Here is a 57,671-nt window from a genome sequence, read left to right on the forward strand (position 1 = left end):
TAACTGGATCTATGGATTATTATGTGAAAGAGACAAAAGATTTAATTGTTGCAAATGCTCCACAATCAGGACAACCATCACCACAAGGTGTTAAGTTTGAAAATTTAGATGGGAAATTGAAAAATTCAGGTTTTGAATTGTCATTAAATTATAAAATATTAAATCAAACTGATTTAACATGGGATTTCTCTGTCAATGCTGCATTTCTTAAAAATGAAATTTCAGGACTTACAACTACTTATAATATAGGACAAGTTCATGGTCAAGGATTATCAAATGCTTATGTTGAACAAATTAAAAATGGGTATCCATTGTACTCTTATTATTTACCAAACTTTGTTGGTTATGATGCGTCAGGAAATTCATTGTATTTGAATCCAGATGGTAGTACAGTTGGTTCAACGGACGCATTACCTATGCATGTTGGTAAACAACCTTTACCTAAAACAACCTTAGGTTTCTCAACATCAGTTGCATACAAAAATTGGGATTTCTCTACATCTTTCTATGGTTCTTTCGGACATTATATCTATAATAATACTTCAAATGCATTATTCAACAAAAGTGCCTTTGGATTTAGAAACGTTACAGAAAGTGTTGCTACATCAGCACAAAGTATTGCAGATTCAAATAAAGAATCAACAAGATATTTAGAAAAAGGCGATTTCTTAAGAATGGGTAGTTTAACAATTGGATATAATTTTAAAGCAGACTTCTTAACTAAATTGAAAATTAGTTCTTTGCGTTTATATGCAAATGGTAGTAATTTATTATTGTTTACAAATTATTCTGGATTTGACCCAGAGGTGGATACTGATAAAACAGTAAATAGTATTCCATCAGCAGGTATTGATTATTTTTCTTATCCTAAAGCAAAAACATTTGCTTTTGGTCTTAATGTAACATTTTAATAATTAGAAAATGAAAAAATTGAATTTAATAAAGTACTTTATCTGTACGGGAGCTTTAATGTTCAGTATGGCGAGTTGTACAGATTTAGAAGAGCAAGTTTTAGAAGGTGCTCAAAATGGTGATGCTGAATCTTATTTAGCTGGAGCATATAAAGGATTAAGATCTTTGCAAGGACAGGGGCAAACTTTTGCAATGGGAGAAGTAGCATCTGATACATACGTAGTTCCAACAAGAGGTGGTGACTGGGGTGATGGTGGTGCATGGCGAAATTTTCACGCATTAACTTGGGATGCAAATTCAGGTGAAATAAATGGGGCATGGAATAATTTATTGTCGAGTGTTTACTATTGTGATTTAGTTTTGCAATTAGGGACTGTTTCTGCAGAAAAAAAGGCCGAGGCTTTATTTCTTAAAGCATTTTATTATCATATTGTTTTAGATTATTGGGGAAAAGCTCCTTATAGAGAAGCGGGTGCTGATATTAATGACTTTCCTAAAGTATGGAACGGTGTTCAAGCTACTACAAATATTATTGCTTGGTTAGAAGAAGCTTTGCCAAATTTGCCAGCTAAAGTTGCTAATAAACCACATTTAGCTAATAAAGATGCTGCAAATTTTTTATTAGCAAAAATGTATTTAAATAAAGCAGTTTTTACTGATTCTGATAGACAAGCTCCCTTTACATTCTCAACAGCAGATATGAATAAAGTAATAGCTCATGTTGATGCAATTACTAATTCTAGTATTGCTGCTGATATTTGGGATAATTATAAACCTAATAATCACGCTTCCCCTGAAGTTATTTTTACTTCACAAAATATTCAAGGTCAAGCAATGGGTGATTTACGTACTCGTTGGTATATGAGTCATCACTATAATCAAACACCTGGTGGTTGGAATGGTTTTTCAATGGTTTCTGAATTTTATAATAGATTTTCTCCAAATGATAGAAGAGTTTTAAATGCAGACCCTGCTATTATTGCAAATTTTGGAAATCCAGTGGGTGTTGAAAAAGGTCAACAATATAAACCTGGAGGTGTAGAGAAAGTTAAAGATAGAAATGGTGTTGATTTGGTATTTACACCAAATATAGATACGGATTTAATATTAGATACAAATATTGAAAATGCTGGTTATAGACCGATGAGATACATTCCAGATGCAAATGTGGACAAACCAGAGAATGATTATATTTTAATGTTATATTCTGACGCTGTATTGATGAAAGCTGAAGCAATTTTGCGCGGAGGTACTGGTACTAATAATACTGCTGCTATATCTGCTATGGAATCAAGATGTGCTCCTGCTACAGTAACATTCGATTTATCAACATTGAATGGTATTTATAAAGAAAGAGGTAGAGAGTTATGGGGTAACGGTTTTAGAAGAACAGATATGATACGTTTTGGCACTTTCTTAAATGCAAGAGAGTTAAAAACTACTGTTTCAAATCCAAAATATTTATTATACCCTGTACCAGCTTCTGCATTAGCAAATCCAAACATTTCTCAAAACCCTGGTTACTAAGAATTTTTGTTTTTTATATTTTGTTTTAAGTTAGTGATAAAGAGGGTATTTATACCCTCTTTATTTTTTTTATATTAAACCTTATTTTTTTTGAAATTGACGTTTAAAAATTCGTCAAAACTGCTTTGTTTTTCAACTAATTATAGTATTTTAGTCCATTATTTTAAGCTTATTTTTTTAATACAATTTTTCTATATCATGTTTTATCGTTTTTCTGCAATTTTATGCTTAATGTGTTTATTATCAGCTTGTTCTGATAGTTTAAATGGTTCAAAAAATGGACTTTTTACCAAACTTGAATCCTCTGAAACGGGCATTTCTTTTAAAAATGAAGTCAAAAACGGCGAAAATATGAATATTTTCAAGTACCGTAACTTTTATAACGGCGGTGGTGTAGCCATTGGCGACATCAATAATGATGGTTTGTCCGACGTTTTTTTTACTTCAAATTTGGGCGAAAATAAATTATATCTCAACAAAGGACAACTCAAATTTGAAGATATTTCTGCCAAAGCAGGTATCAATTTGGCCAAATCTTGGTCCACGGGTGTTGTTATGGTCGATATCAATGCAGATGGTTTATTAGATATTTATGTATGCAATGCAGGAAACAACATCGACTCTAAACGACAAAGCCAATTGTTTATCAACAAAGGCAATCTTACTTTTTCTGAACAAGCCTCACAATACAACTTGGCCGATACAGGAATTACAACCCATGCCGCATTTTTTGACTACGACAAAGATGGCGATTTGGATTGTTACATCCTCAACAATAGTTTTATTCCTGTGAGCAGCTTGAATTATTCTAATAAAAGAGAGTTGCGAGATAAAGATTGGGATGTAGCCGAAATCCTAAAAGGAGGAGGGGATAAATTATTACGAAATGATCATGGAAAATTTATAGATGTTAGCGAAAAATCTGGTATTTATGGTAGTTTGATTGGTTTTGGATTGGGGGTAACCGTTGGCGATGTCAATGGTGATTTGTATCCAGATATTTATATTTCTAACGATTTTTATGAAAGAGATTATTTGTATATTAATAATAAAAACGGGACATTTAGCGAGCAAATTCAATCCTGGGCCACACACATCAGTCAGTCTTCTATGGGAGCCGATATGGCCGACATCAACAATGATGGGTTAGCCGATATTTTTGTTACCGATATGTTACCCGAACAAGACGAACGATTGAAACAAACCACCAGTTTTGACAATTACGATTTGTTTAACCGAAAATTGAGCATGGATTTTTATAACCAATACATGCAAAATACCCTTCAAATCAATACTGGCAATCAACAATTTGAAGAAATTGCCCATTATGCTGGGGTTTCTAAAACCGATTGGAGCTGGGGAGCTTTACTTTTTGATATGGATAATGATGGCTACAAAGATATTTATGTATGCAATGGCATCAACCATGATTTGACCAATCAAGATTTTATCGATTTTTTTGCTAATGATTTGATGCAAAAAATGGTGATTACGGGCAAAAAAGATGACATGGAAACCATCATCAACAAAATGCCAAGTACTCCTATTGCCAATTATGCTTATAAAAATAATAAAAATTTAACTTTTACCAACGAAGCCAGTAATTGGGGATTGGACATACCCAGTTTTTCAAATGGTGCCGCTTATGGCGATTTGGATAATGACGGCGATTTGGATTTAATTGTCAATAACGTCAATATGGAAGCTTTTGTTTATAGAAATAATTCTGAAAAACAAAAAGACAATCATTATGTGAAATTCCAATTGAAAGGCGACAACCAAAATAAATTTGCTGTGGGCAGCGTAGTCGAATTGTTTTCAGGGACAGAAATTTTAAGACAAGAGTTAATTCCAACTAGAGGCTTTCAATCGTCTATTGATTATACCATGACATTTGGAATTGGAACCAAAAAAATTGATTCGATGCGGGTGATTTGGCCCAATGGGCAATATCAAAGTCAAGCCAAAGTAGTCATTGATAAAACTACTATTTTGAAAATAACAGATGCTCATAATCCATTTGTGAATCAAACTCCAAAAGTCAAACCATTATGGGTAGAACAAAATCAAAATATGACCGCCCATCAAGAAAATGAATATATCGATTTTGATTACGAAGGATTAATTTCAAAAGAATTATCTCAAGAGGGCCCAGCATTAGCCGTTGGAGATGTCAATGGCGATGGTAACGATGATGTATTTATTGGTGGTGCAAAAGGGCAAGCTGCCAAAATGTATTGGAGCAATGGTGCTGGATATTTGGCATCTGTGCAAAAAGATTTGGAAGCCGATGCCGTTTTTGAAGACACAGCTGCGGCATTGTTTGACGCTGATCTAGATGGTGATTTGGATTTGTTATTGGGTACAGGAGGCAATGAACAAGCCGATAAAGACCAATATTTGAACCGATTGTATTGGAATAATGGCAAAGGACTATTTACAAAATCGACAACCAAATTGCCAACTACAAATAATAATGTTGCGGTAATTGCCCCTTATGATTTTGATCATGATGGCGATGTTGATGTGTTTATTGGCAGTCGGAGTGTGCCTGGTGTTTATGGAATTGTGCCCAAACATCTCTTGCTTGAAAACGATGGAAAAGGCAATTTTACCAATGTTTTGGATAAAAAAGCATTTAAAATCAATGAGTTAGGTATGATAACAGATGCCATTTGGGAAGATATTGATAATGATAATAAAAAAGATTTAATTGTAGTAGGAGAGTGGATGTCGCCAAAAATATATAAAAATACGGGACGACGCTTGGCTGCTTTTGAATCTAACTTGGATCAATACCAAGGTTTTTGGAATACTGTAGCTTGTTTGGACACCAATAACGATGGCAAGAAAGATTTAATATTGGGCAACAAAGGCACTAATACCTCATACAAAGCTACATTGTCTAGCCCGATGAAATTGTTTGTAAACGATTTTGATACCAACGGCACTATTGAGCAAATTGCTACTAGAACCATAGCTGGTAAGGACATGCCCGTACATTTGAAATCGGAATTGGCCAAACAAATTCCATCTATCAAAAAGAAAAACTTGAGTTATACCGATTATTCTAAAAAAGCGGTACAAGAAATTTTTAGTTCAGACGTGTTGTCCAATGCTATTTTGCAAACCGTCAATATTCAGGAAAGTATAGTGGCAACCAACAAGGGTGGCGGTCAGTTTGATGTAAAACCTTTGCCTAAAGAAGTACAATTTTCAACCGTAAATAGTATTTGTCCTTTTGATAGCAACAACGATGGTATTTTAGATTTGATTATTGGAGGCAATCAATACGAATTTAAACCACAGTTTGGTAGTTTGGATAGTAGTAGAGGTGGATTGTTATTAGGTTCAAAATCAGGAACTTATACCTGGGTTTCTAATCAAAAATCAGGCTTCAATATTAGAGGCGAAGTGAAAAATATTCAAATGATTCATCAAAAAAACAAAGCTGTTTCAATCATTGCAGTAGTCAATAACAACCAACCAAAAATTTATAGAAAAAATGACTAATTATTATAAATACCTGTTTTTAGTATTGCTAATTATTGGGTGTTCTCAAAAAGAGGCGGGATTATTTGAAAAATTGGAAGCTTCTAAAAGTGGTATTGATTTTAAAAACGACTTGGATCCGTCCAAAAACATTTCTATTTTAGATTATTTGTACTATTATAATGGCGGTGGTGTGGCTATGGGCGACATCAATAATGATGGATTGGTAGATATTTATTTTACTTCAAATCAAGGCAAAAACAAATTGTATTTGAATAAAGGTAACAATACATTTGAAGACATTACTGCAAAAGCGGGTGTAGAAGGGCAAAGTGATTGGAATTCGGGAACCATTATGGCCGATGTAAATGGCGATGGTTATTTGGATATTTATGTTTGTGCTGTTGTAGGCATTAATGGATTTGAAGGGCATAACGAACTCTTTATAAATAATAAAAACAATACTTTTACAGAAAGTGCAGCCGAGTATGGATTGGATTTAGACAATTATAGTTCGTCTGCTGCATTTTTGGATTTTGATTTGGATGGCGATTTGGATATGTATTTACTCAATCATGCAGTACACTCGGAATTGTCTTACGGAAAAGCGGAAATTAGGAACAAAAGAAGTTATGAATGTGGCGATAAATTGTTTAGAAATGATAATAATAAATTTGTTGATATTAGTGAGCAAGCAGGTATTTTTGGTGGGGCAAATGGTTATGGGCTAGGGGTAGCTGTGGCTGATTTTAACCTAGATGGTTATCCTGATATTTATGTTTGCAACGATTTTCACGAAGACGATTACTATTATCTCAACAATGGCGATGGTACTTTTAGCGAAAGTCTCAAAAATTATTTTGGGCATACAAGTCGATTTTCGATGGGAGTTGATGTTTCAGACATTAATCATGATGGTTTTCCCGATATTTTAACCTTAGATATGCTTCCCGAAAATGAAAAAGTACTGAAATCTTCACTAGGCGATGATAATGTTCAAATGATGAAAATGCGAACAGAACGTTTGGGGTATCATTATCAATATACTCGTAATATGCTGCAAATCAATCAATATGGACAGCATTTTACCGAAACGGCTTTGATGAGTGGCATTGCAGCCACCGATTGGAGTTGGAGTGGCCTTTTTGCAGATTACAATCAAGATGGCGAACAAGATTTATTTGTTTGTAACGGTATTCCAAAACGACCAAACGATTTAGATTATGTAAAATATTATTCTAATGAAAATGTAAAAACAAAAATAAGTACTACTAAATTGTTGGACAAAGAGGCATTAAATAAAATGCCTTCTGGCAAAGTGTCTAATTATGTTTTTCAAGGAACAAAAAATTTGAATTTTATCAATCAATCCGAAAATTGGATACAACAAGATTCTATCATATCCAATGGAAGTGCTTATGGCGATTTGGATAACGACGGCGATTTGGATGTTGTAACTAACAATTTGAATAGTGTAGCCTCTGTTTATATCAATCAAACCAATAACAAAGCCCGTTTTTTGAAATTGAAATTGCAATTTGAAGGAAAAAATGTTTGGGGTATTGGGGCGAAAGTGATTGCTTATTCAAAAGGAAGTAAACAGTATAAAGAGCTTCAAACTACAAGAGGATTTCAATCTTCGTCGGAGCCAATGATTCATTTTGGGTTTCAAAATAGTGCTGCAATAGATTCGTTAGTAGTCATTTGGCCTGATAAAACGTATCAAACTTTAAAGCATGTTTCGACCAATCAATCGCTAACCATCAAAGCTAATGCAAAACGTAAAGTTTTTGATTACAGTAAGTTACATCCTGTTGTGAAACCGTATTTCAAAAAAGCTACAACTAATTTAGGCATTGATTTTATTCATCAAGAAAATGAATTTATTGATTTTTTATCACAAAAATTAATCCCTTATCAACGATCAGACAGAGGCCCTGCAACTGCAGTTGGCGATTTGAATAATGACGGGAAAGAAGATATTTTCTTTGGTGGAGCAAGAGGCAAAGCAGCCCAAGTATATCTTCAGTCTGCAAATGGTTTTGTAAAAAGAGTTTATGCGGATATAGAAAAAGATTCTATTTTTGAGGATGTTTCGGCAGTTATTGGCGACTTTAACAACGACAAAATCAATGATTTATTTGTGGCTTCGGGTACGGGCGAAAATGCAGGTTTTCTTGATAGTAGATGGTATCAAGGGACTAGTTTGACGCATGGTGCTTTGCCCAAAATAGCCCAAAATGCTGCTGTTGTTTGTAAAATTGATTTTGATAAAGATGGCGATTTAGACATTTTTATTGGCAATAGTTCTCAATATAACCGTTTTGGTAGCAATCCAGATTGTTACTTACTCCAAAACAATCAAGGTACTTTTAGCTTGGTTCAACAAAAAACATTTGAAAAAATAGGAATGGTTACCCATGCTATTGTAACCGATTTTGATACAAATGGTAGTCAGGATATTATTGTAGTAGGCGAGTGGATGAAACCACGGTTTTATGCCAATCAAGGAGGCCGATTTAAAGACGTTACTTCAAATGTATTGCCCGAAAAACTGAATGGTTTGTGGCAATCGATAACTAATTTTGATATTGATCAGGATGGCGATGACGATTATTTAGTTGGTAATTGGGGGTTGAATTCAAAGTTTAAAGCCTCTGCCGATTTTCCAATGAAAATGTATTATGCCGATTTTGATAAAAACGAAATGTATGAAACCATTGTAGCTATTGAAAAAGGGGGCAAATACTACACGACTATGGGTTTAGATGAATTGTCTGAACAGTTTAGTGGGATGCTCAAAAAGAAGTTTAATGCTTATAAAGATTTTGCAGGTAAAACGGTTGAAGAGGTTTTTGAGCCGCAAATGTTGGATAAAGGCATATTGTATGAAGTACACACGCTAAAATCGGGGTTTTTGAGAAATGACAAAGGCAAGTTTACTTTTGTTCCATTTGGCAATCCTTTGCAAGTTGCACCAATTACGTGTTTTGCAAAAGCTAATTTTGATGGAAGCAACAAAGCGTCGGTGTTTGCAGCGGGTAATTATTTTGGGGTAACACCTTATCATAGCCGCTTTGATGGTTTTTCGGGTGCATTAATCAAAAATGAAAAAACGGTTTATTTGGGTCATCAAATAGGTATCGATTTAACTCAAAAAGCGGTTAGACATTTAGATGTTTTACAGGTAAATAATAAAAAATATTTATTGGTTACCATCAATAATAAAAAAGCCGAAGTGTTTGAATTGCCTTCAGCACCTTAAAGAAATGAGTTAAAATGCTGTTTGTTGTAGCATGTTGCTTGCGTTAGGGATAGCAGTGGAAATCCTTTTTTGAGGCTTTTTCTGCCTCAAAAAAGATTGAAACGGATAGCCCGACCCTTGGGGAACGCCCAAAAAATTAAATTATTAAAATCAATACCATTAAAATGAAAAAAAGTCTTTATTTTTTAGTGTTTATCAGCACGTTTTTTGTGTCATGTAAGTCAGACAGACCCATAGTTGTAACATCAGAAGATTATTGTGCAGCGGTAGATACTGTAACTAATATTATGATTCACGATATATTTTCGCCACCCGTTGCAAGTAGAATTTATGTGTATCCAAACATTGCAGCTTATGAAATTATGGCACAAAACAATCCAAAATTCAGTAGCTTGCAAGGGCAGTTAAAAGGGCTAGAAGCAATACCAGCATTAGACACAAAAGGGGGTGTCAATCAGCATTTAGCTGCTTTGATTGCCCATTTGGAATTGAGTAAACAATTGGTTTTTTCTGAAGAAGCCATGGTTAAATACCGAGACAGTTTGTATCAAAAATGGGGTTCGGAAAACAATAAAGAGTTTGAAACTTCAAAAGAATATGCCTTGAAAGTTGCCGAGGTGATAAAGAAATGGATGAGCCAAGACAATTACAAACAAACCCGAACTTTTCCAAAATTTAGTGTAAACACCAAAGATCCTAGCCGTTGGCAGCCAACACCACCTGCTTATATGGATGCTGTGGAACCTCATTGGAATAAAATTAGAACACTGGTTATGGATTCTGCATCGCAATTTAAACCAGAGCCTCCGTATCCTTTTGATACTCAGAAAAATTCTAAATTTTATTTAGAAGCTTTGGAAACTTATCAAGTGGGGAACGAAATTTCTAAAAAATTATTAGCAGTAGAAAAAAATCCAAAAATTGCTTTGCCAGTTGAATCGGTTATTGCTACATTTTGGGATTGTAATCCTTATGCAACCGTTACACAGGGGCACATGATGTTTGCCAAAAAGAAAAATACTCCCGATGCCCATTGGATGAATATTGCTAAAATTGCATGTAAAAAATCCAAAGCTGACTTAGAAACAACTATTTTTGCCTATACTAAAACATCTATTGGTATTTTTGAAAGCTTTATTAGTTGTTGGGACGAAAAATTTCGTAGCAATGTTGTACGTCCTGAAACCTATATCAACCAACATATAGACGAAAATTGGAAGCCACAATTGCAAACGCCCCCTTTTCCTGAATACACTAGTGGACATTCTGTAGTATCTGCCTGTTCATCGGTTATTTTAACAGCCATTTTTGGCGACAACTTTAGTTATACCGACGATTCAGAAATTCCATTTGGTTTGCCAAAACGTGATTTTACGTCTTTCAAACAAGCGGCATCCGAAGCTTCGATGAGTAGATTATATGGAGGAATTCATTACAGAGCTGCTATAGAAAACGGGGTGTCTCAAGGTACTAATCTTGGGAATTATATTAATAATAAATTAAAAATGAAAAAATAGCATGTCAAAAAAACAAATCATTTTATCGGTATTTTTATTGTTTACATTGTTTATCATTTGGTATTTTGGGTTCAAAAAATCAGATTATGTGATTACATTTAAAGAAAAAGCAGCCACAGGAACTGTATTTCAAGGCATATTGGAATGGACTGCTACCCGACAAAAGAATCAAGGCGAAGTATATGTTATAAAAGAGCGAAATAATTTTGATTTTATTAAGCAAGAAATGACATACAATGGCAAAACGCTTGAATATACCTGGGAATTGACCTCATTAAACGATACTTTAACAGCTATTTCGGTTGGAATTTCGGATAAGGAGCATTCTTTTTACAACAAATTGACAGCCCCTTTTTTAGACACTCCTTTCAAAGTGGAACAAGTAACTAAAATAAAAGAGTTAAAACAAGGTTTGGAAGAGCATTTGAAAAATTTTAAAGTAAAATTTGATTACGAAGGCAAGTCGGAAGAGGTTTTTGTAGCCTATATTCATTTAGAAAGTGTTTTGCAAGAAAAGGCTCAAACCATGATTGGCAATGATGCTATTATCACAGGTTATTTGCATCAAAATAATATAAAAATTATTGGAAAACCCTATCTTGAAATCGAAAAATGGGATTTGGATAAAGAAACGCTCTCTTTTAATTACTGTTTTCCAATAGATAAAAACTCACCATATATCGAAAATAAAGCTGTAAAATTTAAAAAAATACCTTCTATAAAAGGACTAAAAGCGACTTACTATGGCAATTACCGTACTTCAGATAGAGGGTGGTTTGCTATTTTGGATTATGCCAAGAAAAACAACATCAAGTTAGATTTGAAACCCATCGAACATTTTATGAACAATCCTTTCAATGGTGGCCAGGAAATAGAATGGCAAACGCATATACTTATCCCTTTTGCTAAATAATTTTGTTGTTTTCAAGATAATTACAGCTTTATTTACTAAATTTGAAAAGTAACATGATCATCTAAATATATAAAAGCTTCTCAATCAGAGGAGCTTTTTTTATGGCAATATAGGAACATAGAAGCGGTTTTTGTATAAACGATAACGCAATCGAAATCGTTTTCGGATACAACGAAAACGATTTTTATCCCTTGAAAATTTCATATTTCATAATAATACATTAATTTTATTGTTTCAAACTCAAAAAAAACCAAACAAATGAGCAAAAAACTTAAACTTAATTTTTGGCAAATCTGGAATATGAATGTCGGATTTTTTGGCATACAATACAGTTTTGGATTGCAACAAAGTGCCGTAAATCCAATATATGATTTATTAGGAGCCAGTCCAGATGCAATACCCATGCTCAATTTAGCAGGTCCAATAACGGGCTTGTTAGTGCAACCCTTGATTGGTGCCATGAGCGATAATACTTGGAGTCCAAGATGGGGTCGCAGAAAACCTTATTTCTTTGTCGGAGCTTTGCTTTGTAGTATTGCATTGTTGCTTTTTCCTTTTAGCAGTTCGTTGTGGATGGCAGCAGGCTTATTATGGATTTTAGATGCGGGTAACAATACCGCTATGGAACCTTACAGGGCTTTTGTAGCCGACAAATTAGACGCAGAACAACAGCCAACTGGTTTTTTGATGCAGAGTTTTTTTACAGGATTTGGACAAACTTTAGCTAATTTATCATTATTTATTTTCCCTTTGCTTTTTATTGGAAAAACAGGCTCGTTGCCTACTTGGATTTATGCTTCTTTTTTTCTTGGTGCTATATGTTCTATTGGGTCTATTTGGTGGAGTATGAAAACAACGCCAGAAATCCCACCAACAGCGGAAGAATTACTACACATGAAATCCAAAAAAGGTGGTGTGTTGGAACCTTTAATTGAAATATTTGCCGCCATTGGCGAAATGCCAAAAGTGATGTGGCAGTTGGCTTTAGTCTATATGTTTCAATGGTATGCTTTGTTTTGTTATTGGCAAAATTCTTCCAAAAGCATCGCTTTATCAGTTTGGAATGTTACTCCAGATAGCAATGCTAAAGTATATGAAGAGGCCGTAAGTTGGACGGGTTTAGTAAACGGATGGTATAATATTGTTACATTTTTAGTAGCCTTTTTGTTGGTAGGCTATGCCAAAAAGTATGGCCCAAAAACAGTTCATGCCATTTGTTTGTTGCTTGCTGCCATTGGTTTTTTAGTTTTTCCACATATCGAAAACAAACATTTGTTGTTTTTTGCTATTACAGGTTTTGGAATTGGATGGGCCAGCATGATGGGAATCCCTTATTTGATGGTAGTGGCAGACATTCCAAAAGAACGTTATGGGGTGTATATGGGCATCATCAATATGATGATTGTTATACCCATGATCATTCAAAATCTAACATTTGGTTACATCATGAAGCATTTTCTAAATAATGACGCTCGTTTAGCTGTAAGTTTTGCGGGGGTATTATTGTTGATAAGTGCCGTTTGTACCTTATTTATCAAAACCAAAAAAATAATTGCAACCGAAATTTAACCTCAAAAATAAATATATATCATAAAAATGGAATCTGATTTTAATTATCAAAAAGCCATAGCATTATTACAACAAGTTTCATCAACCGAAGGGTTTTTGGCCAGTGCTCAAAACATTTCCAACTACAAACGGGTTTGGGCCAGAGATGGTGTTATTTGCGGATTGGCAGCACTCGCCTCAAACAACACCGACTTGATAGCAACGTTTAGAAAAACACTCGAAACCTTAGCTCAAAACCAACACGAGAGAGGTACTATTCCTTCAAACGTGATGACCAATGGAACAACAGTGGAAGTCAGTTATGGCGGATTGGCCGGACGTGTGGATGCCGTAACTTGGTTTGTAATAGGGGTTTGTCAATATGCTTACCACCAACAAAATCCCGAATTTGTATTACAATATGAAACCCACATTTTAAAATGTTTAGACCTTTTAAATGCTTGGGAGTTTAACAACAAACATTTGATTTATGTTCCTTTATCGGGCAATTGGGCCGACGAATACATTACCGATGGTTATGTATTATACGACCAACTGTTGCGGATATGGGCTTTGAAAAGTTATCATCATTTTGCAAAAAACGAGTCTATTTCTCAAAAAATTATTGATATTGAAACTCAAATCAAAATCAATTTTACCCCAAATGAAACAGGTGAAAAATACCATGAAAGGGCTTTTGAAGAGGCCAATATAAAAAATTATATGCCTTGTTCTTTTTCTCCAGCGGGCTACAAAACCCAGTTTGATGCTTTTGCACATTCGTTAGCATTAATGCTGAATTTAGGCAACGATATTTTTCAAAATCAAATTTTAGGACATGCCAATCAAATTTTGAGCCAAACCAAAATGCAATTACTACCCGCTTTTTGGCCTCCAATAGTCCCCGAAGATTTAGACTGGCATTTGCTGAAAAATAATTGTAAATATGAATTTAGAAATTTTCCAAACGAATTTCATAATGCTGGAAGTTGGTGTATGGTCAATGGATTTTATGGCTTGGCGTTGCTTGCTAAAGGTCGATTTGATCAAGCCAATAGCTTGTTGCAGGCTATCCATCTTGCCAATGCTAAAGAAGATTATAGTTTTTACGAAAATTTTAATACAGAAACAACCGCTCCAAACGGAGTGCCCTATTGTGCTTGGAGTGCAGCGGCTACCGTATTGTTGCACCAAAGTATCCACCATCAATTTACATTTTTAATATAATCGAATCTGCCTTTATTGTTGTTTCAAAAGGATTGAAATCATGATTTAGGTTACAAACAAAATAAAACAAACATGAAAACAATTGATATTATTTGTGTTGGCGAAGTATTGATCGATTTTATTGGTCATGAAATTAACAGTATTTCCAACACAAAAGATTACCACCGTTTTTTGGGTGGTTCTCCTACAAATGTAGCCGTTAATGGCTCTCGATTAGGACTCAACGTAGCTCTAGTGGCCACTTGTGGTAGTGATGGATTGGGTGTATATATTGGCGAAAAATTGCAAGCCAATGGTGTAAATATTGCCCATATCCGAAAATCGCAAACCATGCCAACCTCAGTTATTTTTGTGTCCAGATCAAAAGATACGCCAGAATTTATTGCATACAGAGAAGCCGATAGAGAAATTTTAGAAGATCAAATTCCCGATGAATTATTGGCCCAAGCCAAATTATATCATACCACTTGCTTTGCTTTAAGCAAAGATCCAGCTCGAACAACTATTTTGAACAGGGCACACAAAGCCAAATCGATGGGGCTTCAATTGAGTATCGATATTAATTATTCTGAAAAAATTTGGCCTAATAGATACGAAGCTCATCAAGTTTTGAAGGATTATTTATCTACAAACCCTTTGGTAAAAGTGAGTGATGATGATTGTTTTAGACTGTTTGGCGAAACCAAAACGGAAGATTATATTTTTGATTTTTTCCATCAATTAGGTGCCGATACAGTTTGTTTAACCAAAGGTAAAGATGGCGTAAAATTGTCTGACAAAAAGCACGGAATGTTTTTTCAAGAGGCAAAACTTTTAGATAATATAAAAGATACTACTGGAGCAGGCGATGCTTTTTGGACAGGATTTTTGTATGCTCATTTGCAACAAAAACCATTATTGGAATCTATTACGATTGCTCAAAAATTAGCCAGTATAAAATTGCAAAATGTTGGAAGATTACCAGATAATATCGATTTAATTAAAGAATTAATGTAGCATATTTATAATAAATAGCTAAATAATTTGTTTTGATAATAAAGGGTTAAGCCCTATTGTACAATTCCATATTCTTGTCAATATTTAAAATTTTAGACAAGGATATGGTTTTTTGATTATTTTTATAGTGTATTGAAATATGTAAGTAGATTAAATTAAAAAAACGTATAATATAACATATCAATGTATGGTTTTGCGTTTGAACTCGCTCAAAACAATTGCAGAAGCTGTAGCCACATTCAAGCTTTCTGTTTTTTGAAGTTGTCCAAATCTTGGAATACTCATTTTTTGAGTAACCCATTTTGCTATCGATGTTGAAATTCCATTGGCTTCGTTGCCCATAATTATCAACCCAGAATGTGGTAAATCCATTTGATATATAGAGGCACCCTCCATAAAAGTGCCAAAAACAGGCGCTTTATATTTTTGTATAAATGCTTCTAAATCAGTATATTGAACATTAACTCTTGTTAAAGAACCCATCGTTGCTTGTACCACTTTTGGATTATATACTTCAACTGTATTTGTAGAACAAATAAGTGTTTCAATTCCAAACCAATCACACAATCTAATAATGGTGCCAAGATTTCCAGGATCTCTAATATCGTCTAAAGCTACAAGCAAACCAGTTGTGTTAATAGATTGATTATTAGGTATTTGAAAAACTGCCAAGCAATTATTTGGAGTTGCTAAAGTACTTATTTTTTTTAAATCAGCATCAGAAATCATTGTGGGTTTAATGATTGATTGTGTTTCAAACAGGGGTTCGGTAACAAAAAGATGCACCGCTTTGAAATGGGAGTTTAAAAATTCGATGATGGACTTTTCGCCTTCAACAATAAACATTTGATGAAGTTGCCTGAATTTTTTTTGATGCAAACTAACAATTAGTTTCATTTGGTTTTTGCTAATCATATAAAAGATGTACTTTTGTTTAAATTTTAAAAATTTTGAGAAATACCGCTACAAAAATATCATTTTTTATTTTAATAGGCCTCTTTTTATGGAGTTGTAATGCAACAAAAAGAGTTCCTGAAGGAAAATTATGGTTAATTAAAAACGAATTTATAGTTGATGGGCAGCCAGATAAAAGTGAGGCACTTGAAAATTTAGCTTATCAAAAACCCAATTCGGCCATTTTAGGATTTCCTTTGCGATTGCAAATATACAATTTGGCAAGACAAAATCCTGACTCCATTTATTTGGAAAAATTGAAAAAGAAACCTAAAAAATGGGCCAGAATTCAGGCTCGTATGGCAAAAAAAGGCCAAGAAGGTTTGGGCAATTCGTTTTGGAATTTGGGTATTCATCGTTTTTTAAAAAAAAATGGCGAGGCACCAGTTGTGTTGGATGTATTGCGAACCAATAGAACCTTAAAAAGAATCAATGCTTATTATGACAGTCAAGGGTATTTTAGAGTAAAATCTACTTTCAAATTGGATACTCTCGAAGGTAATAAAGCCAAAATCAGTTATATAATAAACAAAGGTACTCCTTATGTTATTGATACGATTAAAACAACAATCAAAACACCTGTTTTAGATTCGTTGTATCGAAGTAATATGGCCAATACTTTTTTGAAAAAACAGCAATACAATTTAGCCGATTTGGATGCCGAACGCAGCCGCATTACCAATTTGTTTAGAAACAACGGAGCATTTCATTTTCAACAAAATTATATTGTGTATGTTATTGACACTGTGGGTAATAACAAAAAAGTAAATATAAACTTGATTATAAATGACAGAAGTATTCGTGTAAACGATTCCTCAAAAACGGTACCTTTTAAGTTGTTTAAAATAAATAAAATAAACGTATTTACAGATGCTGCCTCTGCAAAAAAATCAGATTCTTTATTGGACAGTTTGGTGTATAAACGCTATACTATTTTTAGTCATGGCAAACTAAAATTTACTCGAAAGTCCATTACAAGTGCCATCTTTTTGTCCAGAAACAAACTCTTTTCAGACGACAATACCACACTTACTACCCGATATTTAAACAGTTTAGGGTCGTTCAAAAGTCCTAGTATTCAATATGTTGAAAGTGAAAACGATACTATTCCAAATTCATTAACGGCCAATATTTTCTTAACACAAAAGGACAAATACGGATTTAAAACCACCGAAAATTTCACACATTCAAATATTCAAGATTTTGGAATCACTGCCACACAATCATTGGTAGTTCGAAATTTATTTAAAGGCTCGGAGTTGTTACAAATTGCTTTGCGTGGCAATATTGGCTCTTCCAAAAATTTAGCCAATCCCAATGAACGTTTTTTTAATGTGTCGGAATATGGTATCGATTTTAAACTTAAATTTCCAAGAATCTTATTTCCTTTCAAAACAGATAAGATAATACCTAAAAGCATGTTGCCTTCTACTGTTTTGAGCGTTGGTTTTACCAAGCAAAATAATATTGGACTCGATAAAGAAAGTTTTAGTGGCAGCTATGCCTATAATTGGACACCCAAAAAAAATGTTTCAGCCCGATTTGAATTGTTTAACATTCAGTATATCAATAATTTGAATACCAATAATTACTTCAATGTTTACCGATCTTCGTATGGAGTAATGAACGATTTGGCTAGAAAATACCAAACAGATCCATCTTATTTTGATAGTTCGGGCAATCTTATTTTAGAAAATGGATTGCCAAAAGCCTATTTAGAAACCAATTTAATAGATTATATTGTTCAAAATGAAACAGATTATAAGATATTGTTAAGTATTTTTGAAAGAAGAGAAAGAATTATTCAAAATGATTTGATATTATCTTCTAGTTTTTCTTATCTAAAATCGTCCAGACTAGACAATGCCGATAATAATTATTATACAATTAGAACAAAAATAGAGTCGGCGGGTAATTTATTGTCATTATTGTCCAATAAAAACTTGCAACCAATAGACGAAAATGGCAGTAGAACCATTTTTGGTGTGGCCTATACCCAATATTTAAAAGGGGAATTAGAGTATATAAAAAACTGGGACTTAAGAGGGCAAAAAGTATTGGCCATTCGCACTTTTTTTGGTTTAGGAATGCCTTATGGCAATTCAAAATCCATTCCGTTTTCAAGAAGCTATTTTGGAGGGGGATCTAACGACAATAGGGGGTGGCTTCCTTATTCATTAGGCGCTGGAAAAGCCAATTCCTTTTATGATTTTAATGTTGCCAATATGAAAATGAGCTTGAACTCGGAACTTCGATTTAATATTTATGACAAATGGAATGGAGCATTGTTTGTAGATGTGGGCAATATTTGGAATTTGTACAACACGGATTATAAAGACGATACTTATTTTTATGGATTCAAATCATTAAAAGACGTAGCCGTTGGCTCTGGATTTGGTATCAGATACGATTTGACTTACTTTGTTGTAAGGCTCGATTTTGGGTATAAAACGTATAATCCAGCAAACGAATCTGACAAAAGATGGTTCACAGGCTATAATTTATCAAAGACGATTCTAAATATTGGTATAAATTATCCATTCTAAAAATTAATTTATTATTTTTGTAGCTCAATTAAAACTAAACTAGATAAAAATGGCACACAACATTAAACCTGGAGTTGCAACTGGCGACGAAGTTCAAGCAATTTTTGCTTATGCAAAAGAAAAAGGATTTGCATTACCCGCAGTAAACGTAACAGGGTCTAGCACCATAAACGGTGTTTTAGAAACGGCAGCAAAATTAAATGCTCCCGTAATTATTCAATTTTCCAACGGAGGTGCTCAATTTAATGCAGGAAAAGGATTGTCCAACGCAAACGAAAAAGCAGCAATTGCTGGCGGAATTGCAGGTGCAAAACACATTCATGCCCTAGCAGAAGCTTATGGTGCAACCGTAATTTTGCATACCGATCATTGTGCAAAAAAATTATTACCTTGGATTGACGGATTATTAGACGCTTCCGAAGCTCATTTTGCTCAAACGGGTAAACCTCTTTTTTCGTCGCACATGATTGATTTGTCTGAAGAGCCTATCGAAGAAAATATCGAAATTTGCAAAAATTATTTGGAAAGAATGAGCAAAATGGGCATGACTTTAGAAATTGAATTAGGTATTACTGGTGGAGAAGAAGATGGTGTGGACAATTCTGATGTGGACAGCTCAAAACTTTATACTCAACCTGAAGAAGTTTTTTATGCTTATGAAGAACTTTCAAAAGTAAGTCCACGATTTACAATTGCAGCTTCATTTGGCAACGTACACGGAGTTTACAAACCTGGAAATGTTAAATTAACACCAAAAATTCTTAAAAATTCTCAAGAATATGTGCAAAACAAATGTCAAACGGGGGCAAATCCTGTAGATTTTGTATTTCATGGTGGTTCTGGTTCTACTTTAGAAGAAATAAGAGAGGCCATTGGGTATGGTGTAGTCAAAATGAATATCGATACCGATTTGCAATTTGCTTATACAGAAGGTATTAGAGACTATATGATCAAAAATATTGATTATTTGAAAACACAAATTGGAAACCCTGAAGGTGCTGATGCTCCAAACAAAAAATATTATGACCCAAGAAAATGGGTACGTGAAAGCGAAGTAACTTTCAATGCTCGATTGGAGCAAGCTTTTGCTGATTTGAATAATGTAAATACATTGTAAAATAAATAAATCAACAATGGGTTTTAATATTTTTTAAAATCAATTGTTGCATTGAAATCTGAAAAATATGAGTTGGTTTAAAAGAAAAGAAAAAGGTATTACAACACCTACCGAAGAAAAAAAGGACGTTCCAAAAGGACTTTGGTATAAATCTCCTACCGGAAAAATTATTGATGCCGATGAGTTGGCTCGCAATTTGTGGGTAAGTCCAGAGGACGATTTTCATGTACGCATTGGAAGTGCCGAGTATTTTGAAATATTGTTTGACAATAATACTTTTGTCGAATTGGACAAAAACATCACTTCTAAAGACCCTTTGCATTTTGAAGATACCAAAAAATATGCAGACCGATTAAAAGAAGTAATGAGTAAAACCAACCTAAAAGACGCTGTTCGTACGGCTGTTGGAAAATCAAAAGGTAAAGATTTGGTAATTTGTTGCATGGATTTTGCTTTTATTGGTGGTTCTGTTGGTGCAGTGGTGGGCGAAAAAATATCGAGAGGTATTGATTTTTCAATCAAAAATAACATTCCTTTTTTGATGATTTCAAAATCGGGAGGTGCCAGAATGATGGAGGCCGCATACTCGTTGATGCAATTGGCCAAAACTTCGGCCAAATTGGCACAACTTGCAGATGCTAAAATACCTTATATTTCTTTATGTACCGACCCAACAACGGGTGGAACCACGGCTTCTTATGCCATGCTGGGCGACATCAACATCTCGGAACCTGGTGCCTTGATTGGTTTTGCTGGACCAAGAGTGGTAAGAGACACCACAGGAAAAGATTTGCCAGAAGGGTTTCAAACGGCCGAGTTTGTACTCGAACATGGTTTCTTGGATTTTATAACCCCTCGAAAAGAATTGAAAGACAAAATCAATTTGTATATCGATTTGATTCAAAATAACAATATCAGATAAATTTTTCAAATTAAAAATCCCAAAACAATTCGATTTTGGGATTTTTTTTGTAATTTACAATAAAATTTTAATTTTTAAGTCAACTAAAATTATACCCAAAGATACCCCCTCAATTTCAAATAAATTAACTACTTTTGAAGCTCCATTTTGTTTTCCAATTTCAATTTATAATAATGCAAAAAGCTTTATTTTTTTATTTTTTATTGACTTCTTTATTTGTTAATTCGCAAATCAATCCTGCTCATAACGAAAGAGCACCTCTTTTTCCTGATTGTAACAACATTCAATCTGGACAAGACGAGTCCTGTTTTTATCAAAAACTTCAGGATTTTGTTTTCCAAAATTTTAAATTACCAAACGATTTGCCTCAAAATTATAAAGGCGAAATAATTGTGCTTTTTGAGGTTGATAAAATGGGAAAATTTAACATAATTTATACCGACACCGATCAAAAATCATTAACTACTTCCTGCCAACATGTTTTTGAAAAACTACCCATTATTCAGCCCGCAACTTTCAACGGAATGCCTACTTATTCAAAATTTACAATTCGAATTAAAATTCCATTGGAACCTTTCATACCTACTTCTTCAACGCCCAACGCAATCAAACGTCCTTTGAACGAGCTTACAGAATTAGATCAACTATATTTAAAAAAATTTGAAAAACCTTTGTATAATAGCCATCTCAATATCCCGTTTTCGCACAGTTATTATGCTCAATTTGAACCCAGTATCAATGCAATTGGACTAAACAACCATACTGCTTCAAAGCCCTATTCGTATCACGAAGTTGCACCCTATTTTGATTTTGATAAAGCATTTAAAGCAATCGACAAAAAAGCGGGGTCATGGGTTGGTCGTAAATTTTGGAACGAAAACATGGTTCAAATACAAGGTCAAGATTATTGGTTTACTTTGAATCCCGTTTTTGATGTTCAATTAGGAAAAAGTATCGAAAAAAAACCGCAAAACACCTATCAAAATACTAGAGCCATACAGTTGCAAGGGGGATTGGGGCACAACTTGAATTTTACAACCACCATCTATGAATCTCAAGCCCGATTTGCCGATTATTACAATCAATTAAGTCAAAGTTTGAAACCCGCAGGGGGCAATCCAGCCGTGGTTCCTGGTCTTGGTATTGTAAAAGAATTCGGAACAAATAGTTTTGATATGCCTTCGGCCGATGCCCATTTGAATTTTGTACCTAGTAAGTTTATGGATTTTCAATTAGGTTACGGACGAAATTTTATTGGCGATGGTTACCGCTCTCTTTTAGAGGGCGATGGTAGTAATCCGTATCCTTTTTTTAAAATAAATACTAAATTTTGGAAAATAAAATACACAAATACTTATATGTGGCTCAAAGATGTTCGCAACGAAACGTTGATTGACAAAGCATATTCTACAAAATATATGGCGAATCATTTTTTATCTTGGAATGTTTCCAACCGACTAAACTTGGGGTTTTTTGAATCAGTTGTTTGGTCGAATACAAACGGAAGGGGTTTTGATATTAATTTTGCAAATCCAATTGTTTTTTACCGAACGGTCGAGTTTGCTTCGTCGTCTAAAGCGGGCAATGCCCTTTTAGGGTTTACTGCAAAATATAAATACAGCAATAACATTCATTTATATTCTCAGTTTTTGATAGATGAATTTTCGTTTTCTGAAATCAAAGCAGCTCGAAAAAGTTGGAAAAATAAATGGGGGTATCAATTGGGAGCCAAATATTATAACGCATTTAATATCAATAATTTAACACTTCAGTTAGAGTACAATCATGTGCGTCCTTATGTGTATTCGCATTTGGATCCACTCACAAATTATGGAAATACAAACCTAAGTATGGGGCATCAGTGGGGCGGTAATTTTGAGGAATTAGTTGCCATAGCCCGCTACCATCAGGGCAGGTGGTTTGCAAATGGCCAACTAACAATTGGTAAACGTGGTTTGGATTTTGATACTTCAAACACCAATTATGGGAGCAATATTTATTTGAGTTATCAATCCAACAGGCCTTATAATGAAGGAGTTACAGTTGGTCAAGGTAATAAAACAACCTTGGCTATAGCCCAATTGCAAGCGGGATATTTAATCAACCCTGCTACCAATATCAAAGTGTTTGGCCATTTGGTGTATCGAAATTTCAATCCCTTACAAGATAATAGTGCCGCTTTCAAAGACACAACAATTTGGTTTACTTTTGGGATTAGAAGCGATATTTTTAATATGTATTTTGATTATTAAAATAGCGTAGCACATTGGTTTTTAAGAGTAGTTTAAGTCAATTTAGGACCAAAGATATAGTTTTTAATTACTATACATAATTATTTCAAATTCTATAAAATTATATAAATCAAATAGTTAAAATGTTTCAATTAGGAAAAACAATAGTTTCAGAAGATATTTTAGAAAAAAAATTTGTTTGCAACCTCTCTGCTTGTCATGGGGCTTGTTGTGTAGATGGCGATGCGGGAGCTCCTTTAAGTGCCGAAGAAACAGAGATATTAGAAGCAATTTACCCAAAAATCAAACCTTTTTTGAGAAAAGAAGGCATTGAAGCTATTGAAAATCAAGGGACTTGGGTAAAAGGAACCGATGGCGATTTAGAAACACCATTGATAGACAACAAAGATTGTGCGTATGTTATTTTTGATGGCAAAACAGCTTTGTGCGGTATAGAACAAGCTTATAATCAAGGGATTGTGTCTTGGAAAAAACCCGTTTCATGCCATTTGTATCCTATTCGTGTAAAAGATTTTACCGAATTTGCTGCCGTAAATTACGACCGTTGGGACATTTGTGATGATGCTTGTAGCCTTGGCAACGAACTCGGAATACCTGTTTATCAATTTGTAAAAGAAGCTTTAATCAGACGTTTTGGTGCCGATTGGTATTTTGAATTAGAAAAAGTAGCTGCCGATATGGATTTAAAATAATGGCAACAAAGTTTGAAGGAACCTTGTCAAAGCTACTATTTTTTATTTAAAATCATTTTAAATTAAAATAATCCTAGTATATTTGCATGCGTAAAAGCATTACAATAAAATGTTGTTTAAACAAATGATAAACAATTCGATAAAGGTGATCATTTGCTATTGGAAACAAATGTAAATAGGTAGTACAATCAAATGAATGTAATACTTTTTGCTTATTATTACGAAAAAAAATGCCAATAGATACATGCAATAACATGAATAACCAATAAAAATAAATTTTTACTGACATGAAATTAGATAGAAAAGCCATTTTAAAAGCACTTGAAACCATTACAATAGCTGGCGAGGGAAAAAATATGGTAGAAAGCGGTGCCGTAGCCAACGTATTGACTTTTGGCTCGGAAATCGTAGTTGATATTGTATTGAATACACCTGCCATGCACATCAAAAAACGGGCAGAAGACGATATTAGAAAAGTAATTCACGAACAAATTGATGCCCAAGCTCAAGTGAAAGTGAATTTTAAAGTAGAAGTACCCGATAAAAATACCGATGGCAATAGCATCAAAGGAAAAGCAATACCAGGAATCAAAAATATTATTGCGGTGGCCTCTGGCAAAGGTGGCGTTGGAAAATCGACAGTTACTGCAAATTTAGCAGTAACTTTAGCCAAAATGGGTTTTAGTGTTGGCATATTAGATGCCGATGTTTATGGCCCTAGCATGCCTATTATGTTTGATGTTGAAAATGAAAAACCCATATCAATAAACATTGATGGCAAATCCAAAATGAAACCCATAGAAAGCTATGAAATAAAATTATTGTCCATAGGTTTTTTTACTTCTCCAAGTCAAGCCGTCATTTGGCGAGGCCCAATGGCTTCAAAAGCACTCAACCAAATGATTTTTGATGCCCACTGGGGCGAATTGGATTTTATGCTTATCGATTTACCTCCCGGCACAGGCGATATTCATTTGTCCATCATGCAGGCCCTGCCTATTACGGGGGCTGTTGTGGTAAGTACTCCGCAAGCTGTAGCCTTGGCCGATGCTAAAAAAGGGGTTGCCATGTTTTTGTCCGATGCCATCAAAGTTCCTGTTTTAGGAATTATTGAAAATATGGCATACTTTACTCCCGAAGAATTGCCCAACAACAAATATTATATTTTTGGACAAGAAGGGGCCAAAAATTTAGCTCTAGATCTTGACGTCCCTTTCCTTGGCGAAGTGCCAATTGTACAATCTATTCGGGAAGCGGGCGACTACGGACGACCTGCCGCTTTACAAACCAACGCCGTGATTGGAACTGTTTTTGAAAACATTACCCGCAAAGTAGTTGCCGAAGTCGTGCGTAGAAACGATAACCTTCCAGCCACCGAGGCCATTAAAATAACCACAATGGCAGGGTGCCAAAATTAATTTTACATGATGACAACCGAAGAATTAACTCAAAAAATTGAAATGGCTCTTGCAGAAATTCGTCCTTTTTTAAATTCAGATGGAGGCGATATTTCCCTTGTTGCTATCGAAGAAGGCAAACATGTAAAAGTCCGTTTAGAAGGGGCATGCAATTCTTGTAGTGTCAATCAAATGACCATGAAAGCAGGCGTAGAAACCACCATCAAAAAGCATGCTCCTCAAATAGAAACCGTAATCAACATCATATAAACCCAATGTCAAAATTAAATGTCAGCAGATATAACCATTAAAATTACCGACAGAGCAGGTGCCATACACGAAGTACAAGCACCAACAGATATGAACATGAACGTCATGGAACTCGTTCGAATGTATGAACTAGTAGAGGAAGGTACCATTGGTATTTGTGGTGGTATGGCCATGTGTGCCTCTTGTCAATGCTATGTGCTGAACGATATAAATCTTCCAGAAAAAAACGACGATGAAGAAGCCATGCTCTCTGAAGCCCTAAACGTAAAACCAAACAGCCGATTGGGTTGTCAGTTGCACCTTACTCAGGCATTAGAAGGACTCGAAATAGAATTGGCTCCGGAGGAATAAAAACTGCTCTAAATCAAAGCTAGACCCTAAAACGAGGCAACAAATTATACGAAGCCTGTTTTGGGCGTTCCCCAAGGGTTGGGCTATCCGTTGCAAACAACGTTCATTGAACTCCAAAAGAAATATAATATTGTGAAATAATCATTTTTTATTATCACATTCAGAAACTATATTCTTGCAATGCAACACCCCTTTTGGGTGCTGGGCTTCTAAAGGATTTTCACTGCTATTGCTAACGCAAATTGCGGTAAATAATAAAATCTAATACCAAATATATTTATAAAATAGTCCAAAGATGCGTAGTTATTTTTTAGAAAAAATTTTCAAAAAAAATCGTTGCATAGCTGGGCTACGTAACTATTTTTTTTGACTCATTTTAGCAAAAAAGAACAAGTAGATTGGACTATTTTATATGTATATTTGATATAACCCAAATCAACAACTTCAAAAAAAACCAATTGTGTCCTATAAAACCACAATTGGTTTTTTGTGTTTTACTAAAAAAGGGCATAGATATTTATAATTATTTAAAAAACCTTTGTACTTTTGCCTTAAAATTAGCAATTTCAAAAAAATATACCAACCAATAAAAATATAAATACTATGTTAAAAGGATTTTTTAATGTACCAAAGGCGGTAAACGAACCCGTAAAAGCATATACTCCAAATTCTCCCGAAAAAGCAGCTGTTTTAGAAGCATACAAAACCCTGTGGAACAACCCAATAGAAGTGCCACTTTATATTGGATCTCAACAAATTAAAACAGGGCAAACTAAAAATATGGTGCCACCTCACGACCACCAACACATCGTAGGGACTTATCATTTAGCGGAAAAAAAACACATAGACCTTGCCATTCAAACGGCTTTAGAAGCCAAATCAAAATGGGCAAATATGGCATGGGAACAGAGAGCTGCCATTTTCCTAAAAGCGGCAGAGCTCATTGCTGGCCCATACAGGGCCAAAATCAATGCTGCAACCATGATAGCGCAATCTAAAAATGTGTTCCAAGCCGAAATTGATGCCGCTTGCGAATTGATTGATTTCTTGCGTTTTAATGTCGAATTCATGACACAAATTTATAGCGAACAGCCTAAATCAGACAGCACCATGTGGAACAGGCTCGAATACCGCCCACTCGAAGGTTTTGTTTATGCCATAACACCATTCAATTTTACTGCTATTGCCGCAAACCTTCCTGCAAGTGCCGCCATGATGGGCAATGTAGTGGTTTGGAAACCCAGCGACAGCCAAGTTTTTTCTGCAAAAGTAATTATTGATGTTTTTAAAGAGGCAGGTGTGCCAGATGGTGTTATCAATGTTGTTTTTGGCGATGCCCAAATGATCACCCAAACGGTTATCGATAGTCCTGATTTGGCGGGGGTTCATTTTACAGGTTCTACTTATGTATTTAAAGAAATATGGAAAAATATAGGCAATAATATTCATAAATACAAAACATACCCACGAATAGTTGGAGAAACGGGTGGCAAAGATTTTATCGTAGCACACCCTTCTGCAAATGTCAAACAAGTAGCCACTGGCATTGTGAGGGGTGCCTTTGAATTTCAGGGTCAAAAATGCTCTGCTGCCTCCAGAGCTTATGTTCCTAAAAGTATGTGGGACCAACTCCAACAACAACTTATTACGGATGTAAAATCTATGAAAATGGGGTCGCCCGAAGATTTTTCAAATTTCATTACAGCAGTTATCCACGAAGGGTCTTTTGATAAACTGGCAAGTTATATAGAGCAAGCCAAAAAAGACCAAGATGCCGAAATTTTAGTGGGTGGCCATTGCGACAAATCTGTGGGTTATTTTATAGAACCTACTATTATTGTTACAACAAATCCTCATTATACCACCATGCACACTGAGCTTTTTGGGCCAGTGATTACCATTTTTGTTTATGAAGACGACAATTGGCATACAACGTTAAAATTAGTCGATGAAACTTCAGAATATGCTTTAACTGGAGCCATTTTTGCTCAAGACAGATATGCCATTCAAGAAGCAACAACTGCACTACAAAATGCAGCGGGTAATTTTTACATCAACGACAAGCCAACGGGTGCCATTGTTGGCATGCAGCCTTTTGGTGGTGCAAGAGCCTCTGGTACCAATGACAAAGCAGGGTCGGCACTCAATTTGTTAAGATGGGTTTCGCCTCGTACCATCAAAGAAACTTTCATTACTCCCGAAAATTATCGTTATCCATTTTTAGGAGAATAAACCCAGTTCCTATTTGTTGGAATATCATTTTTTTATCAAATGAATTTATTTATATAAAACAAACCTCAATGATTTTATCAAATTGTTGAGGTTTGTTTATGTTTGTCTAATGTCTATTTACTAACAAACCTTACGTCTGTAGCCATCTCCTCACCACAATGATTACAAGTTCTTAAACTTTGAGAACTGTAAAAATCATGGAAATGTTTTAGAAAATCTTTTTCAATATTATGTAATTCAAAATAAACAGCGTGCAATGGATGATTACAAGACTCACAAAACCACAATAAACCATCCTTGTAGCCTTTGCCCGCCCGTTTTCTTTCAATTACCAAGCCAATGGAGTTTTCAGATCGGCAGGGCGAATGGGGAATTTTTGCGGGATTCAAATACAGATCTCCTGGCCCTAAAATCATTTCTTTCCTCAAGCCATCTTCCTGAATGGCGACCGTTATTGTGCCTTCAAGCTGATAAAACAACTCTTCGGTTTCATTATAATGATAATCTTTCCGAGCATTTGGCCCTGCCACAACCATCACAATATAATCTTCAGATTCAATATACAAATTTTTATTCCCAACGGGTGGTTTTAGTAAATGACGATGGTCTGTTAGCCATTGATTCAAATTAAAAGGTTTTGCAATCATAAGGTTTCATTTTTTTGGGCTAATTTATGATTTTCAACCTTAAAATATTAAAAAATTATTAAAAAAGCAGCTACTAAAGCGGCTAACATTAGTTTTTTTTATATCTTCGCATTAAAATATAACAATTATATATAAAAATGTTACAATGACAACAATCGCTCCTACTTTTCAAATGCCCGAAGCGTTAGCCCAATTAGGCATAAAGGACCAAAATTATGGTACTTCAACAGGTCGTAATCAATTTACAGCAGGCAAAGCCATTCCAAGTTATTCACCCGTAGATGGACAGTTCATTGGGTCCGTATATGCTACAACGCCAGACGAATATCAAACAGTGATGCAAACTGCAGCCTTGGCTTTTCAAACTTTTAGACTGATGCCTGCTCCTCAACGTGGAGAAATAGTCAGACAATTTGGCGACAAATTGCGTCAAAAAAAAGAAGCTTTGGGCAAATTGGTTTCTTATGAAATGGGAAAATCTCTACAAGAAGGCTATGGAGAGGTACAGGAAATGATAGATATTTGCGATTTTGCCGTTGGACTTTCTCGACAGTTACATGGTTTAACCATGCACTCCGAACGTCCAGGACACCGCATGTACGAGCAATACCATTCACTAGGTATTGTAGGTATTATTTCGGCTTTCAATTTTCCAGTAGCTGTTTGGGCTTGGAACACTGCATTAGCATGGATTTGTGGCGATGTTTGTGTTTGGAAACCTTCCGAAAAAACACCTCTTTGCTCGGTTGCTTGTCAAAATATTATAGACGAAGTAATCAAAGAAAACAATTTACCCGAAGGCATATCTTGTTTAATCAATGGTGATTACCAAGTAGGGGAGTGGCTAACTCAAGACACCCGTGTACCACTTATTTCTGCAACAGGCTCTACTCGAATGGGAAAAATGGTTGCTCAAACGGTAGCGGCTCGATTAGGAAAATCACTTTTAGAACTAGGTGGCAACAATGCCATTATTGTAACCCCCGATGCCGATATAAAAATGACAGTGATTGGAGCCGTTTTTGGTGCCGTTGGAACAGCAGGACAGCGTTGTACCTCTACAAGAAGACTTATTATTCACGAAAGTATATATGACAAGGTGAAAGAGGCCTTGGTTGCGGCCTATCAACAACTGAAAATCGGAAACCCATTAGACGAAAAAAACCATGTTGGACCACTTATTGATGTGCATGCGGTAGCTCAATATCAAAAAGCATTATCAGACGTTGTGGCACAAGGAGGCAAATTGCTTGTAGCTGGAGGTGTGTTGTCGGGCGAGGGTTTTGAAAGCGGTTGCTATGTCAAACCAGCCATTGCTGAAGCATCAAACGATTTGGATATTGTACAACACGAAACTTTTGCACCAGTATTGTATTTATTGTCCTACACGGGCGACATCCATCAAGCAATAGCCATTCAAAATGGAGTTGCACAAGGGTTATCATCAGCAATTATGACCAATAATTTACGTGAAGCCGAAACATTTTTGTCTGTGGCAGGTTCAGATTGTGGTATTGCAAACGTTAATATAGGAACTTCTGGAGCTGAAATTGGCGGTGCTTTTGGTGGCGAAAAAGAAACAGGTGGCGGTAGAGAAAGCGGTTCCGATGCTTGGAAAGTCTATATGAGAAGACAAACCAACACCATCAATTATACAACAAGTTTGCCCCTTGCTCAAGGAATCAAATTTGATTTATAAACAAATATAAAGTCATTATGTAAAAACGACACTATGAACAATTTCATAGCTGTCGTTTTTTTTATTTCTTTTTGCTAAAAATAAAACGAAGAAGATGCTAAATTGAGAAACAAATAAGCAATTCAAACGGTTAAAGTTGTATGAAAAACCCCTTTGTTTTTAGAACGTAAATCAAATAAAATAAAAAAACAAATTCCCAATAGATGAAATAAAAAACTAGAATAAAAAAAATATATTTGAATGTGTTTTTTCGATCAAAAGCCAAAACCTCGCTTTTTGATGTTTTTTTTAAACAGAAAATGACTACCCTTTTAAAAAATCGCACCCTTTGTAGTGTTCAAAAACAATAAAAATCAACGATTGTTTCAAAAAAAAACAAAAAATTTATAAAAAGCAATAAAATTATATTATTTTCATTTTTTTTGCGTTATTATACAAAATCTTTATCAAATTATCGAAAACGTTTGATTTAATAAATATAATTTCAATAAAAATTAACAATAAAAAAACAGATTTTTCGTTAAAACAATAGATTTTCAGTAATTAAATCAAAAAAAGTTTTTTTATTTCAACTAAAAAATTAAATTTGTCCTAACAAGTTTAATAACAACTAAAACTAATAAAAATTATTTAAAACTATTTAAAATTTAAAAAAGATGGCAAACGTTAAAAAAGAAAACGGTTCAAACGGAGGAGGAATGGTTACAGGTTTAATCATTTTAGGATGTATTTTTGTAGGATGGCTTGTATGGCAATTCATTATGGGTAATGGTTCAAACTTTGAAGGAGGAGTAAACACAGGACACCCACTACCAGGAAACTATTTAGCAATGGTTTACAAAGGAGGGCCTATCGTACCAGTACTTTTAGGATGTCTTTTAATGGTAATTACTTTTTCAATTGAGCGTTTCATGGTTATTACTAAAGCTGCTGGAACCGGAAGCATTGACAAATTCATGAAAACAGTTCAAGGAAACATTACAAGTGGCGATATTGAAACAGCTATCAGCACTTGCGACAAACAAAAAGGTTCTGTTGCCAATGCAATCAAATCTGCCTTAGTAAAATACCAAGAAGTAAGAAAAGAAGGTTTGGATAGCGAAGCTGCTGCTGAAACAATACACAAAGAAATTGAAGAAGCTACATCTTTAGAAATGCCAATGTTAGAAAAACACATGACTATTCTTTCTACATTAGTATCTTTAGGAACACTTGCAGGATTACTTGGAACAGTTACAGGGATGATTAAAGCGTTTGGTGCTTTGGCTTCTTCTGGAACACCAGACCAAGCGATGTTGGCAAACGGTATTTCTGAAGCCTTGATCAATACTGCAACAGGTATCTCTACATCTGCTTTGGCTATTATTATGTACAACTTGTTTACTTCAAAAATTGATACTTTAACATATTCAATCGACGAAGCTGGTGCAACTATCGTAAATACTTACAGAAGAATTTCTAAAAAATAATACTAATTTTTTTGATTTATCGAAAATAACGTTTCGATAAATCAAAAATTTTAAAATACAAAATTAATGGCTAAAGTAAAAATGTCCAAAAAAGCAGCATCTATTGATATGACTGCAATGTGTGATGTGGCTTTCCTTTTGCTTACGTTCTTTATCCTTACAGCAACTGCCAAACAACAAGAGGCACTTACTGTTGATGCTCCATCTTCTACGGTTCAAACTAAATTGCCAGAAAACGATTTGGCAACACTTACCGTTGGAAAAGGAAAAGTATTTTTTGGAGTTACAGGACGTGAAGTTAGAAAGCGTACATTAGAATTGATGGCTGAAAAATATGGAGTTACTTTTACTCCAGAAGAATACAAACAATTTTCTTTGATTGAAACTTTTGGAACACCTGTTGAAGGATTGAAAAGTCTTTTAGCAATGAAAAACTCCGATAGAAATAAAGAAGGTGTACAGCCAGGCATCCCAAAAGATTCAACTAATAACCAGTTGAAAGAATGGATTTATAATGCACGTGTTGCTACTAAAGAGCTTGATGACAAACCATTGGCAGTAGCCATTAAAGGCGATGCCAAACAAGAATACCCACAAGTGAAAAAAATTATGGATATTTTGCAAGACCAAAACATCAACAACTTTAATCTAGTAACAGGTTTAAGAGGAAAAGATTTTTAATTAAAAAAAAGAGACTAAAATGGCTGAATTAAATACTGGCGACGACAGTGGCAAAGGTGGCAAAGTAAGGAGTAAAAAATCAAACTCCAAAGTCGATTTAACGGCAATGGTAGATTTGGCTTTCCTTTTGATTACCTTCTTTATGCTTACTACTTCGTTGTCTAAACCGCAATCTATGGATTTGGCTTTGCCTGATAAAAATGACAAGCCTGATATAAAAGATATAACAACCAAAGTAGATGAAAACCGTACAATGACCATCATGTTGGGCGAAAACGGCAAGTTGAAATGGTATATGGGCTTTGTGGACAAACCATTGGCAGGACCAAAAGATGTGGTATATGGCAAAGAAGGCATCCGAAAAGCAATTATCGAAAGAAAAAAAGTAGTTTTGGATTATTCTACTGCAAAAGGAAAACCAACAGATGGAATTATCGTCATCATCAAGCCTGGAAAAAAATCAACGTATAGAAATTTAGTTGATATTTTAGATGAAATGGCTATTAACAAAGTGGAAACGTATGCCATTGTTGATGAATTTACACCAGAAGAAACAAAAGTATTAGAAGGTAAATAAACAGGGTTTATGAATCTTTAGTCCATCCAAATTTTTTGTAAATTAAATTTTGATGGGCTAAAAAAATAAAATAGATATGAAATTAGATTTATTTAAAAAACAATGGCTCGATGTAGTTTTTGAGGGTCGTAACAAAAGTTACGGTGCTTATGACTTGCGTACCAAAAGCCCAAAAACAACAGCCATTGCGTTGTTGTGTGGTGTGGCTTTGTTCAGTTTTGCAGTGGCAGCTCCTGGACTTTTGGGCGATTTGTTTGATGGATTGGCTAAAGAAGACGATACCATCGACCAAAAAATTACTACGGTAAAATTACCGCCAAAAGAAAAACCAAAAGAGGCTTTGCCACCACCACCGCCACCGCCACCACCAGTTCAGGATCAAGTAAAATTTGTGAAACCAGAAGTGGCCAAAGCAGAAGAGGTAACTGAAAATCCTCCAAAAATAGAGGAAATCAAAAACAAACAAACAGGTGCCGAAACAATCAAAGGCGATCCAGATGCTCCAATTACTATTGAAGCACCAGGAAATGGAGATACTAAAGTAGTAGAAGCAGAATCAGAAATTTTGTACAACTCTGCAGGTATCGAGGTAAAACCTGATTTCCCTGGAGGAATTGAAAAATTCTATAAGTTTGTTGGTAATAACTTTCAAGTTCCTGATGAAGAAGGACTAAAAGGAAAAGTGTATGTGTCTTTTGTTGTTGAAAAAGATGGTTCTTTAACAGACATTAAAGTGTTGAGAGACATTGGATTTGGAACAGGAGCCGAGGCTATTAGAGTGTTGAAAAAATGTCCAAAATGGGCACCAGGAGAACAAAACGGTAAAAAAGTAAGATGTACTTACCAATTGCCAATTAGTATTCAAGCACCAGAATAATGTTTACAAAAATAGTTGAAACTATAGGGAAGAAATCGCCAAAAGAGCGGTTTCTTCTCGTTATAGGAATTTTGTTTTTTTTAATCTATCTGATTTTAGGATTGGTAGTCATTTTTTGGAAAGCACTTCCCATCAATATGCCAACCAATTATAGAACCGCTTTTGGAATCGTACTTATTGTTTATGCGTTTACAAGATTAATTAGGTTTTTTAAGGATTAATTAATTTGAAATCAGCAACAAAACCTGAAAGTCGAAAAGTAGCAGAAACAGGGTGGATTTATGGATATAAACCTGAATCAAAAAAGTTGAAAGACAAAAGTCATAATCAAGAGTTGAAGGAAGTAGGCTAAGACTAGATTCTATTGCATGCAGCATTTTGCGTTAGGGATAGCAGCGGGAATCCTTTAGAAGCCCTCCAGCCCCCAAAAGGGGTATTGTATTGCAAGAATATAGTTTCTGAATGTGATAATCAAAAATGATTATTTCACAATATTTCACTTCTTTTGGAGTTCAACGAACGTTGTTTGAAACGGAAAGCCCGACCCCTTGTGGGTAACGCCCAAAACGTGCTACATCTATGGGGTGTTTTACTTGGAATTTAGCTTAAGGATAATGCTTTGTTTTTTCGAGACAATTTGAGATGAACCTAATAAAATATAAAAAATGAAAATCTTTAGTAAAATATTTATAGCGTTGTTGGTTTTGAGTCTTTTGTATTTTTGCAATCAAAAGGGGCAAGATGAGCAAACAATTTTAAAAGGAAAAGTGTTTATTTTGGTGGACGAATCAATTTTGCCAATTGTGGAAGATCAGGTTCAGGTTTTTGAAAGTGATTATGATGCCAAAATTACATTAGTCCCAAAATCGGAAGCAGAAGTTTTGCGGGCTTTTTTTAAAGACACCATGCAAGTGGCTGTTTTGACTAGAAAATTAACCCCACTAGAAACGAATGTTTTTATCAATAAAAAAATCACACCCAAAGTAACGCCATTTGCAACAGATGCCATTGCATTAATAGGCAATAAAAATAACAACGACACCCTGATTGCACTTCAAGATGTTATTGATTTTATGAAAGGCATTTCAAAAAAAAATATTAAAGGATTGGTTTTTGACAATCCAAATTCAAGTTCATTGCGGTATTTTAATGAATTAGCAGGACTTCAAAGCACCCCAGATAAAGGTGTGTTTTCATTTAAAACAAACGAAGAGGTTATAAAATATGTTTCGGAAAACAGCGGCATCATTGGTGTAGTAGGCGTCAATTGGCTAGTAGAACCCACCGCAAATATCGAAAAATATAAAGAGCATATACAGGTATTGAGTGTAAAGGGTTTGAAAACGTCGGGCTATTATTTGCCAACTCAAAATAATATTGCAGAGCATACCTATCCTTTGGCACGAGATTTGTATATTATCAATTGTCAAGGATTTTCGGGGCTTGGTATGGGTTTTGCTTCATTTATGACGGGTGAACGTGGCCAACGAATCATATTAAAATCAGGCCTATTGCCTTGGAAAATCCCAACTCGAAATATCTCTGTCAGAAAAACAATTAACAACGATAAAAAAGAATAATTACGATGAACAAATTTAAAATTTTTACCATAGCATGTGTAGCAACGGCTACTTATGGACAAGCACAAGAATTAGATCCAGCTAAAAGAGCTATCGATGCAGAACAATTTGAAAAAGCAAAATCTTTATTGAAAAGCTATGTTCAAACCAAACCTTCAAATGGAGAGGCTACATTTTTGTTGGGGAATATTTATTTGAATCAAAATTTACAAGATTCGGCTAAAATTTATTTCCAAAAAGGATTAGAGGCCAAAGATTTTAAACATTACAACAACATTGGACTAGGTCAAATAGATTTAGACAATGGCAATACTGTTGGGGCTCAAAATAATTTTGGTGTAGCAACCAATGCTGCTCGTAAGAAAGACACGCAAGAAATGGTTTTTATAGCAAGAGCATATATGAATGCCGAAAAACCAGATTATAAGAGTGCAATTGCTATTTTGAATCGGGCAAAAGCAATCAATTATCAAGATGCTCAAGTAAATTTAGCCTTGGGAGACGCTTTTTATGGAGACAAAAATCAAAGCGACTCTTATGCCGCTTATAGAACAGCAGTGGCAACAGATCCTAATTTGTTGAGAGCCAAAATGCAAATGGGGGTTTTGTTGAAAGGAGCAAAAGCTTTTCCAGAAGCAGATAGAGAGTACAACAATGTATTGGCTCAAGATCCAAATTATGGCCCAGTATATAGAGAATTAGCTGAAACCTATTATTTATGGGGAAACAAAGAAGCTGCAAAATATCAAGAATACACTCAAAAAGCATTAGGATTGTATGAAAAATACATGTCATTGACGGATTATTCTTTGAACTCGAGAATGAGACATGCAGATTTTTTAATTTTGGCAAAAGATTATAAAGCATTAGAAGTAGAGGCCGAAAAAATGAAACAATTGGATAAAGTAAATCCTAGAATTTTACGTTATTTGGGTTATGCAGCATATCAAAATGGTAATATTGACACCTCTATCAAATCATTAGAAGATTACCTTGCCAATCCAGCTACCAAAAAAATTGCTAGAGACTACTATTTTTTAGGACTTGCCAAATTGAAAAAAGCAACAGGAACAGATAATAAAATAGCAGACCAAGCAAAGTTTGACGAAGCATTGGTGAGCATCAAAAAAGCACTAGAAGTAGATCCAAAAATTGCAGAAGAATTGAATGAAATAGGAAGTGGGTTGTTTAAACAAAAAAGTTATGCACAAGCTGCTAGTATTTTTGAATTGGCCGCATCAAACAAAGACGAAAAAAATTATTTGATGGACAATTTTTATTTAGGCTATGCCATTTATTATGGTTATGACAAAACCAAACCCAATGTTGCCGAATTGACAAAAGCCGATACAGCATTTGCCAATGTTATTTCAGTGTCGCCCACTACACAAGATGCCTTTTTATTTAAAGCCAGAATCAATGACTTGATGGAAAAAGACGATATCATGGCAAAAGATTATCAATCGTATTTAGATTTGGTGTCGGCAAAAGGAACCGAAGAAGTTACCAAACAAAAAACAAAAGTAGTAGAGGCTTATAACCATATTGGTGCTTTTTATGCCAATACAGATAAAGCCAAAGCCAAAGAATTTTTTGCAAAAACCATTGCAATCGACCCAGCAAATACTTATGCAAATGATTCAATGAAGCAATTGAAATAGTATTTTAGATAAATAAAAACCGATAATATTTGTTATCGGTTTTTTGCTTTTTAGGATATTTTTTAACGTGCAACAGGTCCCTTTTTATACCATGAGCGTTATACCAAATGTATTTATGAAATCGTTGCATAGCTGGGCTACGGAACTATTTTTTTTGAATAATTTTAGCAAAAAAGAACAAGTAGATTGGACTATTTTATATGTATATTTGGTATTATTATACAGGCTAAAAGATATCAGATATTTTACAAACAACAACTAACAAATGAAGCCATATTACAACAGTATTGAGTATAAAAACATAACGACAATAACAACAGCATCATTTGGGCATGCCGGCAAAAAAAAGCAAGCCCCCACCAAGCCAAACCCTTCAGTCGGGACTTCCTTTTTTTGCCGTCGGGCTATCACGAGCACATGGTGCCTTGCTCTATCCCTCATGCGGGTAACCCCCAACAGGCAGTCTCCACTCACCAAAGTTTTTTTCAAACTTCTTACTTTTCTTTTTTCACTTCTAATTTCTTGATTCTAACCACTTGCATCTAATTTCTTGCTTCTCATTTTTATTCCTGTAATTTTTTTTAATAAAAAAAGTTGCAAAATGTTTTTTTGTTTGTACTTTTGTAAGGTAGATACACTATGTTTAAAACGCAATAACTTTGGTGTATTTACTAGTTATAGGTAATATTGCACAAAAACCTTAAATTCAAATACTTAATATAAAAAATGAAAATAATTATATTTATATTTTTTGGATTAATATTATACTCTTGTAAAAACAAGAGTTCTGAAGATTTGTTGATTGAAACAGAAAAAAGAGAAAGTTTGAATATTAATGAAGATGCATTAAATGGAAAATGGTATTTGAATAAATGGACTTATTATCATACATTAGATATCAATGGTGATAGTATTTATGTTGACAACCATATTGATAGTGTTTTCTATTTAAAATATAGACTATCAAAAGATACTTTAATAACTTGGTCTCAGAATTCAAAAAAATTAAATAAAAACAGAATCTTAAAAGTGTCAAACGATACGCTTGTTTTTGAAAGTTTTTTAAATTCAAAAGATGAAATTAATTATTCGAGAACAGAAAGAGAAATGGAAAATTAAATACTGCCTAAAACAGCCATCCTTTCGTTGCGGCTACTAGCCGAACAATGAATTGTAACCAACGAATACTTAAAAAAATATAGTTAATGAGTTAAACTCGGGTTGAATGGAAACGATTACATGCCGTCAACACTTTATGGGTTTATCGAATGTTTTTAGATAGCATTTTAAAAGGATTTAGTGCCTCTTTTTTTATGAAAATTTGTAACTAAATACTATTGTATTTCAATGTTTTTATTATTTTTGAAAAATATTTAACGGCAGTTTTTTCACAGACTGACGTTGGCGGTAATGCTATCCGATCAAACGCAAATAACAGACAGACAAATAATTAATACAAAGTATGGAGCAAACAATTAAGACACTAATTTACATTCACGCATTTTTTGGAGGACTTGGTTTAATAACAGGAATGATAAGTATTTTCGTTAAAAAAGGAGGATTTAATCACAAAAGGACAGGAAAGATATTTTCGTATTCTATGATAATAAGTTCATTGATTTCACTTTTTGTGGCCAGAATGCCAAATCACGAAAATTTATTTTTATTTCTAATCGGTATATTTACAATTTACCTGATTTTGGCAGGAAATCGAGCATTGACACTTAAAAGTAAAATTAAAACCAAAGCGGACTTGATTGACAAATTAATTTCTGGAATAATGCTTTTGGTTTCAATTGGAATGTTAATTCTTGGTATTATTGGAATGGTTCAGAAAGTAGAAAATAGTATTTTATATTTTTTCTTTGGTGGTTTAGGAACATTTATGACAATAAGAGATTTTCAAACTTTCAAAGTTTTTACCGAAAAGAAAAATGCTTGGTTAATTAGCCATTTAGGACGAATGATTGGAGCATTAATTGCTTCTGTGACCGCATTTTTGGTTGCTGGACTTCATATCGGGACGACATTAGTTTGGATTATGCCAACAATTTTGGGGACAGTGTACATTATATATTGGAACAGACAATTTAAATCAAAAAATAAAGACAAAATTGTGCTTGAAAAATAAGCACTACCGCCAACATCGGTTTGGCAATATGGCGGCTGAAGTGCTTCTATGAAACATTTGTGCAAGGTTCAACAGCAGTAATTCTATTGAACTTTTGTGCTAAAAATCCGCCACATCGCCAAGCCGAAAAACGTGTGTAACTTGAACAACAACGCAGTTGTTGATGCTTTAAAACAGATGAGAGTAGGTCTCTCAGTGACGACTTTCAGGAGTAGTTACTACTTGAGCGAAGCGGATGCACGGATACCAAAAAAACATTAAAAAATAATCCGTAAACCACTTTGTGCTGCATTATTAGGAAACTATGGTGTGGTGAGCGACAAAGAAAAACGGCAACAAGATTGTTGTAGGTGTGTTTATGTGAGTTGAACATGTCCGAGAAATAATGTGTAAAAACACATTATTTAGAAGGAGGCGAGCGTAGCTCTGAACCAATGATGAAGCCTCGTAAGCGCAAAAGACGATGTCAAAAATAGGTAGTTACGTTTGTACCTATGACCAGGTGTATTGGAAACCTGATTACTGAATACACGGCATCCGGGGTTAAGTTGGCAAGACGCATAAATAGGCTGTTTTAAGGAACAAGTGAACTCTATATCGTTCTGCCAAATCGCAAGAGGAAACAGACAACAAAGGATGTGGTTGAGATATAGGGGGCAGACCTAGTCGTAGTAGTGATGAAGTACTTGTAATGAGTATGGAGCAAAGGGCTAGGCATAGTAAGTTTTACTAACAATTAACAACCAGAAATGGGATGATTGATTATTACGAAACAAAATCACAGCCAATAACTAATTTATTTTTACATTGGTTATAGGTAAATCCATAAATATAATTATATTTGTGTGATTTAGTACTATGAAGAGCCGTGTGAAGGGAGACTTTGACTACGTCGAATTTCATTTCAAGCACGGTTCCGTGAGAACGTAGGGGTGAAATTCCCCTGCGTGACTCGATCAGACTGTGAAAAAACTCAAAATGAGTCTTTGAGAATTGGCTGTATGGAATTTTTCTCCGACAGGTATCCGAATTCTTTCTCTTTTTGAGTTGGTTTTTTCACAGACTGACGTTAGCGGAAAGCCTAACCAAAATCACCTTAAAAAAATATGAAAAATAACAAACACATAGAAAGAGACGAAGAGGCAACAAAGATTTTTGATAATCGTAGTTTAGCCGTTGATTATAGGACTTTAATCCCAATTTTGAAAGAAGGAATGCTAATACTAGATATTGGATGCGGAACTGGTTCAATTTCTAAGGATATTGCAAATAAAATAGGTGATAATGGAAAAATAATCGGAATAGACAATACAGAGAAATTTATCATAAGTGGTAAAAATTCCTATAACAATGTAAAAAACATAGAACTAATACATTGTGATTTGTTTGATTATGAAACTAATGAAAAATTTGATTTAATAATTTCAGCAAGAACACTTCAGTGGTTAAGCAATCCAAAATTGGCATTAACAAAAATGAAATCTTTATTAAAACCTGATGGTATAATTTCAATCCTTGACTACAATCACAATAAGTTAGTTTGGAATCCTGAACCACCGAATAGTATGAAAGAATTTTACAAAACGTTCTTAAAATGGAGAAGTGATGCAGGAATGAATAATGGAATTGCAGATGCTTTGCCCACATTAATGAAAGAAATAGGATTGGAAGAAATTGAAAAAATAAATTCTGACGAACATTACGAAAAGCATAGAGAGGATTTTAAATCTAAAGTTGGAATTTGGTCTAAGGTTGCGGGTTCTAAACAAATGGTTGAAGAAGGGTATTTAGATGATAACCTTAGATTAAAAGCAATTGAAGAATATGACAAATGGATTGAAAATGAGGCAATTTCTATGACAATGAAGTTAAATGAAGTGAGAGGAAAAAATGCCATCCGCTAACATGGTATTGCCAAAAGCGGGGCTTCGGTGCTTTTTTAGAAACATTTGTGCTAAAACCCCCGCCTTCGGCAATACCCGACCGTTGGGTGATATTTTGACCGAAAAAATGAAAAAAATGAAAATATTTAATAACCGAAAAAAGCTTTTAAGAGTTTTATTCATCATTTTTTTAATGATGAATATAGTTGCTTTTTTTCACGCTTATAAGTTTACTCATTTTACGGAAGACAATTCTGCAAAAACTAAAAGTCCTGAAAAATTAACATCTATTGAAAAGATAAAAACTCTATTTTTGGGAATTAATAACCCTAAACTAAAAAATTCAAAATTTCCAACTCAAAAATATAAAGTTGTAAAACTGAAAAGTAATAAACAAATTGAATGTTGGTTGGTGAAAAATGAAAAACCAAAAGGAACAATTATCTTATTTCACGGTTATGGTGGCGAAAAATCATCAATGATTGACAAATCAGATGAATTTATAAAACTGGGGTTTAACACTTTATTAGTGGATTTTATGGGAAGTGGAAATTCTGAAGGGAATCAAACAACCATTGGGTTTAAAGAAGCTGGTGAAGTAAAAACTACATTTGATTACTTAGTTAAAACTGGGGAAAAAAATATATATCTATTCGGAACTTCAATGGGCTCAGCTGCAATAATGAAATGTATAAATGACAACAAAATAAACCCGAAAGCTATAATAATTGAATGTCCATTTGGTTCAATGTATGAAACAGTTTGTGCAAGATTTGACAAAATGAAAGCACCAACTTTTCCAATGGCTGGGATATTATTGTTTTGGGGTGGAATTCAAAATGGATTTTGGGGATTTAGTCATAATCCATCTGAATATGCTAGAAATATTAAGTGTCCAACTTTATTACTTTATGGCGAAAAAGATAAAAGCGTAAGTCGAAAAGAAATTGACGAAATTTATGCAAATCTAAAAGGTGTCAAAAAGTTAAATATTTACAAAAATACAGGACACGAAAATTATTTGATTAAAAACAAAATTGAGTGGACAAAAAACATAACCGATTTTATTAAAACAACTGAAAAATAAAAAGCATCGTCCAACATCTAGCATTTCCTTGAACCTGTAAGCCGAGCAATGAATTGTAATCAACGAATACCTATAAAAAATAAAATCCAATGAGTTAAACCAATTCCATTCACATCTCTTAAGGATTTATCAAAAAGTTTTTAGATAGCATCTTAAGAGGATTTAGTGCCTCTTTTTTTTGAGTGTTCTAAAGGGAATTAAAAAACTAAAGCCATTTTTTTGTATTTTTGCAAAAACATTTTAAGGAATGCGTAAGACTTTAATTAGATTCGATTGGGCAATCAAAAGACTTTTGAGAAATAAAGCCAATTTTGTGGTGCTTGAAGGTTTTCTGAGTGAATTATTATTTGACAACATCAAAATCGAGCAAATTTTAGAAAGCGAAAGCAATCAGGAATACGATGACAATAAATTCAATCGTGTAGATATATTGACGCATAATTCTAAAAATGAAATCATCATCATAGAAATTCAAAGTTCGTATGAAATTGATTATTTCCATCGTATGGCTTATGGTGTTTCTAAAACCATTTCAGAAAACTTAAACCTTGGACAAAAATATTCGGAAATTAAGAAAGTAATTTCCATAAATATCGTCTATTTTGACCTTGGACAAGGGCAAGATTATATTTATCGTGGTAAAACGGAATTCAAAGGATTACATCAAAACGATATTTTGGGATTATCTGAAAAACAAAAGAAAACATTTGCAAAACAAGAAGTTGCCAATATTTTTCCTGAATATTATTTGCTCAAAGTAAATCAATTCAATGATGTTGCAAAAGATACTTTGGACGAATGGGTTTATTTCTTGAAAAACAACGAAGTAAAAGACTGTTTCAAAGCAAAAGGGTTAAAAGAAGCCAATGAAGTTTTGGACATTATGCGTCTTGAAAAAGAAGACCAATATGGGTATAACCGCTATTTGGACAGCTTGCATTTAAAAGCAAGTGAACTGTTTTCTTTGCAAACCGAAGCGGAGTTCAAAGTTAGAGAAGATGAAAAAGTTAAAAACCAAATTGAAATTGCAAAAAACGGCATTATTGAAGGATTATCGAATGAATTAATTTCTAAATTGACAAGTTTAACAATTGAGAAAATACAAGAGTTGAGACTCGAAATGAACAAATAAAACTTCTCTCAACATCTAGCATTTCCTTGAACCTGTAAGCAGAGCAATGAATTGTAATCAACGAATACCTATAAAAAATAAAATCCAATGAGTTAAACCAATTCCATTCACATCTCTTAAGGATTTATCAAAAAGTTTTTAGATAACATTTTAAGAGGATTTAGTGCCTCATTTTTTATAAAAAAATGTAAATAAATGCTATTTTATTTCAATGTTTTTATTACTTTTGAAAAATATTTAACGGCAGTTTTTTCACAGACTGCCGTCAGACCGTGAAAAAACTCAAAATGAGTCTTTGAGAATTGGCTGTATGGAATTTTCTCCGATAGGTATCCGAATTCTATATCTTTTTTGAGTTAGTTTTTTCACAGACTGACATTGGTAGAAAGTTTGAGAAAACGTAAAAAAATGACAAAAAATAATAGATGAAAATTAACAAATTTCTTATTTTAATAATAATAGTTTTAATTTTTTCTTGTAAAAATGGAATAGGAACTAGTACAAATGGATTATCTAGAATTAATAGTTCTGAAATTGAAATTGTTGAAATCAAAAAAAGATATTCAGACACTTTATCTGTTAAATTAGACAAAGAACAAATTGAAAAAGTTGTGAAAATGATAAATGAATCTAATAAAACAGAGTTACGGAAAGCTATACCAAAATATTACTTGTTTATAAAACTGAAAAATGATTCAATAAAAACGTATAAAATAACTGATAATTATTTTGGAGAAAACGATCCATATATAAAAATGGAAAATAATAATTATCTACAAAAAATATATGAAAATAATAGTAAATCTTAATATTTAATTGAAATAAAATATAGATAAAACCGATCTGCCAACAAGGTATTTGCAAAAAAGCGGGTTAAGTGCTTTACCGAAGTTTATGAATTATTTATTAACTTTGGTGCTTAAACGAAGTTTCGGCATATTTAACCGCTTCTTCGCAAATACCCGACCGTTAGGCGTCATTCCCCCTAGACTCACGCCCTGACCCCCTAAGCTAACGGTACGAAAGCGAAAAAATTAAGAGGAATAATAAATAATAATTATTGTAAATAATTGATTTACAAAACATTAATAAAACGTTAGTTAGAATTTTGCAGAACCACCGACAGAAATAGAAATTTAAAGAAAAATATGAGAATATCACCAATAATAGAAGTGAACGAATTAATGAAAATATACAAAAATCCTGACGTGATGATATTCGATGTAAGCAACAATAAAAATGCTAAAGCTAACTACGAAACAGAACATTTAGAAGGTGCTTTTTTTGTTGACCTAAATTCTCAATTAGCAGATATTAAAACCGACTTTTCGGACGGTGGACGCCACCCATTACCCGAAATAGGAAACTTCGCAAAAACTTTGACAGATTTAGGCATTTCCAATGACAAGCATATTATTATTTATGATGATAAAAATGGCTCAAATGCTTCTGCAAGATTTTGGTGGATGCTAAAATCAATTGGACACGAAAAAGTACAAGTATTAAATGGCGGATTAAAGACCGCTAAAGAATTACATTTTCCATTGAGTTCGAAAACCGAAAACATTAAAAGAACTTCAGAACCATATCAGTTTGACCAATGGAATTTACCAATAATCGAAATTGACGAGGTAGGAAACGTATCGCAAAATCCGAATTATTTAGTAGTTGATGTTCGAGACAAAGAACGATATGACGGAATAACCGAACCAATCGATTTTATTGCAGGACATATTCCAGGCGCAATAAATGTTCCATTTACGGAAAATATAGACCAGAACGGATTATTCCTTAAACCCAACGAACTAAAAAATAAATACGAAACAATATTTGGAGATATTAGCAATGAAAACATTATAGTTCATTGTGGTTCAGGAGTAACAGCTTGTCATACTTTATTAGCACTGACATATGCAGAAATGAAAACACCAAAGCTATATGTCGGTTCGTGGAGTGAATGGAGTAGAAAAAATAAACAGATAGAAAAAACGAACGCCTAATCGAGTAGACTGCCCTGCCAGAAACTAGCAGGGAGAGCCTCTCAAATGTTCACATTCACGAAATCCTAAAAAAACAAATAAAACTTTGTGTACACCTCCGAGCGTACGGGTCACGTACTCGGCGGTTCGCAAAGAGATGGATTAAGTTGGATGTAAAGTTCTGTTAATGAAACGTATCCTCGTTTCTTCAAGCGGTTTAACGTAATTCTATTTCTTAAAAAAAATATTTTCTAAAATTGTAACATCAAATATTAATCAAAAACTGAAACAAATATTTCGTATTTTTGCACAAATATTTTAAGGAATGCGTAAAACATTAATTAGATTCGATTGGGCAATCAAAAGACTTTTGAGAAATAAAGCCAATTTTGTGGTGCTTGAAGGTTTTTTGAGTGAATTATTATTTGACAACATCAAAATCGAGCAAATTTTAGAAAGCGAAAGCAATCAGGAATACGATGACAATAAATTCAATCGTGTAGATATATTGACGCATAATTCTAAAAATGAAATCATCGTCATAGAAATTCAAAGTTCTTATGAAATTGATTACTTCCACAGAATGGCTTATGGTGTTTCTAAAACCATTTCAGAAAACTTAAATCTTGGACAAAAATATTCGGAAATTAAGAAAGTAATTTCCATAAATATCGTCTATTTTGACCTCGGACAAGGGCAAGATTATATCTATCGTGGTAAAACCGAATTCAAAGGATTACATCAAAACGATATTTTGGGATTATCTGAAAAACAAAAGAAAACATTTGCAAAACAAGAAGTTGCCAATATTTTTCCTGAATATTATTTGCTCAAAGTAAATCAATTCAATGATGTTGCAAAAGATACTTTGGACGAATGGGTTTATTTCTTGAAAAACAACGAAGTAAAAGACTGTTTCAAAGCAAAAGGGTTAAAAGAAGCCAATGAAGTTTTGGACATTATGCGTCTTGAAAAAGAAGACCAATATGGGTATAACCGCTATTTGGACAGCTTGCATTTAAAAGCAAGTGAACTGTTTTCTTTGCAAACAGAGGCTGAGTTTAACGTTAGAGAAAAAGAGAAAGTTGAAATTGCTAAAAACGGCATTATTGAAGGATTATCGAATGAATTAATTTCTAAATTGACAAGTTTAACAATTGAGAAAATACAAGAGTTGAGAAGCGAAATGAACAAATAAAACTTCTCTTAACATCTAGCATTTCCTCGCACCTGTAAGCAGAGCAATGAATTGTAATCAACGAATACCTATAAAAAATAAAATCCAATGAGTTAAACCAATTCCATTCACATCTCTTAAGGATTTATCAAAAAGTTTTTAGATAACATTTTAAGAGGATTTAGTGCCTCTTTTTTTATAAAAAAATGTAAATAAATGCTATTTTATTTTAATGTTTTTATTACTTTTGAAAAATATTAAACGGCAGTTTTTCACGTACTGAATGTATCTGTTTATTTTGTTTTTACCTCAAATTTACACGTATATTTGGTATAGTATTTAATAAAGAAAAAATGAGTACGGTTTTTTTTATTTTATTGTTTATTACTTTTGTGTTTTGGATCATCCTGCTATATTCCAAAAAAACTATTTATACCAATCTGTTACAAAAAAAAGGGGTAAAGCTGATGTTTTTTCCTGTTGGTTTGTTTTGTGTTTATTTATTTCATTACCACTTGTTTTCGGTTTCAAGTCCGGCTGCAAATGTACCCATTATAGGCACCTACCAGCTTGAGGCCGTTGAAAATTTGGACATAGCCTCCAATCGAATTGCCAAATATCATTTGACTATTGATGCTGATGGTAATTTTTTCTTTAATTTTTTGCCTCATCATACTTTGTGCCATCATGGGAGGTGTTTTTTTGAAAATAATAAAAAACCTTCATTACATTTTGTTTGTGCTACCCATCAATTTGTGTGTGAAACGAATATGAAAAACCAAACTATTAAAATTAATTTACCTGCTAAAAACCAACAATTTAGTTTATTGTATAAGAAAATATATTAATTAAACTAACTCTTTATTCATGTCGTAGCCTAATAAAAAGTATTGATTGTTGTTGAAACTAAATTCTGTAATGACTTGCCATTGTATTTTTTTGGTGTGTGCTACAAATGATGGTTTGTTTATTTGATTGATAAATGTAAGGGATATTGGATATTTTTTTACCATATTACTTCGCATGAATTCAAAAAAAGGCTTGATAAGTCCTGTACCTCTATATTTTATATCGATACAAATTGGGCCATATTGAAAGCTATTGTGTATTGTTGGTGTATTGCCTTCAAATTGGATTTGGTCGAACAGTGCTGTAATATGGTTGAAGATGGGCCATTGGCTAAAATAGTGCCAACTTCCTGCAAAAATATAGCCTATTATTGTTTGATTGTCTTTTGCAACAAACAAACCTTCTTGGGCTATTATGGTATTGAGTTGTGCTATACTGAAAGGGGTTGTAACAAAACCTCTTTGTTTGTCGGCCTCGGACATATTTGTTACTAAATATTTGTCTTGGAGTGCTAAAATTCCTTCGATATCTGCTTGTTGGGCTATGTTGAAAGTGATGTTGTGGGCCATTTTTTTTAGGGATAAAAGTTTATACAAAAGAAAGTATTTTTAATTTTAAATCAAATCTTTTTTTCTTATTTTTGCCCTGATGGACTGTTTTTAAAATGCGGCTGTCGATTTGCTAACATTATTTTTAGTGTTATGGTTTTTCTTGCGTGAGGGATAGCAGTGGAAATCCTTTTTTGTTTTTTTCTTTAAAAAACAAAAAAGATTGAAACGAATAGCCCGACCCGTAGTTTACGGAGGGGCACGCCCAACAAGAAGCTACTATTATAGAAAAGGTTGTTTGTATTGAATCTTTTGGAGTGGTTACTTGAAATAATTAATTGATATAAATGAAAAATATAATCGTTACGGGTACTAGTAGAGGCATTGGATTTGAACTTGCACAACAATTTGCTGCGGCAGGGCATCGGGTTTTGGCACTTTCTAGACAAATTTCGCCAGTTTTGATGGCTATAGAAGGCATTAGTTGTTTGTCTGTTGATTTTTCGAAGACAACTGATTGGCAAATTGTGTCAGATTTTTTGAAAGAAAACATGAACACGGTAGATGCTTTAGTACACAATGCGGGCACTTTGCTTCATAAGCCATTTGAATTGACTACCATGGAAGATTTTGAAAGGGTTTATAGAGTAAATGTATTTGCAGTAGCCCAATTGACACAAATTGTGTTGCCTTATATGAACAAAGGCAGTCATGTGGTGTCTATCAGTTCGATGGGAGGTATTCAGGGGAGTTTAAAATTTGCGGGACTATCTGCGTATAGTTCTAGTAAAGGGGCTTTGATTACCTGGAGTGAATTGTTGGCAGAGGAGTATCAAACGGCGGGAATTTGTTTTAATGTACTGGCTTTGGGGGCAGTTCAAACAGAAATGTTGGCCGAGGCTTTTCCTGGTTATGAAGCACCATTGACGGCAAAGGAAATGGCTACTTATATAATGGAGTTTACCTTGACAGGTCAGCGCTATTACAATGGCAAAACTTTGCAAGTTTCGAGTGCTAATCCTTAAAACAATTTGTATCAGTTGAACGACATTTTATTAAAATATTTGCCAGAGCAAGCCGTAAAACCTGTTTTTGATTTGATTGTTAAACACGGCGTTCATTTGAAAATTGTTAATGAACGACAAACCCGACATGGCGATTACAGGCGGGCACTGGATGGGCGGCATCAAATAACCGTCAATTCTAATTTGAATCCGTATAAGTTTTTGATTACATTGATACATGAGATGGCTCATTTGGTGGCATTTGAAAAATATGGCCGGCACATTAAACCTCATGGGATAGAATGGAAACACACTTTTCAGCATACGATGTTGCCTTTTATTCGACCCGAAATTTTTCCGAGTTCGTTGTTGCCTTTATTGGCTAGGCATTTTAAAAACCCCGCAGCCAGTAGCGACAGAGATGCTACCTTATCATTGGCATTAAAACAATTTGATCCTCAAAACGATTTGCATTTTGTATTTGAATTGCCTTATGGTAGTTTTTTTCGTATTTCAAATGGAAAAATTTTTAAAAAAATTGCCGTTCGCACCAAAAGATACGAATGTTTGGAAGTGAGTAGTGGTCGTTTGTATTTATTTAATCCGAATGCTGAAGTAGAATTATTGACTGATATTCAATAAATTTCAATAAACAAGGTGAATTTTAATGTGAAAAATTGAAAAATTTAGAATAGATTTGCCAATTCAAAATGACTATGATGAATAAAAATTATTATGCCATCTTGATGGCTGGCGGAATTGGATCGAGGTTTTGGCCTGTGAGTACGACCGATTTCCCAAAACAGTTTCATGATATGCTTGGTACTGGCGAAACTTTAATTCAGAAAACATTTAGTAGATTGTCTAAGTTGATACCTGCTGAAAATATTTTGATTTTGACACAAGAGTATTATAACGACTTGATATTGAAGCAATTGCCAATGGTTACGGCTGCGCAAATAGTATTGGAACCCTCTATGCGAAATACTGCACCGTGTATTTTGTATGCGTCGATGAAAATAAAAAAACGAAACCCAAATGCAATTATGGTTGTTGCACCAAGTGATCATTGGATAGAAGACGAAGTACAATTTATAGATAATTTGCAACGCTCGTTTGATTATTGTGAGGCCGAAGGTCAGTTGATGACATTGGGCATTTTGCCTACATTTCCAAATACGGGGTATGGGTATATTCAGTTTGATAAATTAGAAAAGCAACCTTTTAAAAAAGTAGTACAATTTAGAGAAAAACCAGATTATCCGACAGCACGAAAATTTTTGCAAAGTCGTAATTTTCTTTGGAATGCGGGCATTTTTATATGGAGTGTTAGCTCTATTTTAGATGCTTTTAAGATGTACCAACCTGAAATGTATCAGCATTTTTTGAATGGATATGAATATTATAATACCGACTTGGAACAACAATTTATACAAGAACATTATTCTAATGCCGAAAATATATCGATAGATTATGCGATTTTAGAAAAAGCAACTAATGTATTTGTTTTGCCTGCTACTTTTGATTGGAATGATTTGGGTACTTGGGGCTCGTTATACGATAAATTGCCAAAAGACGAGCAAGATAATGCGGTAGTCAATGCGAGGGTGATTTTAGAAAATGCTTCAAACAATATTATTAGAACCAATCCCAATAAGCTAGTAGTAGTGGATGGTTTGCATGATTATATTATTGTAGATAAAGACGACGTGTTGTTAATTTATCCAAAAAGTAAAGAACAAAACATCAAAGAAATTGCTAAAAAAGCATAAAAAAAGCCCCAATATTTTGGGGCTTTTTTTGTGATAAACCTATCAAATAAACCAATTTGTTTGTGTTATTTATTAATAAACAACATTGTGTTTATGGATTATTTTAAGATATTATAAAATGATAGAATAACTGTCTTTTTTAGCTTGATCTAAACCTTGAAATCTTTCAGAACATTCTGCTATCATTGCAAATGCCTCAGAAGCATCACCCCAACCTTGTACATCTACAGATTTGTTTTCTAGATCTTTGTAAACTCTGAAAAAATGTTCAATTTCTTTTATAGTATGTTCATTTATATCAGAAATATCGTTTAGTTTATTCATAATCGGATCTGCAACTGGTACACAAATGATTTTTTCGTCTGGTCCTTTGTCGTCTGCCATTCTAAAAATAGCAATTGGTTTTACTTCTGCTAAAATTCCTGGCATCGTAGGTTCTGTAAACAAGACCAATACATCTAATGGATCGCCATCTAATGCTAAAGTTTCAGGGATAAATCCATAATCGGCAGGATAAAACATGGCAGAATATAACATTCTGTCAAAACGGATTCTTTTTAATTCAAAGTCATATTCGTATTTGTTACGGCTTCCTCTAGGAATTTCGATGAACACATCGACTGATTTTGTATTTGTTGTCATATATATTTATTTTCTAAATTTTAGTTTGCAAAAGTAACAAATCTATATCTTTTTTCAATAAAATTTCTTAAATTATTGCATAAAATTTATTCAAGATCGTAACTAATGGTTCGGTTTCGTTTTTTTAAGTAATAATGCCATAGCAAATAGGTAGCCATTGTTCGAAATGGTTTCCAATTTTCGGTATAAGCAGCCATTTCTGTTTGAGTTGTCAAACCTGTTAACTCTTTGATGGTATGCGAAACGGCAATGTCGCCCAAAGGCAAGATGTCGGGCGATTTTAAGCAAAACATCAAATAAATATCGATAGTCCAATGTCCAATTCCTTTGATTTTAATCAACTCGTTTCTGATTGTTTCATCGTTTTTGGATGAAAGTTGGTCTAAATGGATTTGCTTATTCAAAACGGCTTCAGCTAAACAATGAATGTATTTGGCTTTTTGTCTGCTTACACCATATAGTCTAAAATCAGCTTCAGATAATGGAATTAAAACTTCGGGCAAAATGTGATTTACACCATTTTTTAATTTTAAGAAAGTAGCTTTAGCCACATCAACAGATACTTGTTGTTCTAAAATTAGTAATACCAATGTTTCAAAGCCTTCTGGCCGATAGGGTATTTTGGGTACACCATACAAATGTATGATTTTTTCAAAAATACCATCTTTGTTTTTTAAATATTCAATAGCTGTTTCCATTTAAAAATAAAATCCAAAAGACGCTTTGATATTAAATTTATTGGCATCAGTCATGTTGCGATAATTGCCTCTCCAACTGGCATCTATTCTAAAAACTTTGAAAATATTGCCAATTCCGGCACTATACTCCCAATAGGGTGTAGTTGGCGATATATATTCGAGACCCGATGCGTTGATTTGTTTGTTGTTGTCTGAAACAGAGCCAACAACCGCTTTTACGCCAATAATCTCTCGCCAATTGAGTTTTCGCATCATTGGAATTCTAGCAAAAATATTGCCTTGAAAATTATGTTCCCATCTTAAGGTAGCATATTGATCGGTTATTAATTCATAAAAATTTAAGTTGTTAAATGTGTTTCCAATTAAAAAATAACTTTGATTTCCAGGCACAACACTCATCAATCCTAGTGGTATAGTGCCAAAAGTTTTACCTAATTCAATGGTAACAGACGAATTGCCAAAGGCACCTAAAGCCAATGGTTTTTTGTAAAACAACTGTAATTTGTCATACATGAAATCGCTATTGATAACCCCTTTAAATCCATGGCTATAATTGATAAAAAATCTACTGAATCTATCATCAATTGTAGATCGTTCTACACCATATCCAATGCTTTTTTTCTTGGGCGTAAAATCTAATTGAAAATTAATATCAGCCTGTTTTACAGTACTTCGGATACTTGTTTGAGCGATGTCTGTATAATAATCCAAACTAAAAGTATTTGAAGCAGAGGTTAAAGTTCTGTAAGAAAATCCAATGCTAATATTCAAATTTTTAATAGGTTCTACATCAAATTGAACATTTGCTAGTTGAATGCTAGTAAGCTTTCCATTTGCAGTGGTATTAAAAATACCAGACGAAGCATAACTTCTACCTAAAACGTCATTGGTAGAAGATAATGAGGCTCCAATTTGTTCTACATCTTGTCTATAACCGCCGGATAGTACCAACCTGTTTTTTGGATTCATCATCCATTTTCCAGAGATACCATATTTAATCTTTTGATCTCTAAATCCATAAGCTGTATAGCCTTGAAGTCGCCATGTATCATTCATGCCAAAATAAGTTCTGCCGCCAACTCGTAGTCGTACACCTTCTACTTCATTGTAACCAAAAGTCGAATAAATAGGGCCATAGTCAAACTTACCAATATTGATGTATCCTGTACCAAGAATAGCGGCTAAATTGTACATTCGTTTGAATTTTTTTACTGTTTTTAGGGTATCTAACATTTTATAAATACCTAATTCATCTTTATTTAGCTTTTCAAATCGGTTCGATTGCCAATATTCATCTGGCTTTTTAAATACTTCGTTGTCTATAAAATTGATTTCTTCATCATAAAATTTAGAATTTTTTTCTTTGTCAAATAGATGGTTTCTGTATAAAGTAGTGCGTTTGCCATAAACTCCTTTTGACTTTTCTTTTTTATTTAGTGCAAAATCTGACATCATGTAATCTCTTGAAAGCAAAAATACAGAATCATTTACAACGTCAAATTCTTGTTCAATATATATATCTTTTACCCAGTTGATGTTGGCGCTTTTTGTTACGGCCATATTGATGTTTTTTATGGCAAATGTTGTGTCGTTTACCCAAAAATCGCCCTTAAAAGTAAGTTCGTTTTTTCGTCTTGGATAAAAAACAATATTATAACACCATTTGTTATCCACTATGGCACTATCTCTTAAAACATAATTATAAACATCTATACCCGTTTTTGAAATAGGACTTGTAAAGCTTTTGTCGAAAAATTTTAAATAATTATCATAAATATCATAATTAGAATACAAATCTTTGATAAATGTATTTACACCATCATCGTTTCTTAATCCAGAATTTTTATTTGCTTTCAAAACTTCTTTTTCTTTACCCATTTTATTATCGCCAAATACTTCTGAAAGGGATTCGTTAATAAAAATAGGCAAATACGTTTTGCCTGTTACTTTTGAAGTATCTATTTTTTTGAAAATGAATTCCATTCCTTTGAAAAGACGGTTTTTCATAAAAGCACTGTCAATAGAATTCATGTCAAACTCTACTTTTTCGTACTTGTCGTATTGGTATTGACGAAACATTTTAAGTCCATTTTGATGTTTTCGTGCCCAAATTTTTCTTAAAATAACCAAGGCGGGGTTGTCTTTTTTGGATGTTTTACCTCTAAAAACGACTACCTCTTTCAAACTTTCTCTTTCAGACAAAACAATTTTAAAATCGTAAAGAACGGATTTTGTTAAAGCGATTTCTTTGTCGGAATAGCCTTCTGCACTTGCCACAAGGGTTTGGTACATTTTTGGTGATTCCAAATAAAAATGACCATCTTCATTGGCCAAAACCCCTTCGGTAGAATTTTTGAAAGCAATGTTTACAAACGGAACAGGTTGGTTTTTTTTATCAACAACATAACCACTAATTTTTGTTTGTGAAAAGGCCTTTGTAAGGACAAAAAAACTAAAAAACAACAAGCATTTAAATTTGAGATTCATGGACTGTAAATTAAAAAAATTAGTCAATCTGAAATTTTTTTTCTGACTGACTAATTTTATTATTCAAAACATTTTTAATTATTTATACAAAACTTTTTTAACAGCTTTAACAACATCGTTCGCATTTGGCAACCATTCTTTTAATAGGGTTGGCGAATAGGGAGCGGGAGTATCGGCTGTAGTAATACGTTGGATTGGAGCGTCTAAAAAGTCAAAAGCTCTTTCTTGTACGATATAGGTTATTTCAGAGGCAACACTTGCAAATGGCCAAGCTTCTTCTAAAACTACTAATCTATTGGTTTTTTTAACAGATGTAAGGATGGTGTCGTAATCCATTGGTCTTACGGTTCTTAAATCGATAATTTCGCAAGAAATACCTTCTTTGGCTAATTCATCGGCTGCAAAATGGGCTTCTTTAATGATTTTTCCAAACGATACTATGGTTACGTCTTTACCTTCTCGTTTGATGTCTGCTACACCAATCGGAATAATATATTCACCTTCTGGCACTTCGCCTTTGTCTCCATACATTTGTTCAGACTCCATAAAAATTACGGGGTCGTTGTCTCGGATAGCGGCTTTAAGCAAACCTTTGGCGTCATATACGGTAGAGGGTACCACTACTTTTAGGCCAGGGGTGTTGGCAAACCAATTTTCAAAGGCTTGAGAGTGTGTGGCACCAAGTTGTCCTGCCGATGCCGTGGGGCCTCTAAAAACCATAGGCATTGGAAACTGACCTCCTGACATTTGTCTCATTTTTGCTGCATTGTTGATAATTTGGTCAATTCCTACTAACGAAAAATTGAAAGTCATATATTCTACAATGGGTCTGCAGCCATTCATGGCAGAACCTACGGCAATACCAGCAAAACCAAGTTCTGCGATTGGAGTATCTATTACACGTTTTGGACCAAATTCATCCAACATGCCTTTTGATGCTTTGTAGGCTCCGTTGTATTTCGCAACTTCTTCACCCATCAAATAAACAGATTCATCTCTTCGCATCTCTTCGCTCATGGCTTCGCAAATGGCTTCTCTAAATTGTATCGTTCTCATAGTTTAGTTTAGTAATTGTATTTTTTATGAAGCAAAAATAATATTTTTATGGTTGTAAATATACAAAAATGTATAAAATATGATTTAAAGTTGTTGCATTTTGAAAAAAAACAGAAAACCATTCAAATCATTGATAAAATCATGAAATTGAATGGTTTATATTGAAAAATAAAATGTTATTTTCTAATTTTTTTACAAATAATTAATATCTGTCTCTGTTTCCACCACCACGGTTGTCTCCACCACGGTTGTTTCCGTATCCACCACGTGAATCTCCGCCACGGTTGTTATTAAAACTTCTTCTTTCGCCTTCTGGTTTTGGCTCTGATTTGTTTACTACGATTGCACGACCTTGAACAGTTGCTCCATTCAATTCGTCAATAGCTTTTTGTGCTTCGCTATCATTTGGCATTTCTACAAATCCAAATCCTTTGCTACGACCTGTAAATTTGTCTGTTATTATTTTTACAGAATCAACTGCACCATAAGCCTCGAAAGACTCTTTTAAATCTGCTTCCTCAATACTGAATGGAAGACTTCCAACAAAAATGTTCATAAGTACTCTTTTTAAATATCTACAAATGTAATCTTATTTTATTTCACGGGCACTATTTTTTTTAGTTTTTTTATTTAATCTTTTTTACCAAAATAAAAAAGCACTTATTGTACGATAAGTGCTTGTGTTTTTGAAGTCTATTAGGACTAATTTATTGGGATTCTGTAAAAAAAGCCGTGTTGGTAATTTAATACTCCCGCATCTGTAAAAGAACCCGTAGTTAGTTTTGCATTAAATTTAAATTCCCCACTAATAGTTGCTCCGTCATAACTTTTGATGATGATTTCGCCATTGCTAGACATGACGTTTTGTACTATAAATTTTGCATCGCCTACGGCTGTGCCTCTGTCTATGGTTATTACATCGCCTGATTTGTAGCCGTTTCCAGGTGAGGTTACTTTTATTTGTGTTATTCCCCCTAAATTTGATACTTGAATATAAACACGCAATCCTTGTCCGGTGCCGCCAGTTGTGCCAACAGAGCTTCCAGAGGTGTATCCTGTGCCTCCGTTTGTTAGTAATACTTTGCTTACCATTCCTGTTGTGACGGCGGTTTCATATTTGCTATAACTTACGGTTCCAGAGGTTATAAAAGAGGCATAAGTATTGGTGTCGGTAGTGCCTAGAGTGTAGGTTCCTAAGTTTTTACTACTTGTAGAAATTGTAAGTGTTTCGTTGTCTTTTGTTCCTGTAATGGTTAGTTTACCTGCAGTGTTTATGGTTGCTTTAAAGCTATTGGCTTGCCAAAACAAGCCATCTTTTTCGCCTTGAAAAGTGGGGTTATCTACTTTTATATCTTTTTGACACGACAAAAGCGATACAATAGCAACTGTTAGCATACTAATTTTTTTCATAGAATGTGTTTTTTTGGTCTTAGCTGTTGGGCTAATTGTTATTTATATCAGTTTATTATTGGCTTATTTTTGTTTTAAAGCTTTACTTTTTTTAATGTTTTTTATATTTGATGAACGTTTTTTGTCTCAACAAATATTTACTTATACAAAAATAATGTTTTTTTTTGAATTAACCTTTTTTTATTCAAAAAATATTATTTTTTTCAAATACCTTTGCTCGACAATAATGTGTCGTGTTGGGCTATGATGTCAATTAGACTTACAAAAATAGTTCAATTAAAGGGTATGCTTTTTTTGGATGGCATTGAACTCGCAAAGAGAAGAAAACTAATTTACGTTATGAAATAGTACTAGTTGCGGATAGTTATATTAATTGGAGTACATTTGGTTGTTGTGAATTTGGGTTGTTTTGCGTGAGGGATAGTAGTGAAAATCCTTTTTGCCCCCTTTTTTGGGGCAAAAAAATTTATTTCGCAATATTATATTTCTTTTAGA

47 protein-coding genes (1 of these 47 cut by a window edge) are annotated in these 57,671 nt (G+C 33.9%); 38 read left to right on the top strand and 9 right to left on the bottom strand.

From position 1 onward, the window contains the following. From FBFL15_RS02725 to FBFL15_RS02765, 9 genes are all read left to right on the top strand, one after another. Positions 1-911, top strand: partial view of a SusC/RagA family TonB-linked outer membrane protein gene (locus FBFL15_RS02725; RefSeq protein WP_231847486.1) — the end only. The gene continues 2,032 nt to the left of window position 1, outside the view; 911 of the gene's 2,943 nt are visible here — the last part of the coding sequence; its start codon lies off the left edge, out of view; the stop codon is at positions 909-911. Between the two features lie 10 nt (positions 912-921). Beyond that, positions 922-2,439: a RagB/SusD family nutrient uptake outer membrane protein gene (locus tag FBFL15_RS02730; RefSeq protein ID WP_014083135.1), complete on the top strand. Its 1,518-nt coding sequence runs from the start codon at positions 922-924 to the stop codon at positions 2,437-2,439. Between the two features lie 231 nt (positions 2,440-2,670). After that, positions 2,671-5,952 (top strand): CRTAC1 family protein, encoded by a 3,282-nt coding sequence (locus FBFL15_RS02735; RefSeq protein WP_223302296.1) that lies wholly within the window; start codon positions 2,671-2,673, stop codon positions 5,950-5,952. Then, complete coding sequence (locus tag FBFL15_RS02740) at positions 5,945-9,196, top strand: VCBS repeat-containing protein (protein ID WP_014083137.1); 3,252 nt, start codon at positions 5,945-5,947, stop codon at positions 9,194-9,196. Before FBFL15_RS02735 ends, FBFL15_RS02740 begins: the two co-directional genes overlap by 8 nt. A 164-nt stretch (positions 9,197-9,360) precedes the next feature. After that, positions 9,361-10,713 carry a vanadium-dependent haloperoxidase gene (locus FBFL15_RS02745; RefSeq protein WP_014083138.1) on the top strand — a complete coding sequence of 451 codons (1,353 nt, stop codon included), beginning with the start codon at positions 9,361-9,363 and terminating at the stop codon, positions 10,711-10,713. Between the two features lies 1 nt (position 10,714). Further along, a complete protein-coding gene (locus FBFL15_RS02750) occupies positions 10,715-11,626 on the top strand; it encodes a hypothetical protein (RefSeq protein WP_014083139.1) in 912 nt (303 codons plus the stop codon). Positions 11,627-11,884: 258 nt separating this feature from the next. Further along, on the top strand, positions 11,885-13,195 hold the full coding sequence (locus FBFL15_RS02755; RefSeq protein WP_014083140.1) for an MFS transporter: 1,311 nt from the start codon (positions 11,885-11,887) through the stop codon (positions 13,193-13,195). A gap of 27 nt (positions 13,196-13,222) precedes the next feature. Next, a complete protein-coding gene (locus tag FBFL15_RS02760) occupies positions 13,223-14,401 on the top strand; it encodes a glucosidase family protein (protein ID WP_014083141.1) in 1,179 nt (392 codons plus the stop codon). A 72-nt stretch (positions 14,402-14,473) separates the two neighbouring features. After that, complete coding sequence (locus FBFL15_RS02765; protein WP_014083142.1) at positions 14,474-15,397, top strand: carbohydrate kinase family protein; 924 nt, start codon at positions 14,474-14,476, stop codon at positions 15,395-15,397. A 180-nt stretch (positions 15,398-15,577) separates the two neighbouring features. On the opposite strand, the gene FBFL15_RS02770 is transcribed toward FBFL15_RS02765, so the two are convergent. Further along, the gene (locus tag FBFL15_RS02770; protein ID WP_014083143.1) at positions 15,578-16,312 is read right to left on the bottom strand and encodes a TrmH family RNA methyltransferase; all 735 of its coding nucleotides are present in this window, start codon (positions 16,310-16,312) and stop codon (positions 15,578-15,580) included. A gap of 35 nt (positions 16,313-16,347) precedes the next feature. On the opposite strand from FBFL15_RS02770, the gene tamL reads away from it, so the two are divergent. The 9 genes from tamL (at position 16,348) to pruA (ending at position 28,130) form a co-directional block, all read left to right on the top strand. Then, entirely contained in the window at positions 16,348-18,897 is a 2,550-nt protein-coding gene (gene tamL / locus FBFL15_RS02775; RefSeq protein ID WP_014083144.1) for a translocation and assembly module lipoprotein TamL, read from the top strand. Between the two features lie 49 nt (positions 18,898-18,946). After that, positions 18,947-20,014, top strand: a complete 1,068-nt coding sequence (gene fbaA / locus FBFL15_RS02780) for a class II fructose-bisphosphate aldolase (protein ID WP_014083145.1) — start codon at positions 18,947-18,949, stop codon at positions 20,012-20,014. Positions 20,015-20,081: 67 nt separating this feature from the next. Beyond that, positions 20,082-20,936, top strand: a complete 855-nt coding sequence (accD, locus tag FBFL15_RS02785; protein WP_014083146.1) for an acetyl-CoA carboxylase, carboxyltransferase subunit beta — start codon at positions 20,082-20,084, stop codon at positions 20,934-20,936. A gap of 173 nt (positions 20,937-21,109) precedes the next feature. Then, positions 21,110-23,188 carry a hypothetical protein gene (locus FBFL15_RS02790; RefSeq protein ID WP_014083147.1) on the top strand — a complete coding sequence of 693 codons (2,079 nt, stop codon included), beginning with the start codon at positions 21,110-21,112 and terminating at the stop codon, positions 23,186-23,188. 122 nt (positions 23,189-23,310) lie between these two features. Further along, the gene (locus tag FBFL15_RS02795; protein WP_014083148.1) at positions 23,311-23,880 is read left to right on the top strand and encodes a DUF3109 family protein; all 570 of its coding nucleotides are present in this window, start codon (positions 23,311-23,313) and stop codon (positions 23,878-23,880) included. Positions 23,881-24,167: 287 nt separating this feature from the next. Further along, positions 24,168-25,298, top strand: coding sequence for an Mrp/NBP35 family ATP-binding protein (locus FBFL15_RS02805; RefSeq protein ID WP_014083149.1), 1,131 nt, complete (start codon positions 24,168-24,170; stop codon positions 25,296-25,298). A gap of 9 nt (positions 25,299-25,307) precedes the next feature. Then, positions 25,308-25,547, top strand: coding sequence for a NifU family protein (locus tag FBFL15_RS02810; RefSeq protein ID WP_044032103.1), 240 nt, complete (start codon positions 25,308-25,310; stop codon positions 25,545-25,547). An 18-nt stretch (positions 25,548-25,565) separates the two neighbouring features. Then, a complete protein-coding gene (locus tag FBFL15_RS02815; RefSeq protein WP_014083151.1) occupies positions 25,566-25,898 on the top strand; it encodes a 2Fe-2S iron-sulfur cluster-binding family protein in 333 nt (110 codons plus the stop codon). Positions 25,899-26,501: 603 nt separating this feature from the next. Next, entirely contained in the window at positions 26,502-28,130 is a 1,629-nt protein-coding gene (gene pruA, locus FBFL15_RS02825; RefSeq protein ID WP_014083152.1) for an L-glutamate gamma-semialdehyde dehydrogenase, read from the top strand. Between the two features lie 113 nt (positions 28,131-28,243). Here pruA and FBFL15_RS02830 read toward each other — a convergent pair whose 3' ends face one another. Then, complete coding sequence (locus FBFL15_RS02830) at positions 28,244-28,777, bottom strand: 3-hydroxyanthranilate 3,4-dioxygenase (protein ID WP_014083153.1); 534 nt, start codon at positions 28,775-28,777, stop codon at positions 28,244-28,246. 145 nt (positions 28,778-28,922) lie between these two features. On the opposite strand from FBFL15_RS02830, the gene amaB reads away from it, so the two are divergent. The 17 genes from amaB to FBFL15_RS02915 all read left to right on the top strand — a co-directional run bounded on the left by amaB (position 28,923) and on the right by FBFL15_RS02915 (position 47,558). Beyond that, positions 28,923-30,476: an L-piperidine-6-carboxylate dehydrogenase gene (amaB, locus tag FBFL15_RS02835; protein WP_014083154.1), complete on the top strand. Its 1,554-nt coding sequence runs from the start codon at positions 28,923-28,925 to the stop codon at positions 30,474-30,476. A 656-nt stretch (positions 30,477-31,132) separates the two neighbouring features. After that, the gene (locus FBFL15_RS02840) at positions 31,133-31,945 is read left to right on the top strand and encodes a MotA/TolQ/ExbB proton channel family protein (RefSeq protein WP_014083155.1); all 813 of its coding nucleotides are present in this window, start codon (positions 31,133-31,135) and stop codon (positions 31,943-31,945) included. Positions 31,946-32,011: 66 nt separating this feature from the next. Continuing rightward, positions 32,012-32,626, top strand: a complete 615-nt coding sequence (locus tag FBFL15_RS02845) for an ExbD/TolR family protein (protein ID WP_014083156.1) — start codon at positions 32,012-32,014, stop codon at positions 32,624-32,626. A gap of 19 nt (positions 32,627-32,645) precedes the next feature. Next, the gene (locus FBFL15_RS02850) at positions 32,646-33,203 is read left to right on the top strand and encodes an ExbD/TolR family protein (protein ID WP_014083157.1); all 558 of its coding nucleotides are present in this window, start codon (positions 32,646-32,648) and stop codon (positions 33,201-33,203) included. 76 nt (positions 33,204-33,279) lie between these two features. Then, on the top strand, positions 33,280-34,080 hold the full coding sequence (locus FBFL15_RS02855) for an energy transducer TonB (protein WP_014083158.1): 801 nt from the start codon (positions 33,280-33,282) through the stop codon (positions 34,078-34,080). Positions 34,081-34,306: 226 nt separating this feature from the next. Further along, positions 34,307-34,432 (top strand): hypothetical protein, encoded by a 126-nt coding sequence (locus tag FBFL15_RS16965; protein ID WP_262493572.1) that lies wholly within the window; start codon positions 34,307-34,309, stop codon positions 34,430-34,432. 313 nt (positions 34,433-34,745) lie between these two features. Next, positions 34,746-35,660 carry a substrate-binding domain-containing protein gene (locus FBFL15_RS02865; protein WP_014083160.1) on the top strand — a complete coding sequence of 305 codons (915 nt, stop codon included), beginning with the start codon at positions 34,746-34,748 and terminating at the stop codon, positions 35,658-35,660. A gap of 5 nt (positions 35,661-35,665) precedes the next feature. Next, positions 35,666-37,321, top strand: coding sequence for a tetratricopeptide repeat protein (locus tag FBFL15_RS02870; protein WP_014083161.1), 1,656 nt, complete (start codon positions 35,666-35,668; stop codon positions 37,319-37,321). Between the two features lie 726 nt (positions 37,322-38,047). Beyond that, positions 38,048-38,440: a hypothetical protein gene (locus FBFL15_RS02875; protein WP_014083162.1), complete on the top strand. Its 393-nt coding sequence runs from the start codon at positions 38,048-38,050 to the stop codon at positions 38,438-38,440. 343 nt (positions 38,441-38,783) lie between these two features. Further along, positions 38,784-39,452, top strand: coding sequence for a DUF2306 domain-containing protein (locus FBFL15_RS02880; RefSeq protein ID WP_014083163.1), 669 nt, complete (start codon positions 38,784-38,786; stop codon positions 39,450-39,452). 1,106 nt (positions 39,453-40,558) lie between these two features. Continuing rightward, on the top strand, positions 40,559-41,356 hold the full coding sequence (locus FBFL15_RS02885) for a class I SAM-dependent methyltransferase (RefSeq protein ID WP_014083164.1): 798 nt from the start codon (positions 40,559-40,561) through the stop codon (positions 41,354-41,356). A 115-nt stretch (positions 41,357-41,471) separates the two neighbouring features. Next, positions 41,472-42,422 carry an alpha/beta hydrolase gene (locus FBFL15_RS02890; protein WP_231847487.1) on the top strand — a complete coding sequence of 317 codons (951 nt, stop codon included), beginning with the start codon at positions 41,472-41,474 and terminating at the stop codon, positions 42,420-42,422. A 247-nt stretch (positions 42,423-42,669) separates the two neighbouring features. Then, positions 42,670-43,554 (top strand): Rpn family recombination-promoting nuclease/putative transposase, encoded by an 885-nt coding sequence (locus FBFL15_RS02895; protein ID WP_014083166.1) that lies wholly within the window; start codon positions 42,670-42,672, stop codon positions 43,552-43,554. Between the two features lie 425 nt (positions 43,555-43,979). Further along, complete coding sequence (locus FBFL15_RS02900) at positions 43,980-44,363, top strand: hypothetical protein (RefSeq protein ID WP_014083167.1); 384 nt, start codon at positions 43,980-43,982, stop codon at positions 44,361-44,363. Positions 44,364-44,702: 339 nt separating this feature from the next. Then, positions 44,703-45,554: a sulfurtransferase gene (locus FBFL15_RS02905; protein WP_014083168.1), complete on the top strand. Its 852-nt coding sequence runs from the start codon at positions 44,703-44,705 to the stop codon at positions 45,552-45,554. 304 nt (positions 45,555-45,858) lie between these two features. Then, the gene (locus FBFL15_RS02910) at positions 45,859-46,731 is read left to right on the top strand and encodes an Rpn family recombination-promoting nuclease/putative transposase (protein WP_014083169.1); all 873 of its coding nucleotides are present in this window, start codon (positions 45,859-45,861) and stop codon (positions 46,729-46,731) included. 332 nt (positions 46,732-47,063) lie between these two features. Further along, positions 47,064-47,558 carry a hypothetical protein gene (locus FBFL15_RS02915; protein ID WP_014083170.1) on the top strand — a complete coding sequence of 165 codons (495 nt, stop codon included), beginning with the start codon at positions 47,064-47,066 and terminating at the stop codon, positions 47,556-47,558. On the opposite strand, the gene FBFL15_RS02920 is transcribed toward FBFL15_RS02915, so the two are convergent. After that, positions 47,559-48,128, bottom strand: a complete 570-nt coding sequence (locus FBFL15_RS02920) for a GNAT family acetyltransferase (RefSeq protein ID WP_014083171.1) — start codon at positions 48,126-48,128, stop codon at positions 47,559-47,561. Positions 48,129-48,454: 326 nt separating this feature from the next. Here FBFL15_RS02920 and FBFL15_RS02925 point away from each other — a divergent pair, with 326 nt between their 5' ends. The 3 genes from FBFL15_RS02925 (at position 48,455) to FBFL15_RS02935 (ending at position 50,883) form a co-directional block, all read left to right on the top strand. Beyond that, complete coding sequence (locus tag FBFL15_RS02925; protein WP_014083172.1) at positions 48,455-49,132, top strand: SDR family NAD(P)-dependent oxidoreductase; 678 nt, start codon at positions 48,455-48,457, stop codon at positions 49,130-49,132. A 15-nt stretch (positions 49,133-49,147) separates the two neighbouring features. Continuing rightward, complete coding sequence (locus tag FBFL15_RS02930) at positions 49,148-49,753, top strand: SprT-like domain-containing protein (RefSeq protein ID WP_014083173.1); 606 nt, start codon at positions 49,148-49,150, stop codon at positions 49,751-49,753. 77 nt (positions 49,754-49,830) lie between these two features. Then, positions 49,831-50,883: a mannose-1-phosphate guanylyltransferase gene (locus FBFL15_RS02935; RefSeq protein ID WP_014083174.1), complete on the top strand. Its 1,053-nt coding sequence runs from the start codon at positions 49,831-49,833 to the stop codon at positions 50,881-50,883. A gap of 111 nt (positions 50,884-50,994) precedes the next feature. On the opposite strand, the gene FBFL15_RS02940 is transcribed toward FBFL15_RS02935, so the two are convergent. The 6 genes from FBFL15_RS02940 to FBFL15_RS15670 form a co-directional block, all read right to left on the bottom strand. Next, positions 50,995-51,525: an inorganic diphosphatase gene (locus tag FBFL15_RS02940; RefSeq protein WP_014083175.1), complete on the bottom strand. Its 531-nt coding sequence runs from the start codon at positions 51,523-51,525 to the stop codon at positions 50,995-50,997. A gap of 86 nt (positions 51,526-51,611) precedes the next feature. Further along, entirely contained in the window at positions 51,612-52,223 is a 612-nt protein-coding gene (locus FBFL15_RS02945; RefSeq protein ID WP_014083176.1) for a DNA-3-methyladenine glycosylase family protein, read from the bottom strand. Next, a complete protein-coding gene (locus FBFL15_RS02950) occupies positions 52,224-54,710 on the bottom strand; it encodes a DUF5686 family protein (RefSeq protein ID WP_014083177.1) in 2,487 nt (828 codons plus the stop codon). A 78-nt stretch (positions 54,711-54,788) separates the two neighbouring features. Continuing rightward, entirely contained in the window at positions 54,789-55,766 is a 978-nt protein-coding gene (locus FBFL15_RS02955) for a pyruvate dehydrogenase complex E1 component subunit beta (RefSeq protein ID WP_014083178.1), read from the bottom strand. Between the two features lie 202 nt (positions 55,767-55,968). Beyond that, positions 55,969-56,322, bottom strand: a complete 354-nt coding sequence (locus FBFL15_RS02960; RefSeq protein ID WP_014083179.1) for an RNA recognition motif domain-containing protein — start codon at positions 56,320-56,322, stop codon at positions 55,969-55,971. Between the two features lie 146 nt (positions 56,323-56,468). Further along, entirely contained in the window at positions 56,469-57,176 is a 708-nt protein-coding gene (locus tag FBFL15_RS15670) for a DUF6252 domain-containing protein (RefSeq protein ID WP_014083180.1), read from the bottom strand. Positions 57,177-57,671: the final 495 nt, after the last annotated feature.

It is taken from the genome of Flavobacterium branchiophilum FL-15 (assembly GCF_000253275.1).
In the GTDB taxonomy this organism is placed as follows: Bacteria; Bacteroidota; Bacteroidia; order Flavobacteriales; family Flavobacteriaceae; genus Flavobacterium; species Flavobacterium branchiophilum.

What these genes read in the sequence shown, in the direction of transcription:
- FBFL15_RS02730 (WP_014083135.1), top strand. Translation starts at nt 922, where the DNA reads ATGAAAAAATTGAATTTAATAAAGTACTTTATCTGTACGGGAGCTTTA.
- FBFL15_RS02735 (WP_223302296.1), top strand. Translation starts at nt 2,671, where the DNA reads ATGTGTTTATTATCAGCTTGTTCTGATAGTTTAAATGGTTCAAAAAAT.
- FBFL15_RS02740 (WP_014083137.1), top strand. Translation starts at nt 5,945, where the DNA reads ATGACTAATTATTATAAATACCTGTTTTTAGTATTGCTAATTATTGGG.
- FBFL15_RS02745 (WP_014083138.1), top strand. Translation starts at nt 9,361, where the DNA reads ATGAAAAAAAGTCTTTATTTTTTAGTGTTTATCAGCACGTTTTTTGTG.
- FBFL15_RS02750 (WP_014083139.1), top strand. Translation starts at nt 10,715, where the DNA reads ATGTCAAAAAAACAAATCATTTTATCGGTATTTTTATTGTTTACATTG.
- FBFL15_RS02755 (WP_014083140.1), top strand. Translation starts at nt 11,885, where the DNA reads ATGAGCAAAAAACTTAAACTTAATTTTTGGCAAATCTGGAATATGAAT.
- FBFL15_RS02760 (WP_014083141.1), top strand. Translation starts at nt 13,223, where the DNA reads ATGGAATCTGATTTTAATTATCAAAAAGCCATAGCATTATTACAACAA.
- FBFL15_RS02765 (WP_014083142.1), top strand. Translation starts at nt 14,474, where the DNA reads ATGAAAACAATTGATATTATTTGTGTTGGCGAAGTATTGATCGATTTT.
- FBFL15_RS02770 (WP_014083143.1), bottom strand. Translation starts at nt 16,312, where the DNA reads ATGATTAGCAAAAACCAAATGAAACTAATTGTTAGTTTGCATCAAAAA.
- fbaA (WP_014083145.1), top strand. Translation starts at nt 18,947, where the DNA reads ATGGCACACAACATTAAACCTGGAGTTGCAACTGGCGACGAAGTTCAA.
- accD (WP_014083146.1), top strand. Translation starts at nt 20,082, where the DNA reads ATGAGTTGGTTTAAAAGAAAAGAAAAAGGTATTACAACACCTACCGAA.
- FBFL15_RS02790 (WP_014083147.1), top strand. Translation starts at nt 21,110, where the DNA reads ATGCAAAAAGCTTTATTTTTTTATTTTTTATTGACTTCTTTATTTGTT.
- FBFL15_RS02795 (WP_014083148.1), top strand. Translation starts at nt 23,311, where the DNA reads ATGTTTCAATTAGGAAAAACAATAGTTTCAGAAGATATTTTAGAAAAA.
- FBFL15_RS02805 (WP_014083149.1), top strand. Translation starts at nt 24,168, where the DNA reads ATGAAATTAGATAGAAAAGCCATTTTAAAAGCACTTGAAACCATTACA.
- FBFL15_RS02810 (WP_044032103.1), top strand. Translation starts at nt 25,308, where the DNA reads ATGACAACCGAAGAATTAACTCAAAAAATTGAAATGGCTCTTGCAGAA.
- FBFL15_RS02815 (WP_014083151.1), top strand. Translation starts at nt 25,566, where the DNA reads ATGTCAGCAGATATAACCATTAAAATTACCGACAGAGCAGGTGCCATA.
- pruA (WP_014083152.1), top strand. Translation starts at nt 26,502, where the DNA reads ATGTTAAAAGGATTTTTTAATGTACCAAAGGCGGTAAACGAACCCGTA.
- FBFL15_RS02830 (WP_014083153.1), bottom strand. Translation starts at nt 28,777, where the DNA reads ATGATTGCAAAACCTTTTAATTTGAATCAATGGCTAACAGACCATCGT.
- amaB (WP_014083154.1), top strand. Translation starts at nt 28,923, where the DNA reads ATGACAACAATCGCTCCTACTTTTCAAATGCCCGAAGCGTTAGCCCAA.
- FBFL15_RS02840 (WP_014083155.1), top strand. Translation starts at nt 31,133, where the DNA reads ATGGCAAACGTTAAAAAAGAAAACGGTTCAAACGGAGGAGGAATGGTT.
- FBFL15_RS02845 (WP_014083156.1), top strand. Translation starts at nt 32,012, where the DNA reads ATGGCTAAAGTAAAAATGTCCAAAAAAGCAGCATCTATTGATATGACT.
- FBFL15_RS02850 (WP_014083157.1), top strand. Translation starts at nt 32,646, where the DNA reads ATGGCTGAATTAAATACTGGCGACGACAGTGGCAAAGGTGGCAAAGTA.
- FBFL15_RS02855 (WP_014083158.1), top strand. Translation starts at nt 33,280, where the DNA reads ATGAAATTAGATTTATTTAAAAAACAATGGCTCGATGTAGTTTTTGAG.
- FBFL15_RS02865 (WP_014083160.1), top strand. Translation starts at nt 34,746, where the DNA reads ATGAAAATCTTTAGTAAAATATTTATAGCGTTGTTGGTTTTGAGTCTT.
- FBFL15_RS02870 (WP_014083161.1), top strand. Translation starts at nt 35,666, where the DNA reads ATGAACAAATTTAAAATTTTTACCATAGCATGTGTAGCAACGGCTACT.
- FBFL15_RS02875 (WP_014083162.1), top strand. Translation starts at nt 38,048, where the DNA reads ATGAAAATAATTATATTTATATTTTTTGGATTAATATTATACTCTTGT.
- FBFL15_RS02880 (WP_014083163.1), top strand. Translation starts at nt 38,784, where the DNA reads ATGGAGCAAACAATTAAGACACTAATTTACATTCACGCATTTTTTGGA.
- FBFL15_RS02885 (WP_014083164.1), top strand. Translation starts at nt 40,559, where the DNA reads ATGAAAAATAACAAACACATAGAAAGAGACGAAGAGGCAACAAAGATT.
- FBFL15_RS02890 (WP_231847487.1), top strand. Translation starts at nt 41,472, where the DNA reads ATGAAAATATTTAATAACCGAAAAAAGCTTTTAAGAGTTTTATTCATC.
- FBFL15_RS02895 (WP_014083166.1), top strand. Translation starts at nt 42,670, where the DNA reads ATGCGTAAGACTTTAATTAGATTCGATTGGGCAATCAAAAGACTTTTG.
- FBFL15_RS02900 (WP_014083167.1), top strand. Translation starts at nt 43,980, where the DNA reads ATGAAAATTAACAAATTTCTTATTTTAATAATAATAGTTTTAATTTTT.
- FBFL15_RS02905 (WP_014083168.1), top strand. Translation starts at nt 44,703, where the DNA reads ATGAGAATATCACCAATAATAGAAGTGAACGAATTAATGAAAATATAC.
- FBFL15_RS02910 (WP_014083169.1), top strand. Translation starts at nt 45,859, where the DNA reads ATGCGTAAAACATTAATTAGATTCGATTGGGCAATCAAAAGACTTTTG.
- FBFL15_RS02915 (WP_014083170.1), top strand. Translation starts at nt 47,064, where the DNA reads ATGAGTACGGTTTTTTTTATTTTATTGTTTATTACTTTTGTGTTTTGG.
- FBFL15_RS02920 (WP_014083171.1), bottom strand. Translation starts at nt 48,128, where the DNA reads ATGGCCCACAACATCACTTTCAACATAGCCCAACAAGCAGATATCGAA.
- FBFL15_RS02925 (WP_014083172.1), top strand. Translation starts at nt 48,455, where the DNA reads ATGAAAAATATAATCGTTACGGGTACTAGTAGAGGCATTGGATTTGAA.
- FBFL15_RS02935 (WP_014083174.1), top strand. Translation starts at nt 49,831, where the DNA reads ATGAATAAAAATTATTATGCCATCTTGATGGCTGGCGGAATTGGATCG.
- FBFL15_RS02940 (WP_014083175.1), bottom strand. Translation starts at nt 51,525, where the DNA reads ATGACAACAAATACAAAATCAGTCGATGTGTTCATCGAAATTCCTAGA.
- FBFL15_RS02945 (WP_014083176.1), bottom strand. Translation starts at nt 52,223, where the DNA reads ATGGAAACAGCTATTGAATATTTAAAAAACAAAGATGGTATTTTTGAA.
- FBFL15_RS02950 (WP_014083177.1), bottom strand. Translation starts at nt 54,710, where the DNA reads ATGAATCTCAAATTTAAATGCTTGTTGTTTTTTAGTTTTTTTGTCCTT.
- FBFL15_RS02955 (WP_014083178.1), bottom strand. Translation starts at nt 55,766, where the DNA reads ATGAGAACGATACAATTTAGAGAAGCCATTTGCGAAGCCATGAGCGAA.
- FBFL15_RS02960 (WP_014083179.1), bottom strand. Translation starts at nt 56,322, where the DNA reads ATGAACATTTTTGTTGGAAGTCTTCCATTCAGTATTGAGGAAGCAGAT.
- FBFL15_RS15670 (WP_014083180.1), bottom strand. Translation starts at nt 57,176, where the DNA reads ATGAAAAAAATTAGTATGCTAACAGTTGCTATTGTATCGCTTTTGTCG.